52 protein-coding genes (1 of these 52 running past the window's edge) are annotated in these 57,671 nt (G+C 48.6%); 43 read left to right on the top strand and 9 right to left on the bottom strand.

The window, feature by feature from the left end:
* Positions 1-161, top strand: partial view of a 30S ribosomal protein S18 gene (gene rpsR, locus ACQ76X_RS31220; protein WP_019914552.1) — the 3' portion only. 112 nt of this gene lie to the left of the window's left edge; the window shows 161 of its 273 coding nt (coding positions 113-273); its start codon lies off the left edge, out of view; it ends in the stop codon at positions 159-161.
* A 79-nt stretch (positions 162-240) separates the two neighbouring features.
* Here the strand turns inward: rpsR and ACQ76X_RS31215 are convergent, their stop codons facing one another.
* On the bottom strand, positions 241-561 hold the full coding sequence (locus ACQ76X_RS31215; RefSeq protein ID WP_438497640.1) for a hypothetical protein: 321 nt from the start codon (positions 559-561) through the stop codon (positions 241-243).
* 220 nt (positions 562-781) lie between these two features.
* Here ACQ76X_RS31215 and ACQ76X_RS31210 point away from each other — a divergent pair, with 220 nt between their 5' ends.
* From ACQ76X_RS31210 to ACQ76X_RS31125, 18 genes are all read left to right on the top strand, one after another.
* Positions 782-1,156: a VOC family protein gene (locus ACQ76X_RS31210; RefSeq protein WP_438497639.1), complete on the top strand. Its 375-nt coding sequence runs from the start codon at positions 782-784 to the stop codon at positions 1,154-1,156.
* Positions 1,157-1,561: 405 nt separating this feature from the next.
* A complete protein-coding gene (locus tag ACQ76X_RS31205) occupies positions 1,562-3,544 on the top strand; it encodes an endonuclease MutS2 (protein WP_438497638.1) in 1,983 nt (660 codons plus the stop codon).
* 271 nt (positions 3,545-3,815) lie between these two features.
* Positions 3,816-5,531, top strand: coding sequence for an oligopeptide ABC transporter substrate-binding protein (gene opp4A, locus ACQ76X_RS31200; RefSeq protein WP_438497636.1), 1,716 nt, complete (start codon positions 3,816-3,818; stop codon positions 5,529-5,531).
* 437 nt (positions 5,532-5,968) lie between these two features.
* Positions 5,969-6,997, top strand: a complete 1,029-nt coding sequence (locus tag ACQ76X_RS31195; protein WP_076111856.1) for an LCP family protein — start codon at positions 5,969-5,971, stop codon at positions 6,995-6,997.
* 190 nt (positions 6,998-7,187) lie between these two features.
* Positions 7,188-7,613, top strand: a complete 426-nt coding sequence (locus tag ACQ76X_RS31190; RefSeq protein ID WP_076111710.1) for a CBS domain-containing protein — start codon at positions 7,188-7,190, stop codon at positions 7,611-7,613.
* A gap of 218 nt (positions 7,614-7,831) precedes the next feature.
* Positions 7,832-8,143 carry a MazG-like family protein gene (locus ACQ76X_RS31185; protein ID WP_036706324.1) on the top strand — a complete coding sequence of 104 codons (312 nt, stop codon included), beginning with the start codon at positions 7,832-7,834 and terminating at the stop codon, positions 8,141-8,143.
* Positions 8,144-8,149: 6 nt separating this feature from the next.
* On the top strand, positions 8,150-9,067 hold the full coding sequence (locus tag ACQ76X_RS31180) for a DUF2232 domain-containing protein (RefSeq protein WP_038598241.1): 918 nt from the start codon (positions 8,150-8,152) through the stop codon (positions 9,065-9,067).
* Between the two features lie 11 nt (positions 9,068-9,078).
* Positions 9,079-11,085, top strand: coding sequence for a DHH family phosphoesterase (locus tag ACQ76X_RS31175; protein ID WP_438497635.1), 2,007 nt, complete (start codon positions 9,079-9,081; stop codon positions 11,083-11,085).
* Positions 11,082-11,528: a 50S ribosomal protein L9 gene (gene rplI, locus ACQ76X_RS31170; RefSeq protein WP_038598236.1), complete on the top strand. Its 447-nt coding sequence runs from the start codon at positions 11,082-11,084 to the stop codon at positions 11,526-11,528. The genes ACQ76X_RS31175 and rplI overlap by 4 nt, the downstream gene beginning before the upstream one ends.
* Position 11,529: 1 nt before the next feature.
* Positions 11,530-12,891: a replicative DNA helicase gene (dnaB, locus tag ACQ76X_RS31165; RefSeq protein WP_038598234.1), complete on the top strand. Its 1,362-nt coding sequence runs from the start codon at positions 11,530-11,532 to the stop codon at positions 12,889-12,891.
* A gap of 213 nt (positions 12,892-13,104) precedes the next feature.
* A complete protein-coding gene (locus ACQ76X_RS31160; protein WP_438497633.1) occupies positions 13,105-14,391 on the top strand; it encodes an adenylosuccinate synthase in 1,287 nt (428 codons plus the stop codon).
* A gap of 173 nt (positions 14,392-14,564) precedes the next feature.
* Positions 14,565-15,209: a hypothetical protein gene (locus tag ACQ76X_RS31155; protein WP_438497631.1), complete on the top strand. Its 645-nt coding sequence runs from the start codon at positions 14,565-14,567 to the stop codon at positions 15,207-15,209.
* A 329-nt stretch (positions 15,210-15,538) separates the two neighbouring features.
* Positions 15,539-17,092 carry a peptidoglycan DD-metalloendopeptidase family protein gene (locus ACQ76X_RS31150; RefSeq protein ID WP_438497630.1) on the top strand — a complete coding sequence of 518 codons (1,554 nt, stop codon included), beginning with the start codon at positions 15,539-15,541 and terminating at the stop codon, positions 17,090-17,092.
* A gap of 182 nt (positions 17,093-17,274) precedes the next feature.
* Positions 17,275-18,006 (top strand): response regulator YycF, encoded by a 732-nt coding sequence (gene yycF / locus ACQ76X_RS31145; RefSeq protein WP_038598226.1) that lies wholly within the window; start codon positions 17,275-17,277, stop codon positions 18,004-18,006.
* Positions 18,006-19,838 (top strand): cell wall metabolism sensor histidine kinase WalK, encoded by a 1,833-nt coding sequence (walK, locus tag ACQ76X_RS31140; RefSeq protein ID WP_038598224.1) that lies wholly within the window; start codon positions 18,006-18,008, stop codon positions 19,836-19,838. Before yycF ends, walK begins: the two co-directional genes overlap by 1 nt.
* Positions 19,835-21,112 (top strand): YycH family regulatory protein, encoded by a 1,278-nt coding sequence (locus tag ACQ76X_RS31135; RefSeq protein WP_438497629.1) that lies wholly within the window; start codon positions 19,835-19,837, stop codon positions 21,110-21,112. The genes walK and ACQ76X_RS31135 overlap by 4 nt, the downstream gene beginning before the upstream one ends.
* Before the next feature lie 141 nt (positions 21,113-21,253).
* Positions 21,254-21,997 (top strand): two-component system regulatory protein YycI, encoded by a 744-nt coding sequence (yycI, locus tag ACQ76X_RS31130; RefSeq protein ID WP_341380298.1) that lies wholly within the window; start codon positions 21,254-21,256, stop codon positions 21,995-21,997.
* 18 nt (positions 21,998-22,015) lie between these two features.
* Entirely contained in the window at positions 22,016-22,822 is an 807-nt protein-coding gene (locus ACQ76X_RS31125; RefSeq protein ID WP_438497628.1) for an MBL fold metallo-hydrolase, read from the top strand.
* On the opposite strand, the gene ACQ76X_RS31120 is transcribed toward ACQ76X_RS31125, so the two are convergent.
* The gene (locus ACQ76X_RS31120) at positions 22,791-22,997 is read right to left on the bottom strand and encodes a hypothetical protein (protein WP_038598216.1); all 207 of its coding nucleotides are present in this window, start codon (positions 22,995-22,997) and stop codon (positions 22,791-22,793) included. The genes ACQ76X_RS31125 and ACQ76X_RS31120 overlap by 32 nt on opposite strands.
* Positions 22,998-23,373: 376 nt before the next feature.
* On the opposite strand from ACQ76X_RS31120, the gene ACQ76X_RS31115 reads away from it, so the two are divergent.
* From ACQ76X_RS31115 to cydC, 7 genes are all read left to right on the top strand, one after another.
* Positions 23,374-24,621: a S1C family serine protease gene (locus ACQ76X_RS31115; RefSeq protein ID WP_438497627.1), complete on the top strand. Its 1,248-nt coding sequence runs from the start codon at positions 23,374-23,376 to the stop codon at positions 24,619-24,621.
* Between the two features lie 388 nt (positions 24,622-25,009).
* Positions 25,010-25,210 (top strand): cold-shock protein, encoded by a 201-nt coding sequence (locus ACQ76X_RS31110; RefSeq protein ID WP_019914582.1) that lies wholly within the window; start codon positions 25,010-25,012, stop codon positions 25,208-25,210.
* Between the two features lie 202 nt (positions 25,211-25,412).
* Entirely contained in the window at positions 25,413-25,643 is a 231-nt protein-coding gene (locus ACQ76X_RS31105) for a cold-shock protein (protein WP_038598212.1), read from the top strand.
* Between the two features lie 224 nt (positions 25,644-25,867).
* Positions 25,868-27,271 carry a cytochrome ubiquinol oxidase subunit I gene (locus ACQ76X_RS31100; RefSeq protein ID WP_438497625.1) on the top strand — a complete coding sequence of 468 codons (1,404 nt, stop codon included), beginning with the start codon at positions 25,868-25,870 and terminating at the stop codon, positions 27,269-27,271.
* Positions 27,258-28,274: a cytochrome d ubiquinol oxidase subunit II gene (gene cydB, locus ACQ76X_RS31095; RefSeq protein WP_438497623.1), complete on the top strand. Its 1,017-nt coding sequence runs from the start codon at positions 27,258-27,260 to the stop codon at positions 28,272-28,274. Before ACQ76X_RS31100 ends, cydB begins: the two co-directional genes overlap by 14 nt.
* Complete coding sequence (gene cydD, locus ACQ76X_RS31090) at positions 28,274-30,037, top strand: thiol reductant ABC exporter subunit CydD (protein ID WP_438497621.1); 1,764 nt, start codon at positions 28,274-28,276, stop codon at positions 30,035-30,037. The genes cydB and cydD overlap by 1 nt, the downstream gene beginning before the upstream one ends.
* Positions 30,034-31,833: a thiol reductant ABC exporter subunit CydC gene (gene cydC / locus ACQ76X_RS31085; protein ID WP_438497619.1), complete on the top strand. Its 1,800-nt coding sequence runs from the start codon at positions 30,034-30,036 to the stop codon at positions 31,831-31,833. Before cydD ends, cydC begins: the two co-directional genes overlap by 4 nt.
* A gap of 116 nt (positions 31,834-31,949) precedes the next feature.
* On the opposite strand, the gene ACQ76X_RS31080 is transcribed toward cydC, so the two are convergent.
* On the bottom strand, positions 31,950-33,311 hold the full coding sequence (locus ACQ76X_RS31080) for a DUF2252 domain-containing protein (RefSeq protein ID WP_438497618.1): 1,362 nt from the start codon (positions 33,309-33,311) through the stop codon (positions 31,950-31,952).
* 345 nt (positions 33,312-33,656) lie between these two features.
* Here ACQ76X_RS31080 and ACQ76X_RS31075 point away from each other — a divergent pair, with 345 nt between their 5' ends.
* On the top strand, positions 33,657-35,465 hold the full coding sequence (locus ACQ76X_RS31075; protein ID WP_438497617.1) for a M3 family oligoendopeptidase: 1,809 nt from the start codon (positions 33,657-33,659) through the stop codon (positions 35,463-35,465).
* A gap of 44 nt (positions 35,466-35,509) precedes the next feature.
* Complete coding sequence (locus ACQ76X_RS31070; RefSeq protein WP_063829780.1) at positions 35,510-35,677, top strand: CxxH/CxxC protein; 168 nt, start codon at positions 35,510-35,512, stop codon at positions 35,675-35,677.
* 91 nt (positions 35,678-35,768) lie between these two features.
* Here ACQ76X_RS31070 and ACQ76X_RS31065 read toward each other — a convergent pair whose 3' ends face one another.
* Positions 35,769-37,163, bottom strand: coding sequence for an MFS transporter (locus tag ACQ76X_RS31065; RefSeq protein ID WP_438497615.1), 1,395 nt, complete (start codon positions 37,161-37,163; stop codon positions 35,769-35,771).
* Positions 37,164-37,299: 136 nt separating this feature from the next.
* On the opposite strand from ACQ76X_RS31065, the gene ACQ76X_RS31060 reads away from it, so the two are divergent.
* On the top strand, positions 37,300-37,650 hold the full coding sequence (locus tag ACQ76X_RS31060) for an ArsR/SmtB family transcription factor (protein WP_038598198.1): 351 nt from the start codon (positions 37,300-37,302) through the stop codon (positions 37,648-37,650).
* 182 nt (positions 37,651-37,832) lie between these two features.
* On the opposite strand, the gene ACQ76X_RS31055 is transcribed toward ACQ76X_RS31060, so the two are convergent.
* The gene (locus ACQ76X_RS31055; protein WP_438497613.1) at positions 37,833-38,879 is read right to left on the bottom strand and encodes a peptidoglycan DD-metalloendopeptidase family protein; all 1,047 of its coding nucleotides are present in this window, start codon (positions 38,877-38,879) and stop codon (positions 37,833-37,835) included.
* Positions 38,880-39,090: 211 nt separating this feature from the next.
* On the opposite strand from ACQ76X_RS31055, the gene ACQ76X_RS31050 reads away from it, so the two are divergent.
* The gene (locus tag ACQ76X_RS31050; RefSeq protein ID WP_438497612.1) at positions 39,091-39,888 is read left to right on the top strand and encodes a response regulator transcription factor; all 798 of its coding nucleotides are present in this window, start codon (positions 39,091-39,093) and stop codon (positions 39,886-39,888) included.
* A complete protein-coding gene (locus ACQ76X_RS31045; protein ID WP_438497611.1) occupies positions 39,885-41,657 on the top strand; it encodes a sensor histidine kinase in 1,773 nt (590 codons plus the stop codon). The genes ACQ76X_RS31050 and ACQ76X_RS31045 overlap by 4 nt, the downstream gene beginning before the upstream one ends.
* On the opposite strand, the gene ACQ76X_RS31040 is transcribed toward ACQ76X_RS31045, so the two are convergent.
* From ACQ76X_RS31040 to ACQ76X_RS31030, 3 genes are read right to left on the bottom strand one after another with little or no spacing between them, the layout of a single operon-like run.
* Entirely contained in the window at positions 41,644-42,336 is a 693-nt protein-coding gene (locus tag ACQ76X_RS31040) for a DUF4097 family beta strand repeat-containing protein (RefSeq protein ID WP_438497610.1), read from the bottom strand. The genes ACQ76X_RS31045 and ACQ76X_RS31040 overlap by 14 nt on opposite strands.
* A 47-nt stretch (positions 42,337-42,383) precedes the next feature.
* Positions 42,384-43,325, bottom strand: a complete 942-nt coding sequence (locus tag ACQ76X_RS31035; protein WP_438497609.1) for an ABC transporter permease — start codon at positions 43,323-43,325, stop codon at positions 42,384-42,386.
* Positions 43,322-44,233: an ABC transporter ATP-binding protein gene (locus tag ACQ76X_RS31030; RefSeq protein WP_038598188.1), complete on the bottom strand. Its 912-nt coding sequence runs from the start codon at positions 44,231-44,233 to the stop codon at positions 43,322-43,324. Before ACQ76X_RS31030 ends, ACQ76X_RS31035 begins: the two co-directional genes overlap by 4 nt.
* Before the next feature lie 167 nt (positions 44,234-44,400).
* On the opposite strand from ACQ76X_RS31030, the gene ACQ76X_RS31025 reads away from it, so the two are divergent.
* The 10 genes from ACQ76X_RS31025 (at position 44,401) to ACQ76X_RS30980 (ending at position 54,678) form a co-directional block, all read left to right on the top strand.
* Positions 44,401-46,194, top strand: coding sequence for a response regulator (locus ACQ76X_RS31025; RefSeq protein WP_438497607.1), 1,794 nt, complete (start codon positions 44,401-44,403; stop codon positions 46,192-46,194).
* 92 nt (positions 46,195-46,286) lie between these two features.
* Positions 46,287-46,766: a 23S rRNA (pseudouridine(1915)-N(3))-methyltransferase RlmH gene (rlmH, locus tag ACQ76X_RS31020; RefSeq protein WP_076111861.1), complete on the top strand. Its 480-nt coding sequence runs from the start codon at positions 46,287-46,289 to the stop codon at positions 46,764-46,766.
* Positions 46,767-47,375: 609 nt separating this feature from the next.
* Positions 47,376-48,485 (top strand): DegT/DnrJ/EryC1/StrS family aminotransferase, encoded by a 1,110-nt coding sequence (locus tag ACQ76X_RS31015; RefSeq protein ID WP_438497606.1) that lies wholly within the window; start codon positions 47,376-47,378, stop codon positions 48,483-48,485.
* Positions 48,482-50,050 carry a hypothetical protein gene (locus tag ACQ76X_RS31010; protein ID WP_438497605.1) on the top strand — a complete coding sequence of 523 codons (1,569 nt, stop codon included), beginning with the start codon at positions 48,482-48,484 and terminating at the stop codon, positions 50,048-50,050. The genes ACQ76X_RS31015 and ACQ76X_RS31010 overlap by 4 nt, the downstream gene beginning before the upstream one ends.
* A gap of 1 nt (position 50,051) precedes the next feature.
* Positions 50,052-50,747, top strand: coding sequence for a WbqC family protein (locus ACQ76X_RS31005; protein WP_438497604.1), 696 nt, complete (start codon positions 50,052-50,054; stop codon positions 50,745-50,747).
* 12 nt (positions 50,748-50,759) lie between these two features.
* A complete protein-coding gene (locus tag ACQ76X_RS31000; protein WP_438497603.1) occupies positions 50,760-51,737 on the top strand; it encodes a glycosylase in 978 nt (325 codons plus the stop codon).
* Positions 51,734-52,681, top strand: a complete 948-nt coding sequence (locus tag ACQ76X_RS30995) for a hypothetical protein (protein WP_438497602.1) — start codon at positions 51,734-51,736, stop codon at positions 52,679-52,681. Before ACQ76X_RS31000 ends, ACQ76X_RS30995 begins: the two co-directional genes overlap by 4 nt.
* Positions 52,682-53,431, top strand: coding sequence for a class I SAM-dependent methyltransferase (locus tag ACQ76X_RS30990; RefSeq protein ID WP_438497601.1), 750 nt, complete (start codon positions 52,682-52,684; stop codon positions 53,429-53,431).
* Between the two features lie 20 nt (positions 53,432-53,451).
* Entirely contained in the window at positions 53,452-53,880 is a 429-nt protein-coding gene (locus ACQ76X_RS30985; protein WP_438497600.1) for a GNAT family N-acetyltransferase, read from the top strand.
* A 540-nt stretch (positions 53,881-54,420) separates the two neighbouring features.
* Entirely contained in the window at positions 54,421-54,678 is a 258-nt protein-coding gene (locus tag ACQ76X_RS30980) for a hypothetical protein (RefSeq protein WP_438497599.1), read from the top strand.
* Positions 54,679-54,791: 113 nt separating this feature from the next.
* On the opposite strand, the gene ACQ76X_RS30975 is transcribed toward ACQ76X_RS30980, so the two are convergent.
* Positions 54,792-56,144 carry an MATE family efflux transporter gene (locus ACQ76X_RS30975; protein WP_076111783.1) on the bottom strand — a complete coding sequence of 451 codons (1,353 nt, stop codon included), beginning with the start codon at positions 56,142-56,144 and terminating at the stop codon, positions 54,792-54,794.
* A gap of 131 nt (positions 56,145-56,275) precedes the next feature.
* On the opposite strand from ACQ76X_RS30975, the gene ACQ76X_RS30970 reads away from it, so the two are divergent.
* Together ACQ76X_RS30970 and ACQ76X_RS30965 are read left to right on the top strand one after the other, a co-directional pair.
* Positions 56,276-56,956, top strand: a complete 681-nt coding sequence (locus tag ACQ76X_RS30970; RefSeq protein WP_438497598.1) for a TetR/AcrR family transcriptional regulator — start codon at positions 56,276-56,278, stop codon at positions 56,954-56,956.
* 118 nt (positions 56,957-57,074) lie between these two features.
* Positions 57,075-57,671 (top strand): phosphotransferase (locus ACQ76X_RS30965; protein ID WP_438497597.1); only part of this gene is annotated, 597 nt, incomplete at its 3' end.

The raw sequence follows: 57,671 nt of genomic DNA, 5'->3' as shown, positions 1-57,671 counted from the left end.
TTGATTATAAAGACACTGAGCTTCTTAAGAAGTTCATCAGCGAACGCGGAAAGATTTTGCCGCGTCGTGTAACAGGTACAAGTGCAAAATACCAACGCGCTCTGACCATTGCTGTAAAACGCTCGCGTCAAATCGCGCTGCTGCCTTACACAACGGAATAGGACGTTTTATACAAAGCAGCCGGGCAACCGGCTGCTTTTTTATTTGCTCATAAACGACACCCTCCCGCATTAACTGGCCTCAGCTAAATAGAAGAAAGATGACAAGCAGCACGGCGAAGAGGGCTAGCCTGACGAGCTGATGGCTTGCAGTTACTTTGCCATGAAGATGAATTCCGTTCATGATGGCACCGGACTGAATCAGGATAAAACCAAACGATAGCAGGACGGCTGCGGTCAAAGTATGCCCCCAGAAAAAGGAGGTCAATGCAATACTGAGTGCGCCGGCAATGAATAAGACTGCTGTACGGGCAGGGACCTGACGCTGCCGCAACTGAATCAGACCCACTCCAAGATGCAGTAGCGCATAAAGATAACTAATGATAAACACTGCAATGATCATTCGGATTATCCCCCTTCAATTATTAATTGTATTGAATCATGTGAATTGAAAGTAGGATATACAAAGTGTTCCATATATAAATGGAAACACATGTGTATTAGGATTTATTACATAATGTCTATAAGGATGCCCGCTTGGTCATAAATACTTAATTGTATATAATGAGTAAGTGATGACGGAAGCTAAACAGCCGCATAATATACTTGTTGGAGGCATAAAGATGGTCAGTGCAAGCCCCTTTGTAGTCATTGAGAATGTACAGGAATCGGTAGAATATTATCAGAGCGTGTTTGGCGGGGAAATAAAGATTTTGAATGAGCATAAAGGCAAATGGCTGCATGCAGAGCTGCATCTGGGCCAGAGTCTGATCCATTTCTCCGATGATTACGGGAAAGGCGCCAAGACGGAAAATGTAAGCATTATTATGGGGCTGGACAGTGAGGAACAGCTGCGCGGCATTTATGACAAACTGATTGAGGGTGGGGGTCAAGTTCTGGTTGAGCTGCAAAAGACTTTCTTCGGCGCCCTTCATGGACAAGTTGCAGATAGTAAGAATAGAATTAGTTGGGTATTGAACTGTTTTGTTGCCAATTGACGGATGCCACAGAATGTAGTAAATTACAGTTATCCTAAACTAAAGGGGAAATTTTGATGTTGGTGAGCGTTCTTAACTAAGCAATTTCATATTACCTGAACAATTAGCTGCGCCAGGTATCGGATTAGGCGATACGTGTGCTCTGTTTGAGTCTGTCCCGCGACATGCTCTGGTTGTTGAAGGTGAATGATTTAGTTAAGAACACACGAAGCGTCACGATGGCCTCTTTACGGCTGTTGTTCTCTTTGTAATTAACCGTGCTCTTGCAGCACGGTTTTTTCTGTTTTCAGAGACAACACCATATAAATGAGGGCAAGGACTGCCGTAGTGGCAGTCTTTGCCCTTTTTTGCGTTAGGAAGAATCACGCCTGATACATTCAGGTCGACAATAGAGGAGGAGAAACATTGAATCTGCAAAGTTTGAATACCCTTGAATACGAAGAGATCAAACAGGATTTGGCACGGCATGCAGTATCCTATGAAGGAAGAAGATATGTAAGTGAGCTGGCACCGATGACTTACCTGCCGGCAATCCACCGGGCGATGGATGAAACGGATGAAGCCTATGAGCTGCTGGGAAGAGGGGCAAGTGTTCCGCTGCCTTCTCTGGAGGGAATCGAGTCGATCATGTCACTGCTGGGTACCGGATATATGTATAACGAGCAGGATCTCATGTCGGTATGCACCTTTCTGAACAGCTGCAGCCAGCTGCGCAAGTATATGGCCTCCAAGGAGCAAAGTGCGCCGCGGATCGCCGCCTACGGTGCCTCTTTACAGGAATTGAGGCATGTCAGAGAGGAAATTGAACGCTGTATCCGATTCGGGGTCATAGAAGACCAGGCGAGTAAAGGGCTGGAGAGAGTGCGCAAGCGTCTGGCAGTAGCTAAAGAGCGGCTGAACAGGAAGCTGGAGAGCATTATGTCCAAGCACCAGTCTATCCTCCAGGAGAATCTGGTCAGCATGCGCGGCGGGCGTTATGTCATTCCTGTAAAACGCGAATATCACAAACAGGTGAAAGGCTCAGTGCTGGATCAATCCACCAGCGGGCAGACTGTGTTCGTCGAGCCTTATGATATAGCCGCCCTACAAGGTGAGCTGGAGCTGCTGGCTGCTGACGAGGCAAGGGAAGAGGGTATCATTCTAAGCATGCTCAGCGGCATGGTAGAACAGGAGCAGGAAGCCTTGCGGGTCAACATTGATGTGACCGGCACTTATGATTTCATCTTTGCCAAAGCCAAGTACGCCCGCACACTTGGGGCGAGGAGAGTGGCTTTGAATGACCGTTGTTACCTGAGGATGAACGGCGGCAGGCATCCGAAGCTGAAGGATATGGTGCCGGTCAGCCTTGAGTTTGGCAAGGGCTATAAGTCTTTGATTGTAACAGGCCCCAATACTGGCGGGAAAACAGTTGTGCTCAAAACGCTGGGCCTACTGACCTTAATGGTGCATTCCGGAATGCTGGTTCCTGTAGAGGAGGACTGTGACTTTGCTGTATTCAGCGATGTAATCAGTGTTATCGGAGACGGACAGAGCCTGACGCAGTCGCTGAGCACTTTTTCTGCCCAGATGAAGAGCATTGAGGGAATGCTGCAGGATGCCGGCAAAGGGGTGCTGCTGCTGATTGATGAGCTGGCGGCAGGGACAGATCCCGGTGAAGGTTTTGCTCTCTCGATAGCCATTCTTGAGGAACTGAACCGCAAAGGGGCGAATATCATTGTCACTACCCATTTTAATGAGCTAAAAGTGTTTGCTGCTTCAACCCCGGGATTCCAGAATGCGCGGATGGAGTTCGATAAAGAGACACTCCGGCCGCTCTACAAGCTGACCATTGGCGAGGCGGGTGAAAGCTACGCGCTGCAAATCGCCGAGAAGCTGGGTATCCCGGGCAATGTAATTCAGCGCTCGCAGCAGCTTGTAGCCCAGCAGCGGGAACAACAGGGCGGGAGAGTGATCTGGAGCAGCCCTAATGCCGGGCACACAGGGCACAAAACTGACGGATTGAGAGTGTCCGTTGAATCGAATGAAGAGGACAAAGAGCGGACACAAGAAGGCGGAGAACAGATTGACTCTGCGGAGGAAGCAGACAGCAAGAAGCAGGCCGTAAGTTTTGAGGTAGGCGATGCGGTGTATGTCAGCTCCCTTGGGAGAACGGGGATTGTGTATGAGAAGCGAAATGACTTGGGAATGGTTGGGATCATGATTCAAAAGAAAAAAATGCAAATAAATCACAAACGCCTGAAGCCCTACCTCTCCAAAGCGGAGCTGTACCCTGACGATTATGATTTTGATATTATTTTCGAGAGCAAGGATACCCGTAAAAAGCGCAAGCTGATGCGAAAAAGGCATGTTGAAGGCGTGTCGATCATCCATACGGATGAGGAACAATAGGCATAAATTCTGAACGGAGGTCTGCCCCGAAAAGGCAGGCCTTTTTGTGTCCGCCGCACAAAGGTTACAAATATGGTCTTTTCTTTACGGAGAATATTGTATATCCTCTATAATGTGGTTTATCAAAACCGTGTTTTAAAAATTTTACGCATTAACTGATATATATAGCTTAAATTGGAATGACAACTAAATTTTAATAATAATTCAGTAAAATAAACATTAGAAAACGCTTCCATATAGGGTTAGAGGAACAGAAGAAAGGAAGGAATTCATGCATAAACGTAAACTTGGCGGAATGCTGATGCTCATGGCTTTTCTACTTTCAGCATGCAGCGGTTTAGGCTTAAGCAATAATTCAAATACAATATCCTTCAGCAAAACGGCTGATGAGGCAAAGGCAGGGGGTACCGTTACCTATGGCTACACCTCTCCATTCCAGGGATTGTTTGAACCGGCTTTTTTTGAAGGAGATGATGATTCCAATGTTCTTGATTTCATTACGGAGGCTATGTTTACCGTCGAGGATGACCTGACAACCGTACCGAATATTGCTTCCTGGCAGGAATCCGAAGATCATACCGTGTTCACATTCAGCATTAAACCCGGTGTCCGCTGGCATAACGGCGATGAGCTGACGGTGGAAGACTGGAAATTTGCACTTGAGACAATTGCCAGCCCCGACTACACAGGTTCAAGGTATTACAGCGTGGAAATGATTAAGGGAGTAGAAGATTATCATAGCGGAAAAGCGAAGGAAATCTCCGGAATCAAAGTCATTGATCCTTATCGGCTGAGAATTACGGTAAATGCCGCACGAGTAAATACAATTGACAATTTGTGGCCTTATCCGATGAACAAGAAATATTATAGCGGAGTGGCTGTTAAAGATATGCCGGAAAGTGATCAGGTGCGGAAAAACCCAATTGGCATTGGCCCTTTCGAGGTAACTCAAATTCAGCCGGGGCAGCTTGTGGAAATGAAGCGATTTGACCATTATCACCGGGGAAAGGCGTTGCTTGACGCTGTTGTATATAAGGTAGTGGATCCCGAGAGCCTTTCTCCCCAGTTCGAGGAAGGCATGATCGATATTGGAACGGTTCCGCGGGATAACTTTGCAGCCATAAAGGACTTGGATAATATTGAGGTTCTGCAGTCACCGGAGCTGTCCTACGAATACATAGGCTTCAAATTTGGACATTGGGATGATGAAACACAGCAAAATGTCATGGATAACCCCAAGTTTGCAGACAAGCGCTTGCGCAAAGCTATGTATTACGCACTGGACCGTCAAGGTATTATCAATAAATTCTCCAATGGGCTGGGAACGCTGATTGAAACTCCGGTCCCCAGTACAAGCTGGGCCAAAATTGCCGATTCAGAAATTAATACCTATCCTTATCACCCTGAACTTGCCAGGTCATTGCTTGATGAAGCGGGATATGTGGATGTGGATGGCGACGGCTTGCGCGAGGACCCCAAGGGAGCTAAATTCATCATTCACTATGATGCCATGAACGGCAGCAAGACCTCAGCGCCGCGCACGCAGGCGATTCTGCAGAATTGGCGGGAGGTCGGCCTAGATGTACAGCTAAACGGCGGAAGTCTGAAAGAGCTGAATACGTTCTACGAAGCGGTAGAGAATGATGATCCTTCGGTCGAGTTGTTTAACGGGGTATGGGGACTAGCCAGTGACCCGGATCCGTCAGGCTTGTGGCGCTCATCGGATCTGTGGAATTATTCGCGCTGGTATTCAACCCGCAGTGAAGAACTGATCCGTGAGGGTGTGGGCACCAAGTCGTATGACAAGGAGCATCGCAAGCAGGTGTATTATGAGTGGCAGAAGCTGATTAACGAAGAGGTTCCGATGATCTTTTTTGCCGAACGGGCCAATATTACTGCTGTTAATCATCGACTGCAGGGCGTAAGAGTAAATGCTATAAGCAATATTGTGGAGCCGCAGAAGTGGTGGATTAAGGATATCGATTAGACATTTGAGACCGCAAAAACCGCATCCCAAGAGATCGCGGGGGTTGCGGTCTTTTTGTGTTAAAGCCTAAGCTGTCAGCAGGTTTTTAAATATTTATTTGTCAAGCTGCATAACAAAATAGAGTTTTGCTCGTCATATACTTTATGGATTACAAGTAGCTGCAGCACAAATGATGTCGGTATTTGTTGTTTCTTTTTATGCGTCAAGTGATTACAATAGAAATATTGTTTCTGTGTCAAAGTTGTTTTCCAGGTTTATTCAACAATTAGAATGACCCTAATTCCTGAAAGGGGGAACACTAAGACTGAATAGGGCAGAGAGCATGTTCAACAACAAAAGAAACACAGTCATGACTGTCTGGTAAGCAGCAGGCAAGCATTATAAATAGAGCTTCAAGCAATCCTGTGTATATTCCACCATAAAGAAGGAATCTAATGATGAAGAAGAAAAAAATGAAAAAAAGGTATATTGCCCTTATAGCACTTGTAGTCGTCCTTGCGGGAGGTTTTTTGTTTCAAAAACAGCTGGCCGTATTGGCTTTTGATCTTTTCCTGTCAGACCGAGTCGAAAAAACATTGGCGGAAGAATCTTATCAGCCGCTGAACGACAACAAAGTCAAACCGGAGCCGGTTGTTTATAAAAGCGACCCGTTCTCTCTTATGCTTCTGGGTACAGACCAGCGTGACAATGAAACGGCGCGTTCCGATACGATGATCTATGCGGTCATTCGTCCAGAGGATTATAAGATGCTGCTCATTTCCATACCGCGTGATACGTACACCGAAATCATCGGGCATAATGACAACAAGAAAGACAAAATCACACATGCGTACGCATTTGGCGGCCAGCAAATGGCTAAGGATACGCTGGAGGCGCTGCTGGGGCACGATATTCAATATTATGCCACAATTAATTTCCAAGGCCTCAAGGATGCGGTGAATGCCATTGGAGGCGTACCGCTGCCGATTAAGAAGGATATCGTAAATAAAGGCAAGGATCATGAGAAATTTACGATTGAGGGCGGCAAACCGAACTACGATGGTGAAGAGGCGCTCAATTACACCCGTTACCGGGAGGACAGTGATTTTAACCGGACCAAACGGCAGCAGGTCTTTATTGATGTGGTTGCGAATAAAATGTTATCAATCAGTCAAATCGGCAAGATCCCTGAGCTGCTGGACATTATGGGTGAAAATTTCAAGACCGATATCGAGCCGTCCACCATTATTAGCCTGGCCAAGAAATTCATGAGCGGCAAAGACATGGATATTTCCAGCTTTACCGTGATGGGTGAAGGGGAGCGTATCAACGGATTGTATTACGATATCATAGATGAAGAAGACTTGAAGGAAGCGAAGGCCTTGATCGACAATTGGATGAGTGCCAGCACACCGGTTGATCAGCTGATTGAGCCGGGCAAAGCGGAGAACGCGCTGGAGCCTAAGGCTACAGCTCAAGCACAATAGAACGGTCAGGACGAATATCATATCCTTAAAAAAGCAGCAGCCATGTGCAAGGTTAGTGGCTGCTGCTTACTGTCTTCATGGTATAATGAGATGGAACTTATTGCTTCCTGAGGCGTATAACTACAATGGCCCTATAACAAGGGGAAGGTAAGTGTTAATTCCTTCGGAACTCTTTGAGGAGGATCAAGAGATGAATATTGCGTTTTTTTTACTTCCCAAGCTGGAGGTCGCGTGCGTGACACTGGATTCAACGCTGCGGCAGACTCTGGAACGGATGGAATTTCACCGCTATACTGCTGTACCGATCCTGAACCGGAACGGAGAATATGCCGGAACTGTAACAGAAGGCGATTTGCTCTGGTACATGAAGGACTCGGGCGGGGCGGTTACGTTTGAAAATGCTTCAAAATATTTGCTTAAAGATGTGCCGCTGCGGATGAACAATCTGCCGGTATCGATCGACGCCGATATGGAGGATTTGATTAATCTGGCCAAGGTGCAGAACTTTGTGCCGGTGGTCGACGATATGAACCGATTTATCGGTATTGTCCGCCGGAGTCAAATTATTGAATATTGTGAGAAGGTTGTTTCGCGGCAATCGCAGGAATCGTTATAATTTATTGATGCATAAGATGCAAATGCAGCAAGGCCTGTATTTCCGGCAACAAACGGAATGCGGGCCTTTTTTGAAGAGGGATGGCTCGTAGAAGCGGTGTTAACGGGCCTATTGTCTGAAGACAAACAGGGCTCTTTCCGGGGGGCTGACGTCCCGTGTGGCTGGGAAATATTTATGCTATAATGGAGAATAATGCTTTTTGCCGGAGGTTAAGAGACATGCCCAATGTGCCGAAGGATTTGGATGTGGCCAAACGCGCCAAGGTAATTGAGTGGTTAAAAACCGAAGTAATTGATCAAGTCTCAAGGCTGTTCAAGGCATTGTGGGAAGGCAGCACCGCCCGTGTGGGCGACAGTCTGGCCAGCCTGATTATGAGCTCATATATTCTGGGGCGCAGACTGGGTATTCCCTATCGAGAGCTGGATGATTTATTAATCGAAAAGCTTAGAAAGCACAGGCAGGAAGGGCATCAGCTTGAAGAATGGTACCAGGATATATCTGCGTTAGAAGAACATATGCGTAAGAGGTGAATACTGTTGAAATTTCGCTGGACATCTGTGGCATGGAGCATCGTCTACTTGCTGCTGCTGCTATCCTTATCAACCCCGCTGCTCATTATCACTACCCTTTTCTTGATTATTCCGGCTGTAGTGCTATTCACTACTCTGAGTACTAAACAGTTTATTGTGCATCTACTGCCAGTACTCCTGATTGTAGGCCTGATTACACCTGTTTACGTAGTGTTAGCGCTCTATTTCTTAATCCCGGCAATAGTTATGGGACGATGGTATAAGAAACGCGCTTCGGCGCTGTCCACCATCCTTGCGGGAACCGTTACGATTTTAGGCGAGTTTCTGCTGCTGCTGGTGATCGGTACGGCGCTGTTCAATTTTGATCTCTCCAGTTATGTCAATGATATGATGCAGATGGTTACGTCCCCGCTCTCTGATCTGGGCACGGGCAATCCGCTGATGACCGAGTTCAATCTTACATCTGAGGATGTAAATACAATCAGTCATATGACCATACAGGTTATTCCTATGACGCTGATTCTGAGCTCATTTATGATGGCTGTAATCACCCACTCCATTGTCCGCCCCATCCTTAACAGCATGGAATATGCGGTTCCCAAGCTGAAGCCTGCGCGTGAATGGAGACTTTCAAGATCATTTATCTGGTACTATCTGTTGGGAGTCGTAATTAACCTGCTGTTTGGCAATTCAGACAACAGCTTTATGCTGATGATCTCGGCCAATCTGCTGCCATTGCTGCAAATTGTATTTAAAATCCAGACTATCGGATTCCTGTTCTTCGTGGTCTATGAGCGTAAATGGAGCAAGATTGTGGCGATACTGCTGGCACTGCCGGTTATTTGGCTGCCGGGATTATGGATTATCGGTATTATCGATATGGCGTTCCCACTGCGAGAGCTAGTGAAGAAATCGAAACGATAGGGTGAGAGCTCATGCCTAAATTTCTGCAAAGACGCTGGCACGGCTATCATACCGTATGGGCGTTCCTGCTGCTGCTGGTCCTTATTATAGTCGTCAGTATCTATAACTGGGCTCTGGGGATTGCCAGCCTGTTCCTGGCCGGCACTTTATGTTTCTCCATGCTGCAAGCGGAGATCTCATTCCGGCGCAACCTGGTGGAATATATCAACGGGCTTTCTTTCCGCATCAAGCGGGTGGAAGGTGAAGCGGTCAGCATGCTTCCGCTCGGCATTATCCTGTATAGCGAAGACCGCACGGTGGAGTGGAACAACCGCAATGCCGGTGACATCTTCTCCCGGAAGTCCCTGGTAGGCGAAGCGCTGCAGGAGCTGCTGCCTGAGGTGATGTCCTCTCTGACGGGAAATGTGCCGGTCAAGCGGGAACCGGCCAAAGAGGGCGTGCTCAAGGACATCAGACAGGAAATTTCAGTGGATGACCGGTATTATCAGGTTGTGGCTATACCCAGCGAGCGTCTGCTCTATTTGTATGACATTACCGAGCTTGTGGTTCTTCGGGAAAGGTATGAAGAAGAGAAGCTGGCCATTGGTATTGTGATGATGGACAATCTGGATGAAGCAGCCCAAGGCATGGACGATCAGCAGCGCACTTCGCTGATCGCCAAGGTAGCCAGTGAGATTACGGAGTGGAGCAAGCAGTTTGAAGTATACTTGCGGCGGTTGTCCTCAGAGCGCTACTTGATGCTGCTGAATCACCGTAGCCTTCAGGCGCTGGAAGAGAGCCGGTTCGTTGTACTCGACGAAGTGCGCGAAATGACGGCCGACCTCAAGGTGCCGATGACGCTGAGCATAGGCCTTGCCTATGGTTCAGAGTCCGCCAGTGAGCTCGGAGCGCTGGCGCAATCCAGTCTGGACATGGCGCTGGGCCGCGGCGGGGATCAGGCAGCCGTTAAGGCGGGCCAGAGGCTCTCCTTCTATGGAGGTAAGAGCAACGCGGCGGAGAAGCGCACGAGAGTCCGGGCGCGGGTCATTGCGCATGCGCTGCGTGACCTGATGCAGGAGAGCGACAGAGTGCTGATTATGGGTCACCGTGTCCCCGATATCGATGCCGTAGGGGCTGCTATTGGGCTGCTTAAGGCGGCACAGATGTACAATGTGGAAGCAAACATCGTGATGGAGCCGCCTAATCCGTCCATCACTAGGATGATGGAGCAGATCCGCCGCGATGATGAGCTGTACAAAACCTTTGTTACTACAGAGCAGGCACTCCAGATGATGACTGAACATACGCTGCTGATTGTCGTGGATACGCACAAGGCCTCCATGACGATGGAGCCGCGTCTCGTGCAGTACGCCAGCCGCATTGTTGTTGTTGACCATCATCGCCGGGGTGAGGAGTTCATTAATGATGCGGTGCTGGTCTATCTGGAGCCCTATGCCTCCTCCACCTGCGAGCTGGTAACAGAGCTGCTGCAGTACATTCATGACAAGATTAAGCTCAGTCCGCTGGAGGCTACCATGCTGCTCGCGGGAATCACGGTCGACACGAAGCATTTCGCGTTGCATACCGGCTCGCGAACCTTTGAAGCGGCAGGGTTTCTGCGGCGGATCGGCGCGGACACGATCCTTATCCAGCGTATGCTGAAAGAGGATTTGCAGGAGTACATTTCCAAAGCGGAAATTATCAAACATGCCCGGATGGTGTATGATCATATTGCACTCGTTGTAACCTCACCGGGAATGAAAATTCCACAGCTCTTAATTGCCCAGACAGCGGATACGCTGCTTGGAATGACGAATGTGGTGGCTTCATTCGTGATCAGTGAGCGGCCTGACGGCCTCATCGGCATCAGTGCCCGGTCACTCGGACGAATGAATGTGCAGGTGGTCATGGAGAAGCTCGGCGGCGGAGGGCATTTGTCCAACGCAGCGGTGCAGCTTGAGGGAACATGCAAGCAAGCAGAAGCCAGACTAATGGAAGTTCTGGCTGAAATTGAAGCGAAAGAGGGGCTATTCGAATGAAGGTCATTTTTATAAAGGATGTTAAAGGTCAAGGCAAGAAGGGGCAAGTGAAAGAGGTATCGGAAGGCTATGCAGCGAACTTCCTGCTGCCGCGTGGCTTGGTACGCCCGGCCACAGACGGCAATGTGAAAACTCTGGAGAATCAGGCAGCAGCCGAGCAGCGCCGTAAGGACCAGGAGAAAGAAGAAGCGCAGCAGCTGGGTAAGAAGCTGGACGAGCTGACGCTGACCCTGAAAGCAAAATCGGGTGAAGGCGGCCGTCTCTTCGGCGCTATTACAAGCAAGCAGATCGCCGAAACTTTGGTGGAAACACAAGGGATCGTAATCGACAAGCGCAAAATTGAGCTGAGTGATCCCATTCGCCATGTAGGTACGTTTCAGGTAAGTGTGAAGCTGCATACTGAAGTAAAGGCTAACCTTACGGTTCAGGTAACGGAGGAGTAAGATGGGTGGAGATCTCTTTTTCGATCGGATTCCCCCGCAGAACCTGGAGGCAGAGCAGGCTGTAATCGGTGCTGTTCTGCTGCAGGATGAAGCGCTGGTTACCGCGATGGAGCGGGTGAATACCGAAGACTTCTACGATAAACCGCATCAAATGATTTTTGAGGCGATGGTGCAGCTCGGAGAAGAGAGCCAGCCGATTGATCTGGTTACGCTGACGTCCAGACTGCAGGACAAGGGACAGCTTGAGGATATCGGCGGTGTCAGCTACTTGGCTAAGCTGGCGCATGCAGTGCCGACTGCGGCAAACGTGGAATATTATGCGCAGATCATTGAAGAGAAGGCGATGCTGCGGCGGCTGATCCGTACAGCGACGCAGATCGTCAGTGAAGGGTACACCGGCGGTGAGGATGTAGCCGATATGCTGAGCGATGCCGAGCGGCGGATCCTGGAGATCTCCAACCGCCGGAGCGGCAGTGGCTTCATCGCCATCCGCGATGTGCTCATGCAGGTCTTCGACCGCGTGGAGCTGCTTCATCAGAATAAGGGGGGCACCTCCGGGATTCCAACCGGCTTTGCCGACCTTGATCATATGACCAACGGCTTCCAGCGTAATGACCTGATTATTGTAGCGGCCCGTCCATCCGTAGGGAAGACGGCATTCGCACTGAATATTGCCCAGAATGTAGCGGTCCGTGCCAAAGAGACCGTAGCCATCTTCAGTCTGGAAATGTCGGCGCCGCAGCTGGTACAGCGTATGATCTGCGCGGAAGCCAACCTCGATGCCAACATTATGCGTACCGGTGATTTCAAAAGTGATGATGATTGGTCGAAGCTTACGATGGGGATTCAGTCCTTATCTGAAGCAGAAATCTATATTGATGATACTCCCGGGATCACGGTTACAGATATTCGGGCGAAATGCCGTAGGCTCAAGAAGGAAAAAGGCCTCGGCATGATCGTCATCGACTACTTGCAGCTGATTCAGGGCCGCGGCAAGGGCGGAGAGAACCGCCAGCAGGAAGTCTCCGAGATTTCCCGTACCCTGAAGCAGATTGCCCGTGAGCTTGATGTTCCGGTCATTGCCCTTTCCCAGCTTAGCCGGGGTGTGGAGCAGCGGCAGGACAAGCGCCCGATGATGAGTGACCTTCGGGAATCTGGTTCCATCGAGCAGGATGCCGATATCGTAGCCTTCCTGTATCGTGATGACTACTATAACCAGGATACCGAAAAGAAAAATATCATTGAAATTATTATTGCCAAACAGCGTAACGGCCCTGTCGGCACTGTAGAGCTTGTGTTCCTGAAAAATTTCAACAAGTTCGTCAACTACGAGCGGGCACACTCTGAACCTTTTGCAGGGTAGATCATTTATTCACAATTCCCGAACGATTGCACATTTCCTTGTGTGATCGTTCGTTTTTATTTGACTTTAAAAAGTACCACTGTTACACTGGTTATTGTGCTTTAGCGGGTTAAAACTGCTTTGGCGTCCGGAGGGCTGCGTACATAAGAACGCTGTACAGAGCCCATATTATGAAAAATAATGGTGCTAGCTTGCACCTACGGAGGAATGAATATGTCAACGGTAGTCGTCGTGGGAACACAATGGGGAGACGAAGGCAAAGGGAAGATCACGGATTTTCTGGCAGAGAGCGCAGATGTGGTCGCCCGGTATCAGGGGGGTAACAATGCCGGTCACACGATTCTGATTGACGGAAAGAAATTCAAGCTGAGCTTGATTCCATCAGGTGTATTTTATAAAGAAAAGACTTGTGTAATCGGTAACGGAATGGTTATTAATCCGGAAGCCCTGATCCAAGAAATTAATTATATTCATGAGAACGGGTTTGACACCAAAAATCTGGTGATCAGTGATCGTGCCCATGTCATTATGCCATATCATATGCTGCTTGATGCCTTGGAAGAAGACCGTAAAGGCCCGAACAAAATCGGTACTACACGCAAGGGGATTGGCCCGGCGTATATGGATAAAGCGGCACGCAACGGAATCCGGATTGCCGATCTGATGGATGCCGAGGAATTTGAGCTGAGACTGCGCCAATTAATGGAGGAAAAGAATCAGGTCATTACTCAGGTATATGGAGCGGAAGCTTTGAACGTGGAAGAAATTCTGGTCAAATATCTGGAGTATGCAGAAGTGCTTCGCGGTTATGTGACTGATACTTCAGTGGTTCTGAATGATGCTATAGATACTGATTCCAGAGTACTGTTTGAAGGTGCACAAGGTGTAATGCTGGATATCGATCAAGGGACTTATCCGTTTGTTACATCGTCGAACCCTTCGGCTGGCGGTGTGTGTATCGGTTCTGGCGTGGGTCCTTCGAAGATCAAGCAGGTTATCGGGGTTGCCAAGGCCTACACTACCCGTGTTGGCGATGGTCCGTTCCCTACTGAGCTGAACGATGCTACGGGTGATTACATCCGTGAAACAGGCCATGAATATGGTACTGTAACCGGACGTGCACGCCGTGTGGGCTGGTTCGACAGTGTCGTTGTCCGTCATGCCCGCCGGGTCAGCGGAATTACCGGTCTGTCGCTCAACTCGCTGGATGTGCTTAGCGGCCTTGAGACGGTGAAGATTTGCACCGGCTATAAATTCCGCGGCGAGGTGATTACTCACTATCCGGCCAGCCTCAAAATGCTGGCTGAATGCGAAGCCGTCTATGAGGAGCTTCCAGGCTGGAGCGAAGACATTACCGGAGCGAAGACACTGGAGGATCTGCCGGCCAATACGCGCAGATATGTGGAGCGGGTATCGGAGCTTACAGGCATTCCGATTGCCATCTTCTCCGTGGGACGCAACCGTGAGCAGACCAATCAGGTTCTGCCTATCTATATCTAAGTGATTCCTGTGAGTAAAGGGGCCCTATGTGGGTCTCTTTTTTTTGCGCTTCAACAATTATGTAATATTTTGGTTTCCCGAAGCTGGTTCTAGTCAATACTGGGAGGATGAAAGCAATAACGCACTGATCCTCCGGAGATTGAATATGAACAGGGCGCAAGGGAGTGATGAAGATGAAGATAGTAAGACGTGCACTTGGAGTCTGCCTGATTGTCGTACTGGCCAGCGCACTTTCGGTTCTGACCACGGCATTCGTCGTCAATACGTATATACAGTCGGTGTTGGCCAGTTTTGATATAAAGCTGGAGGGGCCGTCACCGGGAATTGGCGGTTTTATCAAGAGCCTCACAGGAACGGGAGTCACGGATAACGCCAAGAATGTAGCTGAGGATGATAAAGGTGCTTCCGGTGCGGTGAAGGACAGCAAAAGTGAAACGGTGGATACACCAGAACAAAAGACGGAGAAGTCCGTGGAGGAAAAGGTGCCTGAGGATGCTTTGGCTGTAATGGGAGAGGCTTCCGGAGAGGAAGAACAAAGTGACAGTGCACTGGACCAGCAGCTGGTGATGACACCGGAAGCGATGGGTGAGCTCAAGGACAGTTTGCCCATGGATGAGAAATCCAATATTTTCAATATCCTGATGACCAAACTTCCGCAGGAGGAGATGCAGAAAATCTCAACGGCGATGGAGGATGGGTTGACGGAGAATGAAGTGAAGGAACTGCAGCAAGTCATTGCCAAGTATGTGAATCCTGATGAATATGACACATTAATGAAAATGCTTACACCAAATTCAACTGAGGGTACCACAAACTAAAAATTGTCATTTTTTGGACACGTTCTTGATGTTAAAATGTCAAAATCATGGAACAAACCCGCGATTATCGCGGGTTTTGTCTTTGGGGTAAAGTTGAAATTTTTCTGCCGTCTATGGTACAGTAAAAAAGGACTATAAGGGGTTAATTTTTTGTAACCTTTTTAAATATAAGAAAAGTACGAATTTTACCTCATACTTTATGCTTATATTTTGGACGAAAACGAAATGAAGGTACACTAACGCACATAGTAAATAGACGCAGCAGCATATATAAAAGGGGTCGAATAACAAGGTTGGCCGCTTCTAAGCGGACTGAAAGGGAGAGTTTCATGAAAGGATTTAAGTTCATGCGCGGGATGGGGAAACTGCGGGACAAAGCAGAGACATCCGCAGGATTCAGCGCAGAAAGTCAAAAGGGCAGTTCTGCCTCTAGCGAAACTAACGTCTTTTATCAAGAAACCAAACCTCGGAGATTCCGGCGGTCCTGGATAGCAGCTTCTGCCGGTCTGGTGCTTCTGGCGACCTTTTTAATCGGTGCAGAGAAGAAATATGTGACCGCGAACACGGTAACCTATTATAAGGTGCTGGTTAAGGGTGAGGAAATAGGAAAGATCAGCGAGGAAACGGAGCTGGATCGGCTGTTCGAAGAGAAGCAGCAGGAATATCAGCTCAAGTATCCCGATTCAGTGATGGTGCTGCAAACAAGCGGCATTACGACAGAGGCGGAAAAAGCGTATAAACCGGAGATAGACAGTGCGGCTACACTGGACAAGCTTGATAGCATGCTTAAAGCTTATGCAGTGGGTGTGCAGCTGACGGTGGATGGCAAAGCTGTGGGGATTGTCAAAGATCAGGAGACAGCGAATGCCGTACTGCAGAGCGTGAAAGAACACTACGTTCCGGCTGCCGCGGTTTCAACGGGCGCCCAGCTCAAGAAGACAGCAGCTACGCGTTCCGCGAAGGCGGCTGCACCGGCAAATGCAGACAAGGTAGAATCGGTTGCCATTCAGGAGGACGTTGCCGTTGTTCCTGTCAAGGCAGACCCCACCCAGGTGCTGAGCGTCGAGGAAGCGGTTGAGGTGCTCACCGAAGGGAAAGAGGAGCCGCTTGTTTATGCGGTTCAAGAAGGCGATACCGTCTCTGGGATTGCCAAACGTTTTGAGATTACGCAGGCTGATATTTTCCGCAACAATCCGTCGGTGAAAGAGCTGACCCTGCAAATTGGAGACGAGCTGCAATTGACCGTACCACAGCCAGAGCTTACTGTAGTGACCGTGGAGCAGGTATCGGAGCAGCTTGCCACTGAACCGGAAGTGATTGTCCGCAAGAGTGATGAGCTGGCAGCAGGCAAGAGCAAGGTTGTCCGGGCAGGACAGACCGGTCTGAAACAGATGCAGTACCGGGTGACCAAGGAAAACGGCCTCGTAGTGAAGGAAGAATGGATGGGCCAGACGGTTCTGAAGGCTTCCTTGCCTGAGGTAGTCTATCGCGGCACGAAGGTAGTCGGCGAAGGAACGGGCATGTTCGCCTGGCCGGTTAGCGGGGCAAGCCTCTCCAGCAGCTTTGGCCAGCGCTGGGGACGAAGCCATAAAGGAGTCGATCTCGTATCCGGCAACAGGACCATCACAGCTGCGGATGCCGGGACGGTTACTTTTGCAGGTGTACAGAGCGGCTACGGCAATGTGGTCATTGTGGATCACAAAAACGGATATGTCACCTACTACGGCCATCTGAGAAGCATCTCAGTATCTGTTGGCCAGCGGCTGGAGCAGGGAGCCAGCATTGGTGTTATGGGCAACACGGGGCGTTCAACCGGTACCCACCTGCATTTTGAGATCCGCAAGAACGGCACAGCGGTCAATCCGCTGAGATATCTGAAATAATCCATAGGTTATAATCAGCCGTCCGAGTTTTCGGGCGGCTTTATCTTTTAAAGCTAAAAATATATTGATGAACTGGATGAAAGTACATTTCTATCCCCACTTCGTAGGATGTGACGCCAGTGCAGGTATGTTAAAATAAGAGAATGAGTGATTAGTACGCTTAGAAAGGTGAAGCTGAGCATATGCAGATGGGAACGATTCTGGTAGTAGACGATGAACAGCCTATTGCTGATATATTAAAGTTTAATCTCGAAAAAGAGGGCTATGAGGTAATCTGTGCCTTTGACGGCAACAGTGCTGTGGAACTGGCTCTGTCCAGACGGCCCGATCTGATGCTGCTTGATCTGATGCTTCCCGGCAAGGATGGCATGGATGTCTGCCGCGAAGTGCGCTCAGCGCATTTGGACATCCCGATCATTATGCTGACAGCCAAAGACGGTGAGATCGACAAAGTGCTGGGTCTGGAATTGGGTGCGGATGATTATGTGACCAAGCCTTTCAGCACGCGCGAGCTGCTGGCCAGAGTCAAAGCTCAAATGCGGCGCCAGCATAAGCCATCGCCGTCCGAAATGCTTAGTGAAAGAGCGGAGAGCAAACAGGGCGTCAATCATTTCGGCCTGTTCGTTGATACCGACATGTACATGGTTTATAAAGATGGAGAGCCGCTCGATTTAACACATCGTGAGTATGAGCTGCTCTATTATATGATTCGCCACGCCGGCAAAGTAATGACCCGGGAGCATCTGCTGCAGGCGGTATGGGGCTTCGAATACTTCGGGGATGTGCGGACCGTGGATGTCACGATCCGCCGGCTGAGAGAAAAAATTGAGGAGAATCCCAGCAAGCCGGAATATATCTTCACCCGGCGCGGACTCGGTTATTTGATGCATAGCCCCAAAAGCGGGGGGCTGTGATGAAAGGGCGGTCCTTTTTCCGGACGATTCAGGCCAAGCTTATCATTATTTACGTACTGCTGATTCTGATTGCGATGCAGCTGATCGGTGTATATTTTGTCAGCTCGATGAAGAATTCACTAACCGATAACTTCACCAAAGATTTAAAGGCGCGGGCAGAAATGTTGTCGATCCTTACGGCAGATAAACTGGGCAGCGAAGCCGGAACAGCCGGTGAAGAGACTGCGGTGGAGAGTCTGCGCGGAATGGTCAATAATCTGTATATCAGCGGAGCTGAAATTCAGGTACTGGATGCGAGCGGTAAAATTATTACGACATCTGTCCCTTCGCAAAATGATTATGTCGGGCAGCGGAACACACAAACCGTGGTCAGCCGCGCCCTGCAAGGCATCAGCGATAATGAGGAATATATCATTGCCGATGATAATGTGCGCAAGAAGGTGGTCGCCAAGCCGGTTCTCTCCGGCGACAAAGTGGTAGGTGCGATTTATATTGCTGCCGATATGAAGGATTTATACGCCACGATGAGCCGGATTAACAGCGTGTTCCTCTCCGGTCTGCTGCTGGCACTCGCCCTGACAGCCGTTCTGTGTGTCATTCTCGCCCATACGATCACCCATCCTATCAAGGAGATGACCCGGCATGCCACAGCGGTTGCTGAGGGCCGGTTCAACCGTAAAATGCCTGTATTCGGCAACGATGAAATTGGGCAACTCAGTCAGGCGTTCAACTACATGACAGGAAGGCTCCGCGAAGCGCTGTCGCAGAATGAAGAGGAGAAGGAGAAGCTTGCTTCCATCCTGACCAATATGAGTGACGGCGTGGTTGCTACTGATGAAAGCGGCGTGGTGATTCTGATGAATACCCGGGCAGCAGATATGCTGGGAGCGGAAGGCCCGCTTCCGGAAGGGGCACCGCTCGATGAGCTGCTGGGTCTCGATCATGAGCAGTCGGGGTCGCTGGCGCAAGGCAACGCCCAATCAGCGATGCTTCATCTCTCGCCAATGGGCGGAGGCGATCCCAATATCGTCCGGGTGACCTTCACCCCGATTCACCGCCGTGAAGGCGGAGGGATTGCCGGAACCATTGCGGTGCTGCAGGATGTTACCGAGCAGGAGAATTTGGAGGAATCGCGGCGGGAGTTCGTGGCGAATGTCTCGCATGAGCTTCGGACTCCACTGACGACGATCAAGAGCTATGTTGAAGCGCTTGATGATGGTGCGCTCGATGATCCGCAGCTTGCTGCACGGTTTGTCGGAGTCATCCGCAATGAGACAGAACGGATGATCCGGCTTGTTACAGATCTGCTGCATCTCTCGCGGCTGGATTCGAGGGAATCGAGCCTGCGCATTCAGCAGACGGATATCTCCGAGATGCTGGAGGATGTGGCGGACCGCTTCTCCTTCCAGATTCGCCAGAAACGAATTCATATCAGCACAAGAGTGCGCAAGGAAGTCGCCACGGCCTGGCTGGACCGCGATCAAATTGATCAGGTGCTGGGCAATTTGGTCTCCAATGCGCTGAAATATACGCCGGAAGGCGGAACCATTCAATTGGAGGCACTCAAAACCGAAGATGGAATGCTAGCCGTTTCTGTACGTGATTCCGGGATTGGGATTCCCAAGAAGGATATCGAGCGGATTTTTGAACGTTTTTACCGGGTCGATAAAGCCCGCTCGCGCAATATGGGCGGCACCGGACTCGGGCTGTCCATTGCCCGGGAAATTGTCAAGGCGCATGGAGGGTCAATTTCCCTGCAGTCAGAGCTTAATGAAGGCTCACTGGTAACCTTCACACTGCCTCTGAAAGAGCAAAGGGGGAGTGTGTTGTGAAGGAAAGAATCAAGTCATGGATTCTTGCCCTGCTCGTTTGCGGAAGTCTAATAGAGAGCTATTATCTGATCTACCGGCTGCCGGGGAGCGACTCAGCAGTGATGTCAGAGAACCTATATGTGAAGACAGATAATATGGGGCCCGAAGAGAAAGTTGAGAATCTGCTCTACCCTGATAAAATGATCATTCATATGGGGGAGGACAAGCATACGCTGTTTTATCCCGGCTCCACCTTCTATGACCTGATCATGAACCGGCTGAAAGGGCGCGGGTTTGAGAGCTTTCAGCGGCGCTCGGTGCAGGATTTCGATTGGGACAAGATCCGCAGTGAGAATTCGGGCATTGAGCTGTCCTTCGGTGCCGGCATTCCGGTAACCTTGCTGCAGAGGGTAATGCAGCTCGCTCCCGATTCGCTGTTCCAGGGAGAGAGCATTGACCGGATCTGGATTTACAATGTTAAAAATGATTCCAAGGCACATGCTGTCTTTTTCAGTACTAGAGGTGATATCGTATATGAAGCGGCTAAGGCTGATTTGACCGTTCAGGACGTGCAGCAGCATGTGGATTTCGGTATGAATTGGACGCCATATACAGCAATGAATGGCGATTATTATGTGCCGGAAGAAAAAATATCGCTGGTTGAGGTGGAAATTCCCTCCGGCATGTACACCATTGAACAAATGCAGAACAATCTATTCTTTGATGCCGGCAGCACCAGATATATTCCAGAGAAGGATGGCTCAAAGATTTATACAGACAGCAAGCGCAGCCTGCAGGTTGATCAGGAACAGAACTGGATGAGCTATAGCGATCCGGCTGCACTTCCTGCGGGTGAGAGTACACCTGCGAAGGATGCCCTGGAAGCGGTGGATTTTGTCAACAAACATGGTGGGTGGAACGGTACATACCGTCTGGCATCAACGGAGGAGGGCAACCAGGAGCGGACCGTTTCCTTCCAGCAGTACTACGGTTCTTATCCGATTATGAGCAAGCCGAAGCTGCAGTATGGCGCTATTAACCTGGAGTTGCAGCAGGGCACAGTATCCTCCTATGAGCGATCGCTGATGTATACAGAAGAGGGAAAAGCCGTTAAACAGGTTGTGGAGCTTCCCGGTGGCGATGAGCTGCGGGCTAAGCTGGCCCAATTCAGCGAAGCTTCGCCTGTGAAGGATTTGACCCCGGCCTATGTTGCTTCAGTAAACGGGGAGAAGCTGAAGCTCCTGCCGGTATGGCGGGTAACGCTCCGTGACGGCACTTTCCTTACACTGAACTAGAGTAATAGACGCGCGGGAATTCACACGACGAAGCAGATTCAATGAAGTTAATGCTCACAAACGAAGCGAATGCTTCCGAAGCTAGTTTGTTCGAAGTAGATTCAACGAAGCTAATGCTCACAAACTTTGAGGAGGAGCGGTATGGACTGGGGAAGAGCCAAAAATGTGCTGATTTACGCCTTTCTGGTATTGAATCTGCTGCTTTGTTATCAGCTCTGGATGGACTTGCGCGATCAGGCCAGTGCCAATCTGGATTTCACTTCCCTGTCCGCAGAAACGCAGGCGGTGATGGAACAGAAGGGGATTCGTGTGTTGTGTCCCATTCCGGCTGCCACTCCGCAGCTGCCCGATATCACTTACCGCTACTCCGGGGAAGAGCAGAATGAGGAGCCGGTTGAACTGAAGGTGCCGATAGACAGCAAGCTGATTTATTCATCATTTGCCGAACTGAGCAGTTCACTGGCAGACCAGATCACAGACATCGCCAATTATCGCTTTGATTCTCAGGAGAGCGAGGTCGGCAAATTTGTACTTCATCCACTGGTCGACCATAAATGGTCTTTGTTCAGAGTGCGGCTTGAGCTGATCAACAGCGATCAAAAAATTGTGGCCTACCGTTGGCCGAAGATTGAAATCGGAGCTACAAACAGTGACGAGGATATCCAGAAGGTGCTTCCGGCCTCACAGGCACTCAGCAGCCTGATTGAGAAATATTTTCCGGCGGATTCGGTAGTTAAAGAGATTGAGCTTGGCTATTATGGGGAATTGTTCAACTCTGAAAGCCAGGTGGCTTCGCCAATGTGGCGCTTTATGCTGGAGAACGGCAACGCCTATTACGTCGATGCCATCAGTGCGGACATCATCAGTCCGAAGACAACAGAGTAGAAGGAGCAGGAGAGAGATATGGGGATTTCATTTACGGTACTGTCCAGCGGTTCTACCGGCAATGTAACAGTGGTGCGAAACGGGGAAACGGCGCTTATGATCGACGCGGGCCTCAGCGCCAAACGGATCGACGAGCTGCTCGCGATGCGTGAGATGACAGGCAAGGAGATAGACGGAATTCTGGTTACACATGAGCACTCGGACCATATCAAGGGACTTGGAGCCATGGCCCGCAAATACGATCTTCCGATCTACGCCAACACTAATACCTGGGGGGCGATTGAGAAGGGAATCGGCACTATTGCCGAGCATAACCGGATTATTATGGAGACCGGACAGCACAGGGATTTCGGCAGTCTGCGGGTAGAGTCATTTGCAATCTCCCATGATGCGGCTGAACCGGTAGGGTACAATTTTTATGACGGCAAGGAGAAGCTTTGTGTTGCTACGGATCTTGGGTATGTCAGTGATAAAGTGCGGACGGCGATTGCCGATTCGGATGTGCTGGTACTGGAGGCCAACCACGATATAGAGATGCTGAGAATGGGGCGTTATCCGTGGAATACGAAACGGCGGATTCTTGGCGATTTAGGCCATCTCTCCAATGAGGCGGCGGGAGCGGCACTAAGCGAGATTCTTACCGGACGGACCAAACGGACCTATCTGGCTCACTTAAGCCGGGATCACAATATGATGGATTTGGCCAAAATGTCGGTGCGCGGGGCAATGGAAGACCGGGGCTGCTTTTTCAGAGACAGTGAGTTCAGATTGTGCGACACCTATTATGACCAGCCTACGCCGTGGGATAAGGTGAGCCAGTCATAAGCTGGTCTACCTCCGTAATTTTACGTTCCAACTCTTGGCGTGAGAAAAGCCCTTTATCAATCAGCAGCTCGATCATAGCGCTTTGAACCAGGATCAGATGATAGTGTTCATCCTTCAGGTCACCGAGTTTGCCGATAAATTGCACCAGATCCATACTTGTTGAAAAAGACTCCATATTTATTCCTCCTTCTGAGCTAAACGAAAGCTGATCTGTAAAAAATTTGTAGGTTTTTTGCGTCAGAAAAAACGTGGGTGCTAGCCCTGCCTGTGATACAATCATAAAGAGCAGAATTAAGCGTGAGTTTAAATAGTACTTCTATTATTGTAGTCTTTTAAGTTGGAAAATATTCCGGATTGAAGCTTATCCTTTTTTAATATGTTGCAAGAATAGGAGACCCCTTGCGCTTATAACACACACATTTGTGGTGAATGAATGAAGTGAAACCTTTTAGAGCTTTCAGGAGTCTAAGAGATAAAGCGGAAAGCTCGGGCGTGGTTGCTTGGCGTTCAGGTTATGGATGCAGTGGCAATAGAGGGGAGAGGATGTAACGGTGGGACTGTTTGATGATGATTTTTATTCAACCAAGGTACCACGGCGCGAAGGCAGAGGGCAGGAACCCTCTAAGGTCTTAACGAGCCGGAATTGGTCTGCCCGCAAATCACGGCGGAGCCTGGCAACTTGGCAGGTGTCTGTCATTAGCTCAGTGATCAGTGCGGTGGTTGCAGTGCTTCTGTTCAGTCTGGCTACAGGTCAGTTGACACAAGAGAAGGCGGAGCAGCCGAAAGTGATTGAGAAGGTGACTGCAAGCAGCGGTGACCCGTATGAACGGATTGTTCAGGCTGCGGCTCTTGTCCGACCGGCGGTTGTGAGCATAATTAATCATAAAGAAGATAACAAGGAACTTAACATTCTCGACGAGTCGGCACTTGGCTCGGGAGTGATCTATAAGAAGGACGATAACAAGGCCTTTATTATTACCAATAATCATGTGATTGAGGGCTTCGGCAAGCTGGAAGTGGTTACGGTGGATGGTGAGACACGCAAGGCAACACTTGTGGGTACGGATAAAGTAAGTGATATCGCAGTGCTCTCCATTGATGCCAAAGGTATTACCACAGTCGCCCAGATTGGTGATTCCTCCAAGCTGCGGTTTGGGGAGACAGTCATTGCTATCGGCAATCCGCTGGGACTTGGCGATAGCTTGACCTCGGGGATTGTCAGCTACACAGAACGGACCATTCCCGTATCACTAAACCAGGATGGTGTCTATGACTGGGAACAAGAAGTCATTCAGACGGATGCTGCAATTAACGAGGGCAACAGCGGAGGTGCGCTGGTCGATCTGGACGGCAAGGTGATTGGTATTAATACAATGAAGATTTCCGATACAGGCGTGGAGGGACTTGGTTTTGCCATCCCGGCCAATCATGTTATGGAAACGGCGGGTGAGCTTGAGGCAAACGGGAAGATTGCCCGCTCTTATCTGGGAGTGTATTCCGTGGATTTGAATAACCCTTATGTGCCGCTCGCAGAAGACCAGCGCAAGGAGCTTAATCTGCCAACCACCGTTAAAGACGGAGTAGTTGTGCTGGATGCGGTAGGGCCGGCCAAGGATGCAGGACTGCAGTTCAATGATGTGATTACCAAGTTTGACAATGAACCGATCACATCGACCCTTTCGCTGCGCAAGTATCTGTATGATCACACCAAAATCGGAGATGATCTGAAGATTACTTATTACCGCAACGGAGAGGTAAAACAGGTGACGGTGAAACTTCTTGAAAAACAAAAGGAATAAAAGCGGCATCAGCCGTATATAATAATGTAGCAGTCAAGATAAGCGAGACGGCCCAGCCGTCCTTATTATAAAATTAAGGACGGCATCCGTTTCGAAGTCAAATCATCTGGGTATATTACTTAATATGGATGCAAATCCCCCTTTTTATAAAGACTGGTAGCCCTTACATTGGGAACAACACCTTATAAGGGGAAATACGGATATATTCGGATGTTGGCTTGCCTTTGTAACTCCGGTGTGGTAACATGAGATTAATCATACATTTGATACCTAATTCTCGTATTGAAAAGGGCTGTCAATGCAAATACAACCTTTTTCAATGTGTGAATTTTTTCTTTGTTTGAAGATAAAAAGAACATATTAATTTAAATTTGTGGAGGTAACACACATGCAAACAGGTACAGTTAAATGGTTCAACGCAGAAAAAGGATTCGGTTTCATCGAAGTTGAAGGCGGAAGCGACGTATTCGTTCACTTCAGCGCAATCACTGGCGACGGCTTCAAAACTTTGGACGAAGGCCAACGCGTTGAATTCAACGTTGTTCAAGGCAACCGCGGACCACAAGCCGAAAACGTTGTAAAACTGTAATAATAGAAGCACCGTCCCCGCTTTTGCAAGTTGGGACGGTCTTTTTTTATAAGATCAACTGCTATATCATCATGAAACCACAACATGATCTTGAAGTAGAGCAACTGCAAATGAAGGATTTGTAAGCATCTTAGAAAGAGTATAATTGGATGCTTTTTTACTTGTTTCTCAACTTGTAACATAAAGGAAGGGAGGAACGGCAATGAACTACCGGAAGAAGCCTTTAGAGGAAGTACCGGAAGAAAATACCGCAATTTGGGCCTGTACCAATGATGGATGCAACGGATGGATGAGGGATAATTTCGCATTTGAACATGCGCCTTCTTGCCGTCTCTGTCATGCCCCAATGGTTCGCAGCATGAAGATGCTGCCGCAATTGCTTAATTCTAATGGCGATCTCAAATCGCTGAAGAAGGGTATTTCGATTACCTAACCAATGCCTTTATGAGTCAAGCTTTCTATAGAACGACGAACAAATCCAAGACGGTAAAACCGTCTTATTTTTTTTGCTTTCTGAACGTAATATTGTGATATTTGTCACAAATTTATTGTTTTTTAGCCCGAATCCGGGTGTATAATGTGATAATTATCACACTTTGAGCCTTAAATTTTTGACAGAATAGACATAACGAATGGGGAGAAGAAAGGGGAAGAAACATGGATACAGTTATGCTGTCACGTATACAATTTGCGTCGACGACGATCTTTCATTACTTCTTTGTACCGGTATCTATTGGACTTGCACTCTTGATCGCGATCATGGAGACGATGTATGTCCGAAAAGGCAACGATGAGTACAAAAGAATGGCGCAGTTTTGGGGAAAGCTATTTCTCATTAACTTCGCAGTAGGGGTAGTAACAGGGATATTGCAGGAATTCCAGTTTGGAATGAACTGGTCCGATTATTCCCGCTTTGTCGGGGATGTATTCGGGGCTCCACTTGCTATTGAAGCGCTGCTGGCGTTTTTCCTGGAGTCTACATTTATCGGCTTATGGATTTTCGGCTGGGACAAAGTCTCCAAGAAGATTCATTTACTGTCCATCTGGATGGTAGCGCTGGGAACGATGTTATCGGCATTCTGGATTCTCGCAGCCAATTCTTTTATGCAGCACCCTGTTGGTTTTGCGATGAATAATGGCCGGGCCGAAATGAATGATTTCCTGGCTTTGATTACAAACGGACAATTGCTGGTGGAATTCCCGCATACGGTGCTCGCGGCTTACGCTACAGGGGCATTTCTGGTAACGGGTATCAGTGCCTATAAAATGCTCAAGAAGCAGGATGTACCTTTCTTTAGAAAATCGTTCGAAATTGCGGCGATTGTCGGCATTGTCTCCTCCATGGGTGTAGCCGTTGCAGGTCATGCCCAAGCGCAGTATCTGGTAGAGACGCAGCCGATGAAGATGGCAGCTACGGAAGCCCTTTGGGAGGACAGTGGTGACCCTGCGGCTTGGACAGCCAGTGCTTTTATCGATCCTGACAATAAATCAAACTCCGGGGAAATCAAGATTCCTTATATGCTGAGTTTCTTGTCCTACAGTAAGTTCTCCGGTGAAGTTAAAGGGATGAACACGCTGCAGGCGGAATATGAACAAAAGTACGGCCCGGGAGATTATATCCCGCCTGTGCGTACGACGTTCTGGAGCTTCCGGATCATGGTGGTCGCAGGCACGCTGATGATTGTGCTCGGCATGTATGCGATGTATCTGATGTGGCGCAAAAAGATGGACCGTCCGAACACCTGGTTTATGCGGTTCATGTTCTGGGGGCTGCTGCTTCCGCCAATTGCCAATACTGCAGGCTGGATAATGACAGAGATCGGACGTCAGCCTTGGACGGTATTCGGATTAATGACGACAGAAGACAGTGTGTCTCCTAATATATCGGCTGGACAGGTGCTGTTCTCGGTGATCTCCTTTACGGCGATCTACGCTATTCTGGGAGCGGTACTGATCGGATTGTTCATCAAAGTTATCAAAAAAGGCCCTTATGCCATGGATAACGATCACGGTGAGTCGCATGATCCATATAATAAGGAGGGATCGCATGCTTTCTCTTAATGAATTGTGGTTTGTGCTGATTGCGGTATTATTTATCGGATTTTTCTTCTTGGAAGGCTTCGACTTCGGCGTAGGAATGGAAACGCAGTTCCTGGCCAAGAATGATACGGAACGCCGGGTGCTGATCAACTCAATCGGACCGTTCTGGGATGCGAATGAGGTATGGCTGCTGACGGGTGCGGGCGCGATGTTCGCTGCTTTCCCCAACTGGTATGCAACGCTGTTCAGCGGATTCTATATCCCGTTTGTCTTTGCCCTGCTGGCGCTGATTGCCCGCGGTGTCGCCTTTGAATTCAGAGGCAAACGCGATTCACTGGCCTGGAAAAGAACCTGGGACGCCTGCATCTTCTTCGGCAGCTTCCTTCCGCCGTTCCTGCTGGCAGTAGTGTTCGCGAGCTTCATTAAAGGGTTGCCGATTGACGGTGACATGCAGATGTATGCCGGATTCTTCGACATCGTGAATGTGTATACCGTAGTCGCAGGGATTACTGTAGTGATGCTCTGCCTGGTGCATGGCCTGATGTTCACGACGCTCCGTACGGTTGGCGATCTGCAGGTCCGTGCGCGCAAACTGGCGCAGAAGCTATTGTTCCCTCTGGCTGCGCTGCTGGTTGCTTTTGTAATTATGACTTACTATATGACAGATGTGTTTGAACAACGTGGTGCACTGCTGCTGGTATTAGTGATTCTTGGCATTGCCGCCTTCGTTCTGTCCGGCTATTTCATGACCAAGAAGAAAGACAGCTGGGCATTCGGGATGACCGGAGCGGTTATGGCTTTGTCGGTGCTGTCGATATTTGTGGGACTGTTCCCACGGGTTATGATCAGCTCTATTGATGAGGCGTTTAATCTGACCATCACCAATGCGGCTTCGGGCCAGTATTCACTGAAGGTGATGTCGATTGTGGCGCTGACGCTGCTGCCGTTTGTGCTGGGTTATCAGATCTGGAGTTATTTCATCTTCCACAAACGGGTTCACGAGAAGGAGCATCTTGAATACTAATGGATAAAAATTTGCTTGGGTACAAAGGAGTTAAGCCGGTCTTTCTGATCGTAGGCTTCCTTACCCTGGTGCAAAGCCTGTCCATTCTTCTGCTGGCCAAATCGCTGGCAGAAGTAGTCTCTGCGCTGTTTGCGGGAGAACCGCTGAAGGAACAAGGGGCGACAATGCTCTTGTTCCTTCTTGCGTTTCTCGCACGCCATGCCTGTGCCATGCTGATGAGCCGCTTCTCTTACCGCTTCGCGGAGAACACCGGCAGCAGTATGCGGAGACAAATGATGGACAAGCTGTTCCAGCTGGGACCGAGGCTGGCGGGCGACCGGGGAACGGGAAATCTGGTTACGCTTGTGCTTGAAGGGGTAACGAAGTTCCGCACCTATATAGAGCTTATTATTCCGCGGATGGTAGGGATGGCGGTAACACCGGCCTTGCTTCTGGTATACATCTATACTCTGGATACGTCGAGCGGAGTTATTCTTACCCTGACGATGCCGATTATTATCGTCTTTATGATTCTGATCGGAATGACCGCCCGCAAGCAAATGGACCGCCAGCTGAAGTCCTACTGGACGCTGTCCAATCATTTTGTCGATTCGCTGCGCGGGCTGGAGACGCTGAAGTTTCTCGGGCGCAGCCGCAGTCATAGTGACAGTATTGCCGAGGTCAGTGACCGCTATCGTTCGGCTACAATGCGTACGCTGCGTGTAGCTTTTCTGTCTTCCTTCGCGATGGACTTCTTCACGATGTTATCTGTGGCCTCAGTAGCTGTAAGCCTGGGCCTGCGGCTGGTCAATGAGCAGATGACCCTGGTTACCGGGTTAACGATTCTGATCCTGGCGCCGGAATATTTCCTGCCGGTCCGGCTGGTCGGTGCGGACTTCCATGCTACGCTGGATGGCAAGGAAGCCGGTGAAGCGATGAAAGACATTATCGACCGGGATACGGTAACAGCAGAGGTATTGGAGGCTGATGGAACGGAAGCTTCAACAGCCGCGCCGTCTCCTGCTGCTGTATTTACTTGGCGGCAGGAGAGTGTGCTGAAGCTGGAGCAGGTTGGCGTTAAATATGAAGCAGACGGGATTGCCTCGCTGGAGGGCGTTAACCTGGAGTTCAAGGGTTCTACGAAGATTGGAATTATCGGAGAGAGCGGCGCGGGTAAATCCACACTGGTCGATATCCTGGGCGGCTTTCTGCATCCTACCTCAGGGAGCATCAGCATTAACGGGAACCGTGTCAGTGCGCTTACCGATGAGGAGTGGCGCAAGCAGACCTCATATATTCCGCAGCGGCCGTATATTTTCAGCGGTACGCTGGCGGATAATGTACGTTTCTATTATCCGGAAGCTTCGACGGAAGCTGTTGCTTCGGTGATGGCCGCCGCAGGCTTATCCAAGCTGGTGGAGTCGCTGCCAAGCGGACTGGATGAAATGATCGGCGGCGGCGGCCGTTCGCTCAGCGGCGGTCAGGAACAGCGCGTCGCGCTGGCCCGCGCACTGCTGAGCAGCCGTCCGGTCATGCTGCTCGACGAGCCGACCGCCCATCTCGACATAGAGACGGAATACGAGCTGAAGCAAACGATGCTGCCGCTATTTGCAGGGAAACTTGTGTTTCTCGCCACCCACCGCCTGCACTGGATGATCGATATGGATCTGATTGTCGTGATGCAGCAGGGACAGGTGGCCGAGGTTGGTACCCATCCGGAGCTAGTTGCCCGGCGCGGTGCTTATTATGAGCTTATTCAAAGTCAATTGGAGGGAATCCATTGAAACGTGAAGGATGGTTTGCTCCCTATGTCTCCCCTTATTTCTGGCGGTTTCTGCTGATTATCGTGCTGGGGGCGTTGACGATTTTCTCAGCTTCGTCCCTGATGTACACCTCGGGATTTCTGATCTCAAAGGCGTCTATACCGCCAGAAAATATACTGATGATCTATGTGCCGATTGTCGGCGTGCGCACGTTCGGGACGAGCCGGGCGGTAATCCACTATGCGGAACGCCTGGTCTCGCATGATACGATCCTGCGGATTCTCTCGAAGATGCGGATCCGGCTGTACAATATCCTGGAGCCGCAGGCGCTGTTTCTATCTTCGCGGTTCCGTACCGGAGATATTCTCGGCATGCTGGCCGACGATATTGAATATTTGCAGAATGTGTATCTGCGCACTGTATTCCCAAGCATTATTGCCCTCCTGATCTACGCGGCGGCGGTCATTTCCATCGGCACGTTTAATGTGGCTTTTGCCCTGCTGATGGGACTCTATATGCTGGTGCTGGTAGTTGTGCTGCCGCTGATTTCCCTGCTGCTGACGCAAAAACGCCAGCGGCAGGTGAAGCAGGAGCGCAACCGCCTCTACCAGAAGCTGACGGATGCTGTGCTGGGGATGGGCGACTGGGTGATCAGCGGACGGCAGGGCCAATTCGTGGAAACCTACGAGGCCGATGAGAGAGCTGTAGCCCACACCGACGGAGCGCTGCGGCGCTGGGCGCGCCTGCGCATGTTCATCGGGCAGGCGGTTGTTGGCATCGGCGTGCTGTCGATGCTGTACTGGGCCGCCGGCCAATTCGCAGACGGGGCCATTGCCGGAACGCTGATTGCAGCGTTTGTACTGGTGGTCTTTCCGGTAGCAGATGCTTTCCTTCCGGTCTCGGAAGCGGTGGAGAAGATCCCGCAATACCGCAATTCGCTGGAGCGCTTGTCCGGCGTGGAAGCCGCGGAAGGAAATATGGCGGGGACAGCGCCGGATTCGGGGAAGGCTGACACTGCCCGCCATGTGGATGCTGCGGTCAAGGCGATCAAGGAAACTGGGCAGGCGCCTATCCGGCTGGAGAATGCCGGTTACCGCTATGCTGCGGGAGATGACTGGTCGATCCGCAATCTGACGCTCGATATTCCGCAAGGCCGGAAGATTGCCGTTATCGGGCGCAGCGGGGCAGGGAAATCGACACTGCTGAAGGTGATTCAAGGCGTCATTACGCCTTCCGTTGGTTCGGCCACGATTAAGGACATTGAAGCTTCCGCTTATGGTGATAGAATTCCGCAGCTTATTGCCGTGCTGAACCAGAGCCCGCACTTGTTCGACACTACCGTAGCCAATAACATCCGGCTTGGTAATCCTGATGCATCTGATGAGGACATTAAGCAGGCCGCCAAGCTGGCCAAGCTGGACACACTGATCTCATCGCTGCCGGAAGGCTATAACACAGCGGTGCGCGAGGCGGGCCAACGCTTCTCCGGCGGGGAACGCCAGCGGATAGCCCTGGCGCGGATTCTGCTGCAGAATACACCAGTAGTTGTGCTCGACGAGCCAACCGTCGGGCTTGACCCGCGTACAGAGCGGGATCTGCTGGCTACTATGTTCGAGGCCATGGAGGGCAAGACGCTGATCTGGGTCACCCACCATCTTGTCGGTGCAGAGCAGATGGATGAAGTGATTTTTATGGAGAACGGGTTCGTGGAAATGCGCGGCACCCATGCCGAGCTGATGGACAAGGAACCGCGCTACCGCAAGCTGTATGAGCTGGACCGGCCAAGCGGGTTCGTGAACACGGCAGCAGGAGAATAGAGTTGAATACGAAAAGGCTCTTTCCACCCAAGAGGGGGAAAGGGCCTTTTTTAAAAACATAAGAATTTATATGCTTCGCGCTATTGGCGATTCACGATTACCTACAGCCGGTGCAGCTACTCCACCTGAGGCACTTCCGCTTCCTCTCCAAACCGCTCCTTCACCCATTCTGTAAACATCACGAAGTCTTTCTCCACCTGGGTGGCATAACCGTAAGCCCATTGGGAAATATAGCGGGCAAAAGCATCAGGGTCCGGGCCCATCGCTTTGGCAATTTCCTTCTCGCTGTGGTAGGAGAGGATTCCTTGGTCCACATCGGCGTCGGCTCTGGCATGCATTTTGGCCGTTAGGCTGCCCATGACTTCAACAACCTGGAGCATATCGTCTACAGTTGCGATGTCTTTGAGCTTCAGGCTTTTTTTATACGGGGAGCGTTCGCGGACATAAAAATCCCGGCCATCCATCGTCAGAAAGCCCAGATAGGGATCAGCTTTGTGATGCATCGCCTGCTGTGTGGCCGCCACACGTTTCCCTTGATGTCCGAATGTGCTCCAGAAGGATTCCGAATAAGGCATGAAATAAGCCGGGACTGGCACACGAACCTCTTTTACTTCCAAAATGGTATCGTCGCTATCTTCTTGACTGCTTCCGCCTTCGATCAATATATAGTAACGGTCCAGCCCGATGGATGCAGTGCCCGAGCCATGTTTGACAGCAATGTCCTTCATCCGGTAATGATCATCGTCCCAGTTGCGGGCAACAATCGTCTGCATATAGAAACTCCACGCCTTCTCCAGCAACGCTTGCTCCGCTACCTCAGGAACAGCCAGTTCGGAGTTCTCCAGAAATACTCTGCCGCTCTGCATTTGGGACGTGACCTTTTCCAGAAAATGACCCTGGCGGCGTTTCTCCAGCTTGCGGAGCAGCTTCTTCACCGGTCCTTTGGCTCCGTTCTCATTCATTACGAAGTTGCCGGGGTTGTCCTTGCCTTGGCTGAACCGGCGGATCCCTCTGGAATAGGCCTGCACAAAACCCTCGATTACGTTAAGCTGCTCTGCCTCCCCGTACCCCAGCTGCCGCCCGACAAGCGCAATACTGCCTGCCATACGCAATATATCGTACAGATAGGAGCCGACATAACCCTCATCGAAATCATTGACGTCATATACGATAGAGCCATCTTCGCTGCGGAAAGCCCCGAAATTCTCGAAATGCAGGTCCCCTTGAATCCAGGTCGGGCGCTCCGCCGAAGTGTGGTAGGGAAAGTACTGTCTTGTGGCGTCAAAATAGAACAGATAAGAGCTGCCCCGGTAGAATGAAAAAGGGCTGAGCGACATCTTCAGGTACTTTTCTGCCCGCTTCCCGGGAGTCAGGCCCATAATGGTGCCGTCGAATTCATCAAAAATGGAGATTAACAGATCTTTGCGGAGTTTCGTACGGGTACGAATGACACCCTCGGTTATGGATTCATTGATCATGATAGGTACTCCTTTGCGGGAATAAATAGAATTAAGCTTATCATAACGCATTAACCCTGATATTTCCTGATGATCTTAGTGAAGGTCCGCCATCTTCCTTTCTGTGAACCGCTGTTAGTGGGTTATATCCAGTTATTTACCGCATATTTCACCATGAAGAAGCGTGATATACTTGAATGAATTTATTGTAAAACATCGGAAGAGGTGGAAGCATGTGAGTTGCAACCGCAGGATAGAGAGTTATGAAAATACATTTAACTATACGCAGCCCGCTATATGTATTTATGGCTGGTTGCCGGGATACGTATAGCTTCAGCTGCGTTTATGATAAGGAGATAAATGCAGATGGACTTAACATGGGACCTGGAGAGCCTGTACCCCTCATTCCAGTCAGATCAATTTCAAGAGGACCTTAAACTTGCGGAGACTCTTGCTAGCGGCCTCAAGGCATGGGCGGCTCTTCATTTAAAGGATAACGATAATGCGGCCAAACAAACGGAAATGTTCCTGGAGCGTTACAACGCGTTCAAAAGAGTATATCTCTGCCTGTTCAGTTATGCAGAGCTGGTCTTCAGCAGTGACAGCGGCAATGCAGATGCAGTGAATAGCATGGATGAACTGGAGGATACCGCCGCAGGTGCCGGCGAAGCGTTGGTAAGCTTCAGCAAATGGCTGGCCCAAGTGAGCGCGGAGGATCTGGAGAACATCATACAATCTAGCGATTATCTTGCCGGGCATGCCTTTTATCTGCGCCAGCTTCAACGGCAGTCACAGTATTTGCTCAGTGAAGAGGCGGAGACGGTCATTGCCCGGATGCAGAATACCGGTGCCAAAGCTTGGGAAAGACTGTATATGAGAACCTTGTCTACATTGCGCGCGGATGTGGAAATGGAAGGTGCGATTCGTAGTCTGTCTCTATCGGAACTGCGAAATCTGGTCTATGACAGTGATCCACGGGTTAGAAAAGCAGCGTATGAGGCTGAGGCCGAGGCTTGCCGGAGCGTGTCGGAACAGAGTGCGGCCTGCCTCAATGCCGTGTGCGGAGAAGCGGCAGCAGTCTATGAGCTGAGAGGGTATGCTTCGCCGCTGCATAAGGTGCTGGCAGCTTCGCGCATGGATCAGAGGACGCTTGAAGTCATGCTTCAGGCTATAGAGGAAAGCCTGCCGGTCTTCGGGCAATACTATCTCCAAAAAGCAAAGCTCCTGGGACATACGGGCCCGCTGCCATTCTATGATATCTTTGCTCCGGTTGGCGGGGAGTCTTCTTCCAGAATTACCTATCCGCAAGCGCAGGAGCTTATTGTAGCCGGATTCAGCACGTTCAGTGCAGAACTGGGAGAGTTTGCCCGCAAAGTGTTCACCCGGCGCTGGATTGATGCTGAGCCAAGAGCGGGGAAAGGGAATTACTGCCTGTGCGTAGATATCTTTCCGATCGGAGAGAGCCGGATTATGACGAGTTTTACCGGAAGTTATATGGATGTCAGCGTGCTGGCGCATGAGATTGGACATGCGTACCACAGCAGCTGCCTCGCCGGGGAGACGATGGTCAATACCGATTATCCGATACCGATTGCTGAGACGGCATCGATCTTTTGCGAGAGTCTGATCCATCAGGCGCTGCTTCAGTCTGCCCCGGAGGAAGAAATGCTGCCTATCCTGGAACGGAGCCTTTCCGACGCCGGATATTTTATCGTTGATTTCTACGCCCGCTACCTGTTCGAAAGCCGGCTGTATAATAGAAGGAAATCAGGAGCGTTAACTGTTGAGGAGCTTAACAGTCTAATGCTGGAGGCAATGACTGCCGCTTATGGTGACAGTGTCGCTCCGGAATCGGTTCATCCTTACCAGTGGATCAGCAAAGCCGGATATTATATGACAGGCAACGAGTTTCTGAATTTCCCTTATTCCTTCGGGCTGCTGTTCTCCAAAGGACTATATGCACAGTACAAGAAGCGGGGCGGGGATTTTGTGAACCAGTATCAATCCTTCCTGGCAGCCAGCAGCAGAACTACCATCGCGGATGCCGCAGAACTGATGGACATTGATGTGCATTCGCTGGAGTTCTGGCGGGATGCGCTGGCTCTCATTGCAGAGGATATCCTGCAGTTTGGGACAGGTAGTTCCTTTTTGCCGGGAAGTGTGGTAGAACAATAGAAGGAGTATACGCCGCAGCGGCACAGAAAGGGATGCTTGATTGAATGTACGTAGTGTGTAAGGAACATGTGGAGCTGGCCATCGACAAGTTTGTGGACGAGTACGAGGATGCACCGGATATTGTGGATCTGAAGGAAACCGAGTTCTCGGACTGGGACCCGCCGGCGAAATGTGCGGAATGCGAGAAAAATGCGGAGTATTTGGTGGTCTAGGGACCTTCAATAAGTAATCAGGCAAGAGTAGAAAGCACCGGGCTGCTGTAGTTACAAGCGGCCCGGTGCTTTTTTGTGGAAACATAGGGAATTAGACATCCGCCAGTTCTCCGGTCCGGCTGCTACGGCGGTACATAAAGGCTGAAAGAATAGCAATTCCTGCGGCCAGTGAAAGTCCCCAGTAGATGTTGGAGTAAGCCGACGAAAGCGATAATCCGCTCTGCCACTCCAGGGCGCTGGCTGCCAGAGCTACGCTGAATGCCCCGCTGAAGAATTGAAGCAGCTGAAACAATCCCATACCGGAGCCGATCTGGGCAGAAGGGAGGATCCGCGAGATTTCATTGGATACACTGCTGGACAACGCCGTAAAGGACAGGCTCATAATCATATAGGTCAACATGACCGCAATCCAGGAGTGCGCGGCGAGCAAAGCAAACAGGACGGTGGCGGTTAGCACAAGGAGCGGCGCATATCGCAGAATGCCCCCATTGCCATATCGGTCAATAATCCGTCCTACCCCCCGGGAGACGATAATCGCCAGCAGTGACCCCGGAAAGATAACCAGCCCGGCGTGGCTTGCACTGAAGCCGAAGCGGTGGGTCAGAATCTGCGGCAGCAGAAACAAGGTGGCAAAGCTGCATAAATAAGAAGCAATTCCGACCAGCGACAGGACCAGATAAGACCGGTCACGGAACAGTGCAGGCATTACGAACGGATCGGGAGTACTGCCAATACGGCGGATGAACAGGGCAAGGGAGGCCACTCCGGCGATCAGCGCAATCCAGTATCCGCCGGTCAGAAACAGCAGAAGGCCGGTCGTTCCGATACCGAGAAACAGTCCGCCGAGCGCGTCGAATGAACCGCGGCGGGGCACTTCTCTGGGCAACAGCACCAGAAACAGCGGCACCAGAAGCAGGATGGCGGCCGTAACGGCGAACAGCCAGTGCCAGCCGAGATATTCGACGATACTTCCGCCGGCCACCGGACCGAGACCCAGGCCAAGCGAAACCGCAGACATGATGGTCGCCATTGCTTTGCCGCGGCGGGCCAGCGGAACATAGCGGGTGAACAGCACGAGTGACAGGGACATCACCGCGCCTGCACCGGAAGCCTGTGCAATACGTACAATCAGCAGAAATACGAAATTCGAACTGAAGAAGCCGGCAATCGCCGCCAGGCCAAGCGTCAGCAGACCTATAGTAAGCAGCCTGCGAATCGGCAGGAAATCGGAGAGCCGGCTGAATGTGATGGAGGCAATGGAGAACATGATCGAATACCCGGTTACGATCCAGGAAGCAGATGCAGCCGTGATGCCGAATGTTTCAGTCACATCGGGCAATGCCAGGTTGAACATAGCGGTATTCATTATAACAAGTACAATGGCGACACTGAACAGAACGGTCAGCAGCCCTTCCCGTGGAAGAGTGGCTTCCACCGAAGGGGCTGAGCTGTCCACTGCAGGTGGATATGTAGAGCTTGAGCTCATGTGAGGGCCACTCCTTTATTGTTTGATAGTTCGATTACTTACGAACAATTGAAATATAGCATGCAGTAAGGTAAAATGCAATTAGGAACTTTATAATATTTTGCACCCATCTGCACCACAAAGGGGATATTTATCTATGAAGATACTGTATCATCCGGACCGAAAAGACATTCAACTTGCTTCCGTACTGTATGCGCTCAGCGATCCTCTTCGATTATATGTTGTTTCGGAAATCCGCAAGCATGGTGAACAGGCCTGCAACAGCTTCAATGTCCCTATCGCCAAATCGACCATGTCGCATCATGCCCGCACGCTGCGCGAGGCGGGAGTCGTCCACACCCGTGCCCAGGGAACACAGCGCCTGCTGTCGCTGCGCTCCGATGACCTGGAAGAGCGGTTCCCCGGCCTGCTTGATTCCATATTGGAGGCCTATGAATCGGCTGGTGAGTCAAAGCTGTTGTTTATGGAGAAGACGGAAGAGCACTAGACGGCAAGCATTCGGATTCTTTTGCACAACAAATGAAAAAGAGGACGTCATAGCACGTCCTTTTGCTGTTTCTATAGAAGGAAAAAGAACCCTGCCATCAGCAGGGTCCAGTTCATACTATGCAGATTAAGGTGCTTGCCTCAGGCGTATCCTATCATGTTCATTCTTCTTTTCCTGAGCTGTTAGCGGTTTGCAGCGGCCTTGCCGGTTACAGTCTGGCCCTTCAGCGGATTAAGATTGTCCTTCCACCGGATATGGAGGGACCGGGAGCCGAACAGGTCGGCTCCGTCCGATACCTGGTAATGCAGATGCGGCTCGCTGGAGTTGCCGGAATTGCCAAGCTTCCCGATGATATCGCCCGTTTTGACCGAATCGCCTTTTTTTACGGTGACCGAACCTTGCTTCAGATGGGCCAAAAAGCTGTATTCCCCGCCGTGGTCAATCACGACCAGATTGCCTGGGGGTTCTTTTTCATTCATCACGCCCACAGGGGTATTATCGGGGATATCGTTTATGACTTCGGTGACGATTCCGTCAGCAGGGGCGGTGACATTCTTCCCGAAAGCATGGTAGCTCTCATTGCGCAGCGGATCCCCTTCGTATGAAAGTCCATTCACCTCCTGCACGAAATCATAGGCGTAGCGCTGGCTTTCGTACTCATAATGATAATTGTTCAGCACGTTGTTGCCGCCCCAGAATACAAACCAATCCCCTTGGAACGGCAGCGTCATGGCAGTCCGGGTCAATAACTTATCTGTCTCGGGATAGGTGGTCAGCTCCGTGATGTTCAGGCCGTGAATGACGCCCGCTTCATCAAAAACAGCAATAATCCCCTTGTCGCCCTCATCGCTTGTCCATATCCGGTGTTCGGCGCCGTTCAGCCTCATCATAGTGGAAGGCTCAAAGGCAGTGACCCCTTGAATAAACGCCGAACCCATCTCTTTGACCTCATCTTCACTGATTTGCTGCTTGAATTCAGGGCTGAACCGCTCATAAATCCCGCTGAAATTGCCGCTTAACAGGGCCCCAGCCAAATTCTCCGGCTGTACGGGCTGTTGTCCGCTTTTGCTGATTTCAGGGGATGCGGACGGTGTAACTTGCGCCACATCCTCTGTGGGGCTGGCAGATGCTGATGCCTCCGGACTGTTATTCATCTTTTCTCCTCCACAGGCTGATAATAAGACGGCCAAGACCGTCGTACCGGCCATCATTTTGCTGATGCTTCGCATATGTTTTTCCTCCCGGCTGTGCTGTTGTCCTATCGTCTCTTTATTGTAGTTAGTCAGTATTTCCGCCAGTATAACACTGCATTAACGGTTGCTTAACTTTGAACAACGGTTTTGGCAGACGAATTAAGCTATTGTTAAGGTTGTGCGGCCAGCCTGGCGGAGCCAATCATGTTATGATAGTTGCGATTACTAGATCGAAAGGGGAACTGGCATGAACCATGCTGCCATTCTGCTCGTCGATGACGAGGCGTCCATTGTTGAGCTGATCAAGACGGTACTTTATAAAGAAGGATTCACGGATATAGATTCGGCGGGTACGGGTGAAGCTGCTATTCTGGCCTGCCAGAGCAAGGTGTATGACCTGATTGTGCTGGATGTGATGCTGCCGGGGCGCAGCGGGATTGATATTTGCCCTTTCCTGCGGCAGACGACGAATGCGCCGGTGCTGTTTTTGTCTGCGCGTATTTCCGATTTTGACAAGCTTACCGGCTTTGCGGTCGGCGGCGATGATTATATAACCAAACCGTTTAATCCGCTGGAGCTGGTGGCCCGGATCCGTTCGCAGCTTCGCCGTTATCTGGGTGACGCGGGCGTGCCGGAGCCTGTTCAAAATAAAGAGGGGCAACACGGACAGCCTCCCCAGGGAAATGCCAGGCAGGAGCGGCAGCCGCTTCAGCAGAACATTAGCTATGATTTCGGAAGATTCCAGGTGGATGAGACGGCGGGCGAGCTGAGAGTGGAGGGCGAAGTGGTCACCTGTCCGGCGCTGGTGTTTCAGTTACTGTTATTTTTCTGCAAGCATCCGAACCGGCTGTTCACCAAAAGCGAGCTGTACGAGCGGGTATGGGGTGAGGCCGCGCTTAGCGACGACAATACAGTTATGGTACATATTCACCGGATCCGCGAACGGATTGAAATGGAGCCTGCCAATCCCGTGTATCTGGTCAACGTTAGAGGACTGGGGTATAAGCTGGTACAGCGCAGCGGGAAGGAAAAGGGACAGGCATGAAGATGAAAAGGCGTCTGACCCTCCGGTTCGTGCTGCATTCGGCCATCGCCGGATTGGTTGTGCTGCTTATTGCGGCAATCACCGTTATGTGGGTGCTGCTGCGGCTTTCGGAGATCAATCTCACCGATAATTTTGTTTCTGTAGGTTTGGAAAGGCTGGTTGAGTCCTCCGAGTTCGGAGCGGACGGCATTATCTTCGACCCGAAGCTGCTGGAGCAGGTCAAGCAAAATAAAGGCTGGCTGCAAAGCCTGGATGAGAACGGAAAAGTAGAGAAGGCCTATAACACGCCTTCTGACGTTCCGGCGCAGTATAATCCGGGGGAGCTGGCCGCTTATTGGCAGCAGCAGCAGGATTTCCCTTATGACGTCTACCTCTGGATTCAGGAGAAACACGGCAGAATGTACACGCTTCTCTATGGGGTGCCTGAGGTGCTTAAGCCGCTATTGCAAGCGGTCAGCGAAGAACCTTCCTCCTATGCGGAGGGGAAGCTGCTGCTTTCAGCTAAGACAGAAAGCCGGATCCAGGCGCTTGGCGGTTATGTGCAGCTGCTTAATCCGGAGGGCAGTGAGGTGGCGGCGTTTAACCGGCCGGAATCTGCTCCGGCCAAATATACTGTACAAGAGCTTGCCTTGCGCTCGAAGTATGAGGGAAGATACGGATACCGTATGGCGTTTGACTATAATGAAGATACCGGCCAGACCTGGGTGGTAAGCTTGCCCAATGATGCGGCGAAGTTATCGGCCAAGGACCCCCTGATCTCCGCAGAAATGCGTATTGTACTGACTGGAATTGCCGGGATGCTGGGGGCGACGCTGCTAATTTTTGCGCTGCTGTCCTTCTTGAACGCGCGCCGGTTCGGCGCTCCGATGTTCCATATGCTGGCCTGGCTCGATTCCCTCGGGCAGGGCTCTTATGACGAACCGGTGGACCGCAAAGGCCGTCCGCGCAGCCGGCTGAAGTCAGGCAAGTGGAAGCGGCGTTATTCTATCTTTGCCGATGTCATGCTGTCCTTGGACCAGCTGACCGGGATTCTGCGGCGTGACGAGGACCGGCGGCAGCGGACAGAGACCCTGCGGGAGGAATGGATTACCGGCATTACCCATGATTTGAAAACCCCGCTCTCCTCCATTAAAGGTTATGCCCATTTGCTCGCCGAGGATACTTATGACTGGACCTCTGAAGAAGTCCGCAAGTTCTCTGCAATCATGCTGGAGAAGTCGGCGCATATGGATACGCTGATCAGCGATTTGGCCATTACCTACCGGTTGAGATCGGGTATTCATGTCCCGCAGACCGAGGCCGTGGAGATGAAAGCCTGGCTCGGCAATGCGCTGGAACAGGCCGCAGCCAACCCGGAGTATGGAGAGGGGCGGATCATTTATCAATCCCCTGACACAGAAATTACCGCCAGGATCTATCGGCCTTGGATGGAGAGGGTCGTCGGCAATTTAACGGCCAATGCGCTGCTGCATAATTCTTCGGATACGCAGCTTACCGTAACACTGAGTGCGATGGATACCGGCGGATTGGTTATTATTTTCCGCGACAATGGCCAGGGGATGGATGAGCAGACGGCGGCGAATTTATTCGAGCGGTATTACCGCGGGGGAGATACGGCTTCCACAACGAACGGTTCCGGTCTGGGCATGGCGATCTCCAAGGGATTGGTTGAGGCGATGGGTGGACAGATCACCGTGAGTTCCGCCCCCGGCAAAGGAACGGAAATCCGGCTTATTTGGGAGGGTCTGGTGGCTGCTATTTTCGGCTAACGTTTCCACCAATGGTTCCAAGCTTAATTTCACCATTCCCGGTCTGGGAAATCACGGCATCGCCAGTAATGTGATCCATATCTAGGGACCCGTCTCCGACAGCAACCTCGGCCGAACCTTCTACTTGGGTTACCACAACATGTCCATTGATATTATCGATATCAACATCGGTACCAATATTGCGCACGGTGATATCGCCATCCCGGTTGGAGAGTGTTACCGGACCTTTGGTGTCGATAACCTCCAGATCTCCGTTCACGTTGTCCACCTCCAGCGGAGCCGAGAGATCAGCAACCTTAAGTTTGCCATCTCTATGCGAGTCCAGCTCCACAGCGATTTCACGCGGAAGTGTAATCTCCAGATCCACGGCCCCGGAACCCATAGCCAGCATCTGGCCGCCAAAGGAAGCATCCAAATAAGCAGTAGCCTCTTCTGCCCGCAGCTTCAGCTTCAATTTATCCATACTTATGCCTTTGGCGGTAACCACGGCGGTGACCTCAATCGTATCCGTGTCTGCACCGTTTACTTCAATTTCTCCGTTGCGGTTATCTATAACCAGCTTCGTCAGCGTGTCAGCCTCCAGTTCAAGCTTCTGAGTTGACGATGTTTCTTCGCCCTTGCTACAAGCGGTTACTAGCAGCAGGCAACCTACGATTAATAATCTCCATGTCCAGCGCATTGGAATTCCCCTTTTCTAAATTTAATATGGAAGAGCATTGTGTACCGTTATGAGACATCACGTTTGACGAACAGGGTGTGCGAAAGAAGATGCATAACTGCCAGATGAAGTCCTATAAAAGCCAAAGAGAAGCCGAGCGTCATTCCTTTTACCGCCGGATCACCCAAGAAATAACCGCTAAGGTCGGAATGGGAGAAAATAAAGAAACGGGTCCACGTCCAGCCGTTCATGGCGATGGAAATAACAAACCCGGCCACGGAAACGAACAAGGGAATGACGATAGCAAAGATAGGACTGCGAAAACCAGCAGATATCATAAAGGCCAGTGTAACTGAAATCAACAGAAACGGCAGATGGAACAAGTAACTGCCAAGGATTGAAAGCAGCATGGGCGTTTGGTGCACGGTATGATCCCGCACATACATATAGCTGTCTCCAAGACCGCCCCAGCCGAACATGATTCCCCCGAACAGCAGGGAGAGCAGAAGGCCGAGCAGTGTCAACCCCAGTCCGAACAGGAGCGCGGCAATATATTTGGCGGTATACACCTCTGTCCGGCTGGCCGAGCGGGTCAGCAGCAGCTTGATCGTGCCGGACACAAATTCGGCAGCTGCAATCTCTCCGGCAATAATGATTGAGATCAGCGAGACGGCAAATATAATGTTTCCTGAAAGATCCCCCGCAAAGCTCCAGGCATTCGTCTCAGGCGGCAAATTATGCTGTAGGGAGTACTCGTTCAGCAAAATGTTTTTCTCCGCCTGCCGTATTTCAATCTGCAACGCATCTGGTTCGGCAGCTTCCTCTGCCAGCCGGTGATTCTCCTGCTCAAGCTGCGACCTCCAGTCTGCCGCAGCGGTGCCTCCATCTCCAGCACGCACATTGATGATCTGAAGGATGACGAAGACCGCAACAAGAGCAATGAGCACCCAGGTGCGTTTTCTTTTGTAAATCTTCATATTCTCATTTCGGATATAATTGATCAGCTTCAATGTCCTTGTCCTCCTGTAATCTCAAGGTATTTGTCTTCAAGCGTCCGCTTCACCGTGTTCACCCCGTATACGTTGATGCCTGAATCCAGCAGCTTCTGGCTGATTTCGGGAATGCGGTTCTTGGGTAGGCGTACACGAAGCTGGTTGTGGCCGGCAGTAATTTCCGCGCCTGACAGGAACGCTTGCAGTACTTGCACCGCCAGCTCCGGCCGGTCCACCTCGAACTGGACGAGCGCGTCATCCTCCTGAACCAGCTCCGACAAACGATGCACTCCGATCAGCTTGCCTTGCTGGAGCACGGCAACGCGGTCGCACATCATCTCCATTTCCGACATCAGATGGCTGGAGATCAGGATGCCGACATTCTCCTGGCGGGCCAGATTCTTCAGATGCTCCCGCAGCTCGTGGATGCCCGCCGGATCAAGGCCATTGGTCGGTTCATCCAACAGCAGCAGAGAGGGCTTATGCATCAGCGCTACAGCCAGGCCGAGACGCTGCCGCATCCCCAGCGAGTAGGTACTGACTTTTGCAGAAATGCTCAGCTCCAGTCCTACAAGCTTGATAATCTCCTTCAGCCGGTCCTCGGTGACGCCCGGACTCATTCTTGAGAAGAGGATCAGATTGTCATATCCGGATAAATATTTGTACAGATCGGGCTGTTCCACGATAACGCCAACCTTGCCCATAGCTGCGGAGAATTGCTGCCGGGTGTCGATTCCGTCAATAATGACCTGTCCTTCCGATTTGGAGACCAGTCCCACGATCATGCGGATTGTCGTTGTTTTTCCAGCTCCGTTGGGGCCCAGCAGGCCCATGATTTCTCCTTTTTCCATTTCCAGTGATACATGGTCTACAAGAGTTTTGCGGCCAATGACCTTGGTCAGATCCCGTATTTGAAGCAGCGGCAAAGCTACCCCTCCCTTTTCCAAATGATTGTAGTAGGATATAATTCTGCATATCGCTTAGCTGAATCCCGCTGCCCTTAACCTACCAAGCGGACTGTCATATTGAACAGTTACTGCGTGTCATATGCTGGATGTGACAACAGATCAAGCCGAATTGGAGATGCTGATTGATGCAAAAAAATAAAGCCCGGCGGGCGTGGCAAGATCTAACCGTTCTGCTCTTACGCCTGTTATGGAGCATAGCTGTCGTTATATTGATGTATCTGGATAAGCCGGATTTCCCGCTCTGGCTGGTGCTGCCAGCGGTATTGCTGGGCGGCTTAATTCCTGCATGGGTTGGACGGGATTTCAAGACGCGGTATATTCTTCTGGAATTTATATTCGCAGGCGGGATCGCGTTCGCGCTGGCGTACTATTTTGGCTTAACGCGATTATTCCTGCCTGCCGTAATGATGCTTGCCTTCCATACCCGGGGCAAGGCGCACTTATATACGCTTCCAATCACCTTATTGCTGTACAGCTTAAGCGCCGGACCCGCGATAGGGGAAGGACTGTCGCACCCGCTGATCTGGAAGAGCCTGTCGGACGGGTTGTTCGTCTACGCAGCCGGATATGGCTTGCAGATGGGAGCGAAGTCGATCAACGCGATCCGGCAAAAGCTGACGCTAGTCAACGAGCAATATACCATTCTGGAGCAGTATTCCTCTCAGATTGAACGCATGACCCTGCTGGAGGAACGTTACCGGATGGCCGGGGAAGTGCATGATACGATTGGACACAGCTATACTTCGATGATTCTGGGTCTGGAAACGCTGAGGCCGCATGTAGCCACGCAGGAAGGAGAGCATAAGCTTCAGGGTGTTCTGGAGCTAGCCCGCAAGGGGCTGGAAGATGTGAGGCGGCAGGTCCATCAGATGGATCCGCTGGAGGAGCCGGTGACCTTGGACCGGGCTTTGATGCAGATTGCCGGGCAGTTCGAATCCAATACGGGGGTCGCATTGTCGTTCCGCACGATGGGCGAGCCTTATGCGGTGATTAAGCAGGCCAAACATACATTATGCCGTTCGCTGCAGGAGGCACTGACCAATGCCAGCAGGCATGGGCAGGCGAGCGCCATCCGGGTGGTCCTGCAATATGATCCGGCCCAGCTCATGCTGCAGATTCAGGATAACGGCAAGGGAACTGCACAGCTGCGCTACGGCTTCGGCCTCACCGGTATGAAGGAGCGTCTCGCGGCATTGCAGGGCAAGCTATATATTGATTCCCAGGAAAATGACGGCACATTGGTAACCTGTATGATCCCGAATCAGACGCAGGAAGGGGAGCGGCGGATTGATATCCTGCTGGCTGACGATCAGCCGCTGGTCCGCGAGAGTCTGAGGCTGCTGCTTGGAGAGGAGAAGGATTTCCGGATCCGTACTGCCGCGAGTGGCAAGCAGGCACTGGAGCAATGCGCCGCCGAGCAGCCGGATATTGTCCTGATGGATATTCACATGCCGGAAATGGACGGTCTGGAGGCTACCCGGCAGCTTAAGGAGAAGTGGCCGGAGATCCGGGTCATTATCATTACAACCTTCGAGGAGATTACCTATGCGGCGGAAGCGCTGCGGCTTGGGGCTGAGGGCTATCTGCTAAAGGCGCTCCATCCGAAGGAATTGGCAGCGACGATCCGCCTGGTCTACGGAGGCGGGACGATGATCTCGCAGGAGGTGGCCCAGCAGCTGTTCCAGGATCAGCAGCTAGATACTTCGCTGAATCCGTATGATCTGACTGAGCGGGAGCTGGAGGTTCTGCAAGAATTAACGGAAGGGCTGCGCAATAAGCAGATTGCCCAGAAGCTGCATCTTTCAGAGGGAACCGTCCGAAACTATATTTCGGCGATTTATTTGAAGCTTCAGGTGGGCGACCGCGACGAGGCCGTAGAGAAGAGCAGGAAAGAGCAGCTGGTGCAGCCTCGGGCATAGAATTAAGTTAAGACTGATAGCTGGCGGATGCCTTGCTAATCATACACGAAGAATACAGCAGCCGGCCCGGAGGCCGGTATATGGAGGATATTATGTTAATTCAAATTATCGGCGTGGGCAAATTGAAGGAGAAATACCTGATCGACGGCATCGCGGAGTATGCCAAGCGGCTGACGCCGTACCTCAAGCTCCAGCTCATCGAAGTAGCCGATGAGAAAGCGCCCGACAACCTGAGCGCCGCAGAGGTCGTTCAGGTTAAGGCACGCGAGGGCGAACGCATCCTCGCGCATATCAAGAGCGAGGCGCATGTTATTGCGCTCGCGATCGACGGCAAGCTCTGGAGCTCCGAGGAGCTTGCCGCAGAGATCGACCGGCTCGGCACCTACGGGACGAGCCATGTCGCCTTCGTCATCGGAGGCAGCCACGGGCTCTCCGATGAAGTCCTGCGCCGCGCCCAGCAGCGCATGAGCTTCGGCCGCATGACGCTACCCCACCAGCTCATGCGGCTGGTGCTGGTGGAGCAGGTGTACCGGGCGGTGAAGATAAACCGGGGGGAACCGTATCATAAGTAAAGGAGAGTTTTAATGGAATTGGAAATGTGAAGAGAAAGATTTAAGTTCCATCAATTTACTAATAGTGATTAGGACTGAATAAATAGGTTCAGTCCTTTTCTTATTCAGAAAAGATTCCGGAGGATAGGTGAATGTGTTGAGTTTGTGCCTGAGAGAGTTAAATATAGAGAGCTTGGTTGGGTCATTGGATAAGAGTAGGTTGAGTCATAAAAGAGCAATGATTGAGAGTAGTTTAGTGATTTGGTGGTTGATTTATTAATAAATTTATCATAGTTAAAAAATGCATGTTATTATATCATATTGTAAAAAAATTAGAATTAAACATTTTGTGTAAAATATTGATTATGATAAGCTGTTTTAACAGCTAATGTAATTACGGTTATTTTCCGATATAAGTTAATAGACAACCTTAAGTGGATTCACACTAAAATTGATTTTAAGTTTGTAACAAAGCGGTATTTTCATAAATTTGATGGAAAGAAAATGTGATTCTGAATCACTGTAAATAAACTGATATCTCAATTACTCTCAGAAAAGAAAAGAGTAAAATAAATGCTATCAGTACACAAATAATATCAGCATAAATAAATATAAGAGAGTGAAAATACGATGAACAAAACAAGATATGTTACAAAATCATCTTTGCCTCCTTTAGAAGAATATATTAATGAAATTAAAGGATTATGGGAAAGTTCAATATTGACGAATATGGGCGAATTACATAAAAAGTTAGAGAAAGAACTAATAGACTACTTGAAAGTAAATGAAATCTCTTTATTTGTAAATGGTCATTTAGCGTTAGAACTTGCAATTCATGCACTTGGAATTACGGGTGAGGTAATTACAACTCCATTTACATTTATATCCACGACACATGCGATTGTTAGACGCAATTTAACCCCTGTGTTTTGTGATATAAACGAAGAAGATTATACGATAGACGTATCAAAGATAGAGTCACTAATAACGGAGAAAACTTCAGCAATCTTACCCGTACATGTGTATGGAAATATATGCAATGTAGAGGAGATTGAAAGAATTGCTAAAAAGCATAATTTAAAAGTAATTTATGATGCAGCACATGCTTTTGGTTGCGAATATAATGGACAGGGAATTGGGAATTTTGGTGATGCCTCAATGTTTAGCTTTCATGCTACTAAAGTATTTCACACAATTGAAGGCGGAGCAGTAGTCTACAATAAATCGGAAATAGGAAAGTTATTATATCAGCTAAAGAATTTTGGAATTAAGTCACAAGAGGAAGTTGACGGAATTGGACTTAATGCCAAAATGAATGAATTTCAAGCAGCGATGGGAATATGTAACCTAAGGCACATTGAAAATGAGATAGATAAAAGAAGACAGGTAACGGAATGGTATGATAAGAGATTGACAGGGGTGCCTGGAATAAAAATACGAAATGCACAAGAAAATGTCAAATATAGTTATTCATATTATCCTATAGTAGTTATAGAGGAAGAACTAGGGTACAGTAGAGATGATATTTTTGAATGGTTAAACAACCATCAGATATACGCTAGAAAATATTTTTATCCATTAACATATCAAGCAGAGTGTTATAGTGGAGTTTTTAATACTGTAAAGACGCCAGTAGCAGATAGAATATCAAAGCAGATTTTGGTTTTACCATTAGCAACTGATATGACAGAAGAAGAAGTAGATAAGATTACTAACATAATAAGGAGTATTAAAAGGTGAAAAATTTATTTATCAAGTTGCAACATTTTTTAAGAGTGATTCAAGCATCAAACAATAATGTAACTACAGAGTATTCAGAAGCAAAGAATAATTGCTTAGAAGAGTATAATGAAAAATGTAAGCAGTTGGGTAAAGATAAAGTTATTGAGGAGATAAAGAATAGTTTTGCCGGAGACTACAGTAGTCAATTGTTTTTGTTAAGTGTATTGATTAAGGAGCTAAATGATTTTGATGCACTATTATATTTACTAAATATATTATGCACCGAAGAAATCTCTTTAGACGAGTTAAAAAACTATAAAACACAAGTTATTGTTATGCTAAACAATAAAGTAACAACTAATCTTGATAAGGATATCTATTTCAAACAACGTCAGTTAAATAGCAAAATAAATAAACTGTGGAGAGATGAGTTAGGGCTAGAATTACCTTATGTTCCATTAAAAGAACGAAATTCAAATAGAATTGTAATTGTAACGAACCAGCTATTAGGTGTAGAACATGCACCTACTCGCATATTGTTAGAATTAATCCATATTCTTCAAGCAGTTTATAATATGCAAGTATATACAATTGTAGCATTTGATCAAAATTATGACTATGGCAATTGCATAACACCTTTATTTCTAAATCGAATACAACAATTAGATAGATTCTTTGAACTTGATTGTGGGTCTCCAAGTATGGTTGTTGGATATCAGATTGTCATAGATGAGAATAATATTAATGAACAAAGAGAATTAGTGGAAGCAATTTACGACTATAATCCGATGTGTATATGGAAACTAGGAAGTATCGAGAATTTTGCCGATTTATTTAATGGCTTATTCACTGTGATGAGTATGAATTTAACAAAACAATTAGTAGTTTCAGAGAGTGATATTTTATTACGTTATTTAAAAGGTGATAAGAAGTCAACATATGAGATTGAGCGTTTTATCGAAGAGAAAAAACAAACCATTATAGATTTTAGAATACCATATATTCCAGAAGATAATGGGAAGGAAATAGCAAAATATGACTCACTTCCTGAGGGTGCATTTCCGATAGTTATAGCAGGAAATCGTTTGCAGTCGGAGCTAAATAATATAGTAGTAGAAATGTTAGAAACTATATTAGAAATTTCAGATTCTATATATTTTATTTTTATAGGACAAGTTTCATTAGATCAAGTCACAATTAATAAAAAGCTTATTAGTCGTTCAAGATGTATGGGATATTCGGATAATTTTTATAGGGCTGTAGGAGAAGGGAAACTATTTTTAAATTTACCACGAAGTGGAGCAGCTGCAGGAGCGGTATGTTCAATTTTCCAAGGTATACCGGTAGTCACACTTCCAAACTGTGATGTCGCTAGTGCCGTTGGAGAGGAATTCGAATGTGAAACGTTAGAAGACATGGAGAATCAAGTGAAAAGATATGTAACGGATAGTGAATTTTATCAACACAAACGTAATGCAGCCTTAAAGAAAGCGGAGGAAGAAAAACAAATCAATCTAGTTGACCAAGTAGGAGAAATCTTATCAGAAGCTAAACAGCTAATTGAAAAGAAAGAGATAGTTTAAAATGAAGATTGGAATAATGCAGCCCTACTTTCTACCATATTTAGGGTATTTTCAATTAATTAACGAAGTTGATTTATTTGTTATTTATGATAATATCCAATATACAAAAAAAGGATGGGTTAATCGAAACCGCTATTTAGTACAAGGAAAAGATAACTATTTTACAATAAATTTACAAAAAGAATCAGATTTTTTAGATATAAGAGAACGACATATTTCAGAAGCATTTAACTCTACTAAATGTATTAATCAGCTAAAACAAGCCTATAAGAAGGCTCCTTATTATGAGGATATTATTGCACTAGTTGAGAAGTGTTTTACTTACAATAGTAGAAATTTATTTGAATTTATTCATCATTCAGTCAATATCATAGTAAGTTATTTGGGAATTAAGACAAAAATAGTAACGTCCTCTTCATTAGATATAGACAGTAGTTTAAAGTCACAGGATAGAGTGATTGCTATTTGTAAAGCATTAAACGGAACGGAATATATAAATCCTATTGGAGGCGTGGATTTGTATTCAAAAGATGTGTTTAGTAAGTATGATTTGGATCTAAAGTTTATCTGTATGGAGCCACTTCAATATGAACAATTTGGGAACGAATTTATTCCTGCACTATCAATAATTGATGTCCTTATGTTTAATAGTAGAGAGCAAGTTATCGGGATATTAAAACGGTGCCAGATAAATTAGAGGAGAGGCAGTATGCTGAATTGGAAAAAGAAAGGGTTAATATTTAATCCATGCGAGGATCAAAATAGACCGAGTTGGAGATGGAATTATGCACAAGGACAAAATGTACTAATACTTGATAGTTTTGTTCGTGTGTATTTCTCCTGTCGTGAAAAGCCAAATGAACAAGGGCAAACCATTAGTCGTATTGCATATGTTGATTTGGATCGGGAGAACCTGACAAAAGTAATTAAAGTTTCTGAACATCCAGTGGTAGAACTCGGTGGGATAGGTGAATTTGATGAGTTTGGAACTTATCCATTTAGTGTAGTTAGGCATGGAGATAAAATATATGGGTATTATGGTGGAGTTACACGCTGTGAATCAGTACCTTTTAATGTTGCCATCGGTTGTGCTATAAGCGAGAATGACGGTGAGTCATTTAAGAAAATAGGAAGGGGACCTGTAGTTTCCTATTCTATAGAAGAGCCATTTGTGGTGTGTTCTCCTAAAGTTAGAATTTATGATGGAAAGTGGTATCTATTTTATTCGACAGGTAGAAAATGGGTTTCTGTCGATAATGGAAGACCAGAGATCTACTATAAACTTAGGATGGCAACGTCGAAAGATGGAATACATTGGGATAAGTTAAATAAGGATATTATAGCTAATAAGCTAGGGGAAGATGAGGCACAAGCATGCGGAGATGTAATTTATAAAAATGGTGTGTATCATATGTTCTTCTGCTATCGAAAGTGTTTAGATTTTAGAAACAATGTTAACAACTCTTATAGGATTGGTTATGCAGTTTCTAGGGATTTAATACATTGGACAAGAAAGGATGAGGAATGCGGAATTAATGTTTCAAAGGTTGAGCGTGAATGGGATAGTGAAATGATTGCATATCCCAATGTATTCGAGCTAGACGGAAAAATATATATGCTATATCTTGGGAATGAAGTGGGAAAATATGGATTTGGATTGGCTGAGCTAGAAGGAGATTTAATATGAAATGGCATCGAGTAGGGCCAAAGGATGGATTAATATTTGATCCTCAGGAGTATGGATTAATTTTTGCGAAATCTCCGCAAGCTGTGGTTTATGATACGTATTTAAGAATTTATTTTTCATTTTGCGAAATTGATGAACGGCAAAAATATATTAGTAAAGTAGCTTTTATTGATATAGATAAAACATTTTCAAAGATATTGCACCTATCGACATCAGTTTTGGCAAATGGAGAGTTAGGGTGCTTTGATGAGCATGGAGTATTTCCATTTAGTCCATTTAAGTATGAAGGAAAAATTTATGGCTATACAAGTGGATGGTCACGTAGAGTCTCTGTTTCAACGGATACCGGTATTGGGTTAACAATATCAAATGATGGTGGAAAAACATTTAAGCGAGTCGGAAATGGACCTGTTTTAACGAGTTCCTTAGAAGAGCCATTTCTCGTCATTGATGGTTTTGTCAGATATTTTAACGGTTTATTTCATATGTGGTATATTTATGGAACTCAATGGATACAGTTCCCGGGCCAGAATGAACCAGATAGAATTTATAAAATTGGTCATGCTGTTTCTAATAATGGCCTAGATTGGGAACGAGAGGGACGGCAAATTATTAGTGAAAAAATTCCATTAGAATGCCAAGCCCTTCCTAGTGTCGTGTTCTATAAAAATAGATACCATATGTTCTTTTGTTATAGGCATGCAACTGATTTTAGAAAGAATAGGGAAAAGAGCTATCGCATTGGATATGCATATTCTGACGACCTTGTTAATTGGACTAGAGCAGATGAAATCGCAGGAATAAGGCTACCTGAAACAGGATGGGATAGTGGAATGCAATGCTATCCTAATGTATTTGAAATGGGAGGGACGTTATATATGCTATATAACGGAAATGATTTTGGCAAGACTGGATTTGGTATTCTAGAGTTAGTGGAGGATTAGATGAGAGATTATAATAAGGAATTACAAGACAATAGTAGACAATATGCATACAATTTTGATTTTGATATTATGCATCCCTATATGATAAAGTCTTTTGAGCCATACAGGGTAAGTGGAAATGCTTTAGAATTAGGTTGTTATCAGGGAGCATTTACTAAGCGTTTAAGTACTATTTTCGATAATATTACTTGTGTTGAGGCATCAGAGGATGCAATTAATGTGGCGAAAATGAGCCTAGATGACGTTGAAGCTGAGATAAATTTTATTCATGATGTTTTTGAAGGAGTCAAGCTTCAGGAAAAGTATGATAATATATTTTTAACTCATGTGTTAGAACATATAGATGATCGTATAGGATTACTTAAAAAGATAAATGATGAATGGCTAAGTGACAAGGGAGTAATTTTTATAGCATGTCCTAATGCTAATGCAGCATCAAGACAAATTGCAGCTAATATGGGGATTATACCAAGCTGTGAATCTATAACCAAAGCAGAAGAAGAACATGGACATCGAGTGACCTACACTCTAGAAACACTACAGAACGACATTCAACAATCAGGCCTAAAAATAATTCACTCGTCTGGAATATTTTTTAAAGCTTTAGCAAATTTCCAGTGGGATCAGTTATTGAGAACAGATATCATTTCAAAGGAATATCTTGATGGGTGTTATGAGCTAGGGAAGAAGTATCCAGACTTATGTTCATCAATCTTTTTTGTATGCATGAAAGGTGGAAATCAGTCATAGAGGATTCAGTAGGATTAGAAATGAGTAAATTGATTTCTTATAGTGAGATTTTAGATGTATTACATACATTTAACGATAGCTTTAATCCTCAAGTTTCGGAAAAGGTTGGATCCCTTGAAGAGTATGCAAAAAAAATTAGTACATTTGCAATAACATATACTATAAATCGTAATGATGAGGTAGTAGGATTTATTTCATTTTATGTAAATGAAAAAGAAGTATATATAACCCTTATCGCAACTAAAAGAACTGAACGAAGAAATAAGTTAGGAACACAGCTATTAAACAAGGCACTTGAATATTGTAAAAAGAATTGTTTAAGTTATGTTAGATTAGAAGTAGATAATCAGAATAATAAAGCACAGAAGTTTTATGAAAAACATGGATTTACTAGGGAATCAAAGTCGTCTAAAACTACAACATATTATATATATAAAAGTTGTTCATAAAAAGATAATTAATTCCAATAAAACCCTCATAGCATATGAAACGGAGAACCGTATCACAAATAGGGCGAAATATTAGTAAAATATTGGGTGTTTACTTTACCCGGCTCAGGTTGGGGGGAGTTCTTACTAAATGGAAAAAATGGGTCATGGCGTTGGGCATTACTTGACGCTGTTGACCCGTTTTTTGTTCTTTCCGCTAGCTTTGCAAACGACTTAATCTAATGAAATCCTAAATACAACCTAAGTTCCCGGAATTTATAACGAGGAAACAAGCGGCCGGCTGAGACTATGCGACGATTTTTATCCGATATACGTTTGGGATGTTGTCATGGCGGGGGTGGCCTGGTAATAGACATGATTAGAACTTTCAAATTTGGCTGAATTTGGAGTAGGAGCCAAGGAAACGGAGGGAAAGATCATGGCGACACAGACGGTATCAGGCATCAGCCCGGTACAGGCCATTACAGCTTACGGTGGCACACAAAGCGATGTCAGTTCCTGGAGAAGCAGCGGAACCGGTTGCTGATGGAACTGGACAAGGTGAATGCAGCCCAGGGCGGAGAGATGCAGACTCCTTATCGCCGGGAGCAGCTGCAGCGGCAAATTCGACTGATGGAGGCCCAACTGGTGCAGAAAAGTGGGAGTAGCACCCCGGTCGATTTTGTACTGGCTCCTCCGCTTCAAGACCATCTCCCGCTCTGGCGGACTGAAGGAAAGGGAGACCTCAAGGGCGTCGGTCTGACCGATCCCCGGACGGCGACGGTAAACTCAGAGGGCCATTTCAACGCGTTGATTTAGACAAAAAAGCGAAGGTGCGAAAAGCGTCCGGTGATGAACCGGCTTCTCGCACCTTCTTTTTTTAAAGAGGCCGCAGAACTCCAAGGTTGGCTGATCTGGCTGTTATATAACTTCTACTGTACTAAACTATCCAATTCCGGCTGCAATTTGTTCCGCAGAACATACAGCATGACGGCACCGACAAGGAATGCGGCGGCATCCGCAATGACAATCGACCAGACCACCCCGTGGAAGCCGTTCATTTGATTGGCGATATAAAGCACAGGAATCAGCGTAACTCCTTGAATTATTGACATAATAAACGCGGCCGTTCCTTGCGCTGTTGCCTGGAAGACCCCGGTAAACAGAGTGGTCATTCCTGTAATGAACAAGGATAAGAACGTCACATGCAGAATGTAGCTGCCCATTTCAATTAATTGCGGGTCATTTGTAAAAAGACCAATTAAATGGTCGGAAACTAAATAGACGATGATGCCGAATACGGCTGCTAACCCCACAATCACTTTGATCGTAAATCCAATGGTATTCTTCATGCGCAATTTATCCGCTGTAAAAGAGAAGGCAATGAGCGGCACGACTCCCTCGCATAAGCCCATCAGAATAAACTCAGGAAATTGCAATAAACGTGATGAAATTCCGTAAGCCGCTACGGCCGAATCTCCGTATTCGACAAGAAAATGGTTGAAGATAAGCGACATTGCCCCCAAAAAGATGCTCATAATAAAGACGGGAACCCCGATTTTGAATACATTGCCCAAAATGTCTTTGGTAGCCTTGAACCATTTTACGGAGACAGTTAAAAATTGGCTTTTATATCCCATATGGAAGGCGTAGTATACACTCGCAACCAAGTTAGAAATGACCGTAGCTGACGCAACGCCGATCACGTCCCAGTGGAACACAAAGATGACGAGCGCATCGAGAATGATATTTACAACAACACTGAGAATCATACCGATCATCGACGTGATGGCTGCACCCTCCGAGCGCACGATATTCTCCAGCGTGAAAAATAACACGACGAACGGTGAACCGATAAGCATAACCGTGACATAGTCCTTCGTGAATCCGAAGGAGTCAGGCGTTGCCCCCAGGCCATGAACGATGGGATCGATCAACGGGAGACCCGCGGCCATCACGAGAAGACCGAGAACTAAGCTGCTGTAAAAAGCGAATGAAGACACATGCTTTACGTCATCATACTTTTTCTCTCCTAACATACGGGAGATGTAGGTACCGCTGCCCATGCCAATCAAGTTGCCCAGCGCCATAATGATTGCGAATAGCGGCAAGGTTAGCGCGAGTGCGGTTAACATAGCAGTATTATGGAGTGTACCAAGGAAATAGGCATTCAAGATGGAGTATATGACATTCATTGATGTGCCTAGCATCATCGGTACAGCGAAGTGAGCTACGGCCTTTGCGACCGGTGCTTTCTCAAAATAATAAAGGTTTTCTGCATCCATATTGGATCACCACTTTCTTTATTTTATCCAGTCTAACGGTGTTAGATTGAACCTTACAGTGTTAGATGATATCATGAAGCTATAAACCTGTAAAGCATAAACTTACACTGTTAGATAAAGGGCGGATGACGATGAAAAAGCAGCAGCCTCAAATTTCGGAGGACAGGATTCTGGAAGCCTCGTGGGAGCTTCTTGGAGTGGAGGATATCGAGAAATTCAGCATGAGACGATTGGCCGACAGGCTGGGGATTCAGGCTCCCTCCCTGTACTGGTACTTCAAGAGCAAACAGGATCTTTACCAGCGCCTGGCCAATCAGGTATCGAAGGTGATCCTGGAAGAGTTTCACTCCGAGGGGGATTGGAAGGAGCAACTGACAGGGCTTGCGGTAACAGTACGGAGCGTGCTCAGCCGATATCCCTGCTCTACGCAGCTCATGATGATGACGCTGCCCCACGAACCGGACATCATCCGGTTCACCAACCGCATGCTGCTCTGCGTGGAATCGACGCCGCTTGCGCAAGCGCAGAAAATGCAGGTGGTTACTACGCTTGTGAACTATGTCTTCTACTTCGTTCTAGACAATTATCAGCATGAGCGCAATGTCTCCGCGATCCTTAAAGACCAGGGAGCACCTCCGGGTGAGGAGCTGATTCGGCTCCTGGATTCCATGAGCGAGACGGATACGGGCCTGTTCAGGAGGATGTTTACGAACGGGCTGTTCGAGCTAATGGGGACCGACGGGGCGTTTGAGTTCGGCCTGAAGCTGATTCTGCTCGGGATTGAGCAGGTGATAAAGGAGCAGGAGAAGTAGTATGTCATCTGGAGAGTTCGACATCATAACTGACCGCCAAGAAATTTTATAACTCTACTACGCTCTCTGCGCAGTTTCGCTGTTCGGGTGCGGAGGGATTTGGAAAGGTTGGATTCAAATGCTGTTGACGACTGAGGACCAATTAGTTAACGAAATCGCGGACTGGCTGAAAAAGCATTTTTCGGCTGAGATGCTGTCCGCCGAGCGTGTTAGGCGTGGGCTATTGAACGAGAAGTGGATTGTCGAGACGAATAAGGGGGGGCTGTTCGTCAAAAGCTATCACCCCGAGCGGTTTAAGATGCATGATCCGGAGTTTCGCGGCAAGATTGAAAATGCGCTGCAACTGCAACTTCTTTTTTATCAGTCGGGAGGACCGTGTCCTGAGCCGCTGACGTTGGATGGGCGCTGCATGCACATCCTGCCGTGCGGAAGGTACATGACCGTCATGACGTGCTGTCCGGGCGCTATGGTGCCTGCTGGCATGATCGGTGAGCATAGGATGCACTCACTCGGACGTGCTGCCGCGGATATGCATACCGTCTGGGATTCCGCGATGGCATCAGGGCTCGGAGCAGCAGTGCCGCCGGAGGAACCGGTTTGGCAGTTGTCTCGCGAGGAGCTGGAGCGCACCTGGGAGTTAAGTTGGGAGGCGGCTCGTGACTCGTCTGAGCGTGTCCGGAACGCATTGCAATTACAGAAGGCGATTGTTGATTCC

It is taken from the genome of Paenibacillus sp. IHBB 3054 (genome assembly GCF_051594305.1).
Classification (GTDB): Bacteria; Bacillota; Bacilli; order Paenibacillales; family Paenibacillaceae; genus Paenibacillus_AQ.
The sequence above is the reverse complement of the archived record's forward strand: the minus strand, read 5'-3'. Positions and strand labels throughout refer to the sequence as shown.

Coding starts and splice junctions, on each gene's coding strand:
- ACQ76X_RS31100 (WP_438497625.1), top strand. CDS start 25,868: ATGGATACAGTTATGCTGTCACGTATACAATTTGCGTCGACGACGATC.
- ACQ76X_RS31040 (WP_438497610.1), bottom strand. CDS start 42,336: ATGCGCTGGACATGGAGATTATTAATCGTAGGTTGCCTGCTGCTAGTA.
- ACQ76X_RS31120 (WP_038598216.1), bottom strand. CDS start 22,997: ATGGAGTCTTTTTCAACAAGTATGGATCTGGTGCAATTTATCGGCAAA.
- ACQ76X_RS31195 (WP_076111856.1), top strand. CDS start 5,969: ATGAAGAAGAAAAAAATGAAAAAAAGGTATATTGCCCTTATAGCACTT.
- ACQ76X_RS31215 (WP_438497640.1), bottom strand. CDS start 561: ATGATCATTGCAGTGTTTATCATTAGTTATCTTTATGCGCTACTGCAT.
- ACQ76X_RS31015 (WP_438497606.1), top strand. CDS start 47,376: ATGAACAAAACAAGATATGTTACAAAATCATCTTTGCCTCCTTTAGAA.
- ACQ76X_RS31175 (WP_438497635.1), top strand. CDS start 9,079: ATGCCTAAATTTCTGCAAAGACGCTGGCACGGCTATCATACCGTATGG.
- ACQ76X_RS31160 (WP_438497633.1), top strand. CDS start 13,105: ATGTCAACGGTAGTCGTCGTGGGAACACAATGGGGAGACGAAGGCAAA.
- ACQ76X_RS31190 (WP_076111710.1), top strand. CDS start 7,188: ATGAATATTGCGTTTTTTTTACTTCCCAAGCTGGAGGTCGCGTGCGTG.
- ACQ76X_RS31045 (WP_438497611.1), top strand. CDS start 39,885: ATGAAGATGAAAAGGCGTCTGACCCTCCGGTTCGTGCTGCATTCGGCC.
- yycF (WP_038598226.1), top strand. CDS start 17,275: ATGCAGATGGGAACGATTCTGGTAGTAGACGATGAACAGCCTATTGCT.
- ACQ76X_RS31125 (WP_438497628.1), top strand. CDS start 22,016: ATGGGGATTTCATTTACGGTACTGTCCAGCGGTTCTACCGGCAATGTA.
- ACQ76X_RS31000 (WP_438497603.1), top strand. CDS start 50,760: ATGCTGAATTGGAAAAAGAAAGGGTTAATATTTAATCCATGCGAGGAT.
- ACQ76X_RS31105 (WP_038598212.1), top strand. CDS start 25,413: ATGAACTACCGGAAGAAGCCTTTAGAGGAAGTACCGGAAGAAAATACC.
- ACQ76X_RS30990 (WP_438497601.1), top strand. CDS start 52,682: ATGAGAGATTATAATAAGGAATTACAAGACAATAGTAGACAATATGCA.
- ACQ76X_RS31060 (WP_038598198.1), top strand. CDS start 37,300: ATGAAGATACTGTATCATCCGGACCGAAAAGACATTCAACTTGCTTCC.
- ACQ76X_RS31050 (WP_438497612.1), top strand. CDS start 39,091: ATGAACCATGCTGCCATTCTGCTCGTCGATGACGAGGCGTCCATTGTT.
- ACQ76X_RS31025 (WP_438497607.1), top strand. CDS start 44,401: ATGCAAAAAAATAAAGCCCGGCGGGCGTGGCAAGATCTAACCGTTCTG.
- cydD (WP_438497621.1), top strand. CDS start 28,274: ATGGATAAAAATTTGCTTGGGTACAAAGGAGTTAAGCCGGTCTTTCTG.
- rplI (WP_038598236.1), top strand. CDS start 11,082: ATGAAGGTCATTTTTATAAAGGATGTTAAAGGTCAAGGCAAGAAGGGG.
- ACQ76X_RS30970 (WP_438497598.1), top strand. CDS start 56,276: ATGAAAAAGCAGCAGCCTCAAATTTCGGAGGACAGGATTCTGGAAGCC.
- ACQ76X_RS31080 (WP_438497618.1), bottom strand. CDS start 33,311: ATGATCAATGAATCCATAACCGAGGGTGTCATTCGTACCCGTACGAAA.
- yycI (WP_341380298.1), top strand. CDS start 21,254: ATGGACTGGGGAAGAGCCAAAAATGTGCTGATTTACGCCTTTCTGGTA.
- walK (WP_038598224.1), top strand. CDS start 18,006: ATGAAAGGGCGGTCCTTTTTCCGGACGATTCAGGCCAAGCTTATCATT.
- ACQ76X_RS30975 (WP_076111783.1), bottom strand. CDS start 56,144: ATGGATGCAGAAAACCTTTATTATTTTGAGAAAGCACCGGTCGCAAAG.
- ACQ76X_RS31210 (WP_438497639.1), top strand. CDS start 782: ATGGTCAGTGCAAGCCCCTTTGTAGTCATTGAGAATGTACAGGAATCG.
- ACQ76X_RS31150 (WP_438497630.1), top strand. CDS start 15,539: ATGAAAGGATTTAAGTTCATGCGCGGGATGGGGAAACTGCGGGACAAA.
- opp4A (WP_438497636.1), top strand. CDS start 3,816: ATGCATAAACGTAAACTTGGCGGAATGCTGATGCTCATGGCTTTTCTA.
- cydB (WP_438497623.1), top strand. CDS start 27,258: ATGCTTTCTCTTAATGAATTGTGGTTTGTGCTGATTGCGGTATTATTT.
- ACQ76X_RS31075 (WP_438497617.1), top strand. CDS start 33,657: ATGGACTTAACATGGGACCTGGAGAGCCTGTACCCCTCATTCCAGTCA.
- ACQ76X_RS31155 (WP_438497631.1), top strand. CDS start 14,565: ATGAAGATAGTAAGACGTGCACTTGGAGTCTGCCTGATTGTCGTACTG.
- ACQ76X_RS31065 (WP_438497615.1), bottom strand. CDS start 37,163: ATGAGCTCAAGCTCTACATATCCACCTGCAGTGGACAGCTCAGCCCCT.
- rlmH (WP_076111861.1), top strand. CDS start 46,287: ATGTTAATTCAAATTATCGGCGTGGGCAAATTGAAGGAGAAATACCTG.
- ACQ76X_RS31110 (WP_019914582.1), top strand. CDS start 25,010: ATGCAAACAGGTACAGTTAAATGGTTCAACGCAGAAAAAGGATTCGGT.
- ACQ76X_RS30995 (WP_438497602.1), top strand. CDS start 51,734: ATGAAATGGCATCGAGTAGGGCCAAAGGATGGATTAATATTTGATCCT.
- ACQ76X_RS31070 (WP_063829780.1), top strand. CDS start 35,510: ATGTACGTAGTGTGTAAGGAACATGTGGAGCTGGCCATCGACAAGTTT.
- dnaB (WP_038598234.1), top strand. CDS start 11,530: ATGGGTGGAGATCTCTTTTTCGATCGGATTCCCCCGCAGAACCTGGAG.
- ACQ76X_RS30985 (WP_438497600.1), top strand. CDS start 53,452: ATGAGTAAATTGATTTCTTATAGTGAGATTTTAGATGTATTACATACA.
- ACQ76X_RS31185 (WP_036706324.1), top strand. CDS start 7,832: ATGCCCAATGTGCCGAAGGATTTGGATGTGGCCAAACGCGCCAAGGTA.
- ACQ76X_RS31055 (WP_438497613.1), bottom strand. CDS start 38,879: ATGCGAAGCATCAGCAAAATGATGGCCGGTACGACGGTCTTGGCCGTC.
- ACQ76X_RS31005 (WP_438497604.1), top strand. CDS start 50,052: ATGAAGATTGGAATAATGCAGCCCTACTTTCTACCATATTTAGGGTAT.